Source organism: Mesorhizobium album (assembly GCF_033977205.1).
Lineage (GTDB): Bacteria > Pseudomonadota > Alphaproteobacteria > Rhizobiales > Rhizobiaceae > Mesorhizobium > Mesorhizobium album.
Genome location: NZ_JAVIIW010000005.1, coordinates 165633 through 221877, shown reverse-complemented (window position 1 = coordinate 221877; position 56245 = coordinate 165633). Strand labels below are relative to the sequence as shown.

The following is a 56245-nucleotide window of genomic DNA, read 5'->3' as shown; positions in this document are numbered from 1 at the left end:
TGCCGATCGTCGCCGGCATGGGCGGCAACGCCGGCTCGCAGACCATGACCGTCACCGTGCGGGCGCTGGCGACCAGAGATCTCGACATCTACAATGCCGCCCGCATCATCCGCCGCGAGCTGGGGGTCGGCTTCATCAACGGCATCGTGTTCGCGGTGCTGATCGGCACGGTCGCCGGGATCTGGTTCCGCAATGGTAATCTGGGCGGGATCATCGCCGCGGCGATGATCATCAACATGTTCGCCGCTGCACTCGCCGGGATTCTCATTCCGCTCGTGCTCGACCGTCTCAAGATCGATCCGGCGGTGGCGTCGGCCGTCTTTGTGACCACCGTCACCGATGTTGTCGGCTTCTTTGCTTTCCTTGGGCTGGCCACCTGGTGGTTCAGCATTCGCTAAAGTGGTAAGGTGCCGTCAATTGACTTTTACGTAAATGCCGTGCGACGTTGCCTTGGGGTCATGTGCCGATTCCGGCATATGACGGGGTTTTGATCGGAGGGAAGGGCGACGCTCCTGCGTGGCGATGCCTGGACGTTTGGGCATGGGAGCGAGAATGCGGGAATATTACACCATCACCGAGCTGACGCGCGAGTTCGACGTGTCGACCCGGACGTTACGGTTCTATGAGGACGAAGGGCTGGTGCAGCCGATCAGGCGCGGGCGCACGCGGCTGTTCCGCCCCTCCGACCGGCATCTCATCCGTCAGATCATGCGCGGAAAACGCCTCGGCTTCTCGATCGCCGAGATCCGCGAAATCATCCAGATGTACAAGGAGCCGCCCGGCGAGGTCGGCCAGCTGAAGCTGATGATCAAGCGCATCGAGGAAAAGCGCGAGGACTTGCGGCAGAAGCGGCGCGATCTCGAGGAAACGCTTGCCGAGCTCGACCAGGCGGAGGAGTCCTGCGTGGAGCGGCTGGCGGAGCTGGGTGTGAATACGTGAAGCTTAGCAGCCGGCGATTGCAGGGCTACTATCGCAAACATCCGAGATTGGCCAGAGCTTTTGAACTTCGTCATCCTAGGGCGGAGCAGCCGCGAAGCGGCGTCGCGGAGACCCTCGGATCCATGCCATTACCTTGATCGTAGAGCGCAGCGGAGCAGAATGCTGAACCGTTGCAACGCCTTAGCGTCACGGCATGGATCCTAGGGTCTGCGCGCGTCGCTTCGCTCCTTGCTTCGCCCTAGGATGACGATGTCGCGGACGCCTCTGCCAATCGCCTATGTGTGGGATCTGCTCGCACTGGCAACTTTCATTGCGGACGCTGCCTCAGATCCAGCGCCGCACTCTTTTCGCGTAGTCGCGGTATTTCTTGCCGAACTTCGCCGCCAGCATCCTTTCCTCCTTCTCGATCGCCAGCTTCTGCGTCGCGAAGGCAGCGAGGAAGGCGAAGAGCAGGAACCATGCGATGCCGGTGATGAAGGACACGCCAATCAACAGCAGCGTGTTGGCGAGATACATCGGGTTGCGGGTAATGCCGAAGGGTCCGGACGTCACCAGATGGTCGGGCTCGGCGTTGGGATTGAGCGTTGTCTTGGCGCGCACCATCGTGCGGATCGCCGTGACCCAGAGCGCGGCGACGCCGAACAGCGCCACCCAGCCGGCGCCGACCAGGATGTCGCCGAAGATGTCGCCGATCCAGGGCAGCGGATAGAGCATGCCGAGCACGATGCTGAGCGCGATCGCCACGACATAGATCACTGGCGGCCAGGGGATGATCCCATGCTTCGACTGGGTGCCGGTCATTGTTGTCCTCCCTCCATCTTGCTCTCGGTTTCCGCGGTGCAGGTGCTCGCGAGATCGGCAAGATGCGATTTCCAGATGCTGGTCTGGTCGTTGCTGTAGAGCTTGTCGAGAGACCCTTCGCCCTTCAGCGTGTCCAGCATGCAGCCACAATAGCTGGAACAGAACTTCGTGTCCCGCTGCTGTTCGCAGGATGCCTGGCAGGCTTGCAGGAAGCCCGCGTCCCTGTCTTGTGGCGGGGCGGGCATGACCTGCGAAAACAGCCAGACCGAGCCGAACAGCACCGGCTGGTGGATGAGATAGAAGGCAAGGCTGTGCCGGCCGATGAAGGTCAGCGGGTTGGACCAGCGGCCCGGCATCCAGGTCCCCAGCCGCGCGAGAACTCCGGACGCTGAAGCGAGCTTGACCACCGCGATGCCTGCAAGCACCGGGCCGAACCAGGGAAACAGGGGCACATAGTCGTTGGAGCGCGGGTTGGTCGCCGACAGCCCGACCCACCATAGCGCCGGATGGTCGAAGAATTCCGACCGCAGGTAGTAGGGCGCCGCAATAACGGCCGCCGCGACAATCGCCGTCAGCAGCGCCGGCAGCCTGAGGAAGGCGAGGCCGAGCAGGCTCGCCAGCGTGATCTCATGCAGGATTCCGAAGAAGATGAAGCCGTCCGGCGTGGCGATATAGGTGACGGCCGAGATGGCGATCGCCGCAACCGCGACCATGGCAAAACGTTTCCAAAAGCTCGGCCAGCGGATCTTTCGGCCATGCGCCAGGAACAGGCTAACGCCGACCAGGAACAGGAAGGTCGAGGCGATGCTGCGGGCGTAAAGCTTCCACCATCCGAAAGCGGTCAGGCCTGGCGCGGTGTAGCCGAAATTCTCGAGATCCCAGGTGAAGTGATAGCTCGCCATCGCGATCAGCGCGATGGCGCGCATGATGTCGATGGCGGCGATGCGTCTGTGCTTCGGTGCGTCCTGAACAGGGTCGCTCGTCGTTTGAAGGCTCATGATCTCGCAATCCGATTCAGTCGTGCCAAACGACTATCACGGTTCGGGCGAACAACAGAGAGGCGGATCGGCGGCGGCAGCCCCGGCGGCATGGCAAGCCGCTTTAGGCCAGTGGCGGAAAGCCTTTGGCCGGCTTCGCTTTTCGGCTTCTCGGAGTCGGTTTCCTGCTACCCCTTGTTTACCGGTCCGGCCAGATTTGGCGGGCGATTCACTTTCGGAGGGCCGATGTCCACCCATGTGCGCCATCCGATCTGGCTTCCGGCGCTCAGGCCGGCCGACGTGCGCACCTTCGCCTCGCTCTACGCGGTCGAATCCTTCGCCCGAGCCACGATCTCCAGCGTCATCCCGATCCAGGCCTACGAGATCCTGCACAACGAGCAGATCGTCTCGATCCTCTACACCATCGTGTCGCTGCTCGGGCTTTCGGTGACGCTGTTCATGCCGATGCTGATCCGTCGCTTCGCCCGGCGCTGGGTTTACACCGCCGGCTGCCTGATGCTGGCGCTCGGTTCGGTGTTCTTCGTCACCCACACGCTGGCAGGACAACTCGCCGGAATGCTGTGCCGCGTCATGGGAGCGAGCGCGCTGTCGATCACGCTCAACCTCTACATCATGGACCACATCCGCAAGACCGACTTCATGCAGGCGGAATCGCTGCGCATAGCTTGGTCGATGTTTGCCTGGACTGGCGGGCCGACGCTCGGCGTCTTCATCTACACCCGCTTCGGCATCTATGCCGCGCATGGCGCGGTCGTGGCCTTCGCGCTGGCGCTGCTTGCGCTGTTCTGGACCTACCGGCTGGCCGACAACCCGTCGATCCGCCCCGGCAAGAGCCGGCCGGCCAATCCGCTCGCCAATATCGGTCGCTTCATCGCGCAGCCGAGGCTGCGTCTCGCCTGGCTGATCGCCTTCGGCCGCTCCTGCTTCTGGACGACCTTCTTCGTCTATGGCCCGCTGTTCATGGTGATCACCGGCGAGGGCAAGCTTGCCGGCGGGCTGCTGGTTTCGGCCGGCAATGCGCTGCTCTTCATGGCGATCTTCTGGGGCAAGGCGGGCAAGCGCTTCGGCGGGCGGCGGACCATGACCTTCGCCTATTTCGCCATGTCGGCCATGCTGCTTCTTGCGGGCGGCGTCGGCGAAGCCGAGCCGTTGCTCGCCGCCGCCTTCCTGCTGTGCAGCGCGCTTTTCACCATCGCGCTCGATGCGCTTGGCTCGACCGCCTTCATGCGCTCGGTGCGTTCCTATGAGAGGGCGCAGATGGCGGCGGTCTACCGCACCTACCTCGACTTTTCCGAGCTGACGCCGCCGCTGGTCTATTCGGTGGTGCTCTCTTTCTTCGGCCTCGGCTCGGTCTTCGTCACTCTCGGCCTGCTGGCCGCCTTCTGCGGCTTCTTCACCTGGCGCTATCTGCCGAAGTCGTTTTGATCGGCCACCTGGCCGGCCTTCCACATTGTGGCGATTATGCGAGGACCTTAAGCTCGGTCCGCTATCGTCGGCAAACTCGCCGGCGGCCGAAGGAGCAACCGGATGCCTGCAAGAACGATGTCGCTCACCGAGGAATTGGTCGCCCGCTGTTTTCGCGCGGTCGAGGACCCAGGGCCCGATCCTGATGCGCAGCATCTCCGCGACAGCGACTATGAAGAGATGCTGGATGCGTTCGAGGGCGAGTTGCCTGCAGCCGAGCCTCTCTGGCTGTTCGGCTATGGCTCGCTGATCTGGAAGCCGGAGATCGAACATGTCGAGGAGCGGGTCGCCGTGGCGCGCGGCTGGCATCGCTCCTTCTGCATGAAGATGACGCGCTGGCGCGGCACCAAAGAGAGCCCTGGCCTGATGATGGCGCTGGATCGCGGCGGCCAATGCAAGGGCGTCGCCTTCCGGCTGGACGGTGGCGACCGCCGGGAGGCGCTGGACAAGCTTTTCCGGCGCGAGATGACGCTGAAGCCGACCAGCTACCGGCCGCGGGTGCTGCAACTCGCAACCGACAAGGGGCCGTTGCGGGCGCTCGCCTTCGTTCTCAACCGCAAAGGCACGACCTATGCCGGCCCGCTCAGCGAAGGCGAGGTGGTCGAAAGGCTGGCGACCTCCTGCGGCCATTGGGGGTCAGGCGCCGACTATCTCTACAATACTGTCAAGAATCTCGAGGCGCGCGGCATCCACGACGCCCATCTGTGGCGGCTGCAGCAGCTTGTCGCCGCAAGGATCGCCGGCTCCTAGTTCCCAATGCGTGCCGCAATCACGCTCCGACATGGCGGAATTTGGTTTGCCGGGTGCGGCGATTCTGCATATAGTCTGCGCCGTCGTCGGTTCCGTTTTTGGAGCCAAGAGGGAATGCGGTGAGGGCGAACTTCCTGCCCAAAGCCGTGGCTGCCCCCGCAACTGTGTGCGGTAGTCCTCTCCATAAACCACTGAGGGTTTTCCTCGGGAAGGTGGGGAAGGGCGCGGATCCGCGAGCCAGGAGACCTGCCGGCGACAGGAAAGTTGACTTCGATGCCCTCGGGTGGAGGGCGAAAGGACAAGACATGAATACCGCTTCCGTCTCCCTCGGCGCCTCCGTCTCCTCGCAGTCGCGCATCATGCAGCTGACCCTGGCCGCGCTGCTCGGCATCTTCGTCGTCGGCTTCGTCGGCTTCTCGCATATCGATGCGGTCCACAACGCTGCGCACGACTATCGCCATTCGATGGCTTTTCCCTGCCACTGAGCAAGGCCTGACATCATGAATCTGTTTCGCAACGTCGTGTTCATCGCGGCGATCGCGGGGCTCGTGGCGGGCGTGGTTCTCGCCTGCATGCAGGCCTATGCGACCGTGCCGCTGATCCTGAAGGCGGAAGTGTACGAAAAGGCGGGCGGCGGTCATCACCACGATCACGCCGCCGCCAGCACAAGCAACAACGCAATGAGTTCGGCCGCCCCGGCGGACAACGCGATGAGCAGTGCGGCTCCGGCGCCGGCCGAAGCGGCTGCGCCGGCCGAGGATGAGGGCTGGGCGCCGGCCGACGGCTTCGAGCGCTTCGCCTTCAACGTCGTCGCCAATATCGTCACCGGCATCGGCTTCGCGCTGATCCTGGTCGCCGTCTCCGAGTTCGCCGGCGGCATCGGCAACTGGCGGCAGGGCGTGTTCTGGGGCCTTGCCGGCTTCGCCGTGTTCACGCTGGCGCCGGGCCTCGGCCTGCCGCCGGAATTGCCGGCAATGCCCGCGGCCGAGCTTTTGCCGCGCCAGATCTGGTGGATTTCGACAGTGGCGGCAACCGCGGTCGGTCTCGGTCTGATCGCCTTCCGCAAGTCGCTGCCGCTGGCGATCCTCGGTGTTGTGCTGATCGTGGCGCCGCACGTTATCGGCGCGCCACAGCCCGACAGTTTCGAGACGGCGATTCCGGAGGGGCTGCATCATCAGTTCGTGGTCGCGGTGACGCTCACCGATCTAGTTTTCTGGCTGGTGCTGGGCGCAATTGCCGGCGTGGCGCGCGGCCGCTTCACCGGCACGGCGACCAGCCTGCGCGACAGCTTTGCCTGATCGCGCAGAGGGTCGTCTGACCTTCATCCTCGGCGGTGCGCGCTCCGGAAAAAGCGCGTATGCCGAGACCCTGGCGACGGCAAGCCCGTCGCCCTGGGTCTACATCGCCACCGCGCAAGCCTATGACGACGAGATGCGCGAGCGCATCGCGCTGCATCGCGCGCGGCGCAGCGAAAGCTGGGTGACCGTCGATGCGCCGCTCGACCTCACCGGTGCGATCGAGGCTTTGCCTGATCATCAGCCAGTGCTGATCGATTGCCTGACATTGTGGCTGACCAATCATATGCTGGCGGACCATGATATCGAGGCCGAGTGCCGGCGGCTTACGGATATACTGTCACGGCCGCGCGGGCCTTGGTTCGTGGTGTCGAACGAAGTCGGGCTCGGCATCGTGCCGGACAATGTGCTGGCGCGCCGGTTCCGCGACGCCGCCGGGCGGCTCAACCAGCAGGTCGCGGCGGTCGCCGACAGCGTACTGATGATCGTCGCGGGGCTGCCGCTCAAGGTGAAGTGACATGGCCGAAATCGACGACAAGATCATTGACGACAAGGATGCCGAACGCCATCGCGCCAAGATGGCCAAGCGCAAGGCTGTGCAGGATGCCGAGGTTGCCGGCAAGACGATCGAGAAGGGGCTGCTGATCGTCAACACCGGGCCGGGCAAGGGCAAGACCACCGCTGCCTTCGGCCTAGCGCTCAGGATGCTCGGCTACGGCAAGCGCGTCGGCGTCGTCCAGTTCATCAAGGGCAAGTGGCACACCGGCGAAAAGGATGCCTTCGCAGCTTTCGGCGACCGCGTCATCTGGCACACGATGGGCGAGGGGTTCACCTGGGAGTCGCAGGATCTGAAGCGCGACATCGCTGCCGCGGAGGCAGCCTGGGCCAAGGCGCTGGAGTTGATGGCCGATCCGTCGATCAGCCTCGTCGTGCTTGACGAGCTCAACATCGCGCTGCGTTACGATTACCTCGATCTGGAAAAGGTGGTTGCGGCGCTGAAGACCCGCCGCGAGGGTTTGCATGTCATCGTCACCGGCCGCAACGCCAAGCCGCTGCTTGTAGAGGCCGCCGATCTCGTCACCGAGATGGGGCTGACCAAGCATCACTTTGCGGCCGGCGTGAAAGCGCAGCAGGGGATCGAGTTTTAAGGCATGTTGATATTCAGGTGACCTGATTCTCAACACACCTTAGCGGCTGATTGAAATGGTCAGATAGATCACGATCGCCGACAGGATCGCGAACAGGCCGAGCAGCAGTCCGTCGGCAACGCGGTAGAGTTTCAGCGCCTGCCTGATGTCCGTGCTCTCGGCCTCGCGGCGGCCGCCTTCGCCCATGAAGGCATCCTCGACGATTTCACCGCCATAGCTGCGCGGCCCGGCCAGGGACAGGCCCAGCGCGCCCGCCATGGCGGCTTCCGGCCAGCCGGCATTGGGAGAGCGGTGTTTCTTCGCGTCGCGGCGCATCACCTGCCAGGCACTACGGGGGTCGGCGCCCTTGACCAGGAAGGCCGCGAGCACGATCAGCAGGCCGGTGAGCCGCGATGCAGGCAAGTTGATCCTGTCATCGAACAGCGCCGCGGCGCGGCCGAAGGCCTCATGTTTCGGCGTGCGATGGCCGATCATCGAATCGGCGGTGTTGGCGGCCTTGTAGGCAGCGCCGCCGACCAACCCGCCGATGCCGGTCCAGAAGGCAGGCGCAACGATGCCGTCGGAGAAATTCTCGGCCAGGCTTTCGATCGCGGCGCGGGCAACGCCCGCCTTGTCGAGCTTGTCCGGATCGCGGCCGACGATGCGCGAAACAGCGATGCGGCCGAGCGTCAGACCGCCGGTCTCCAGCGCATCGGCGACATCCTCGACATGCTCCGCCAAGCTCTTTTGCGACAGCAGGGAGGAGCCGAGAATGGCGGCAATGACGAGACCCGACGGGAAGATCAGCCAAAGCAGGACATGAAGCGCCAGCCCGATGGCGGCCGGCACGAGAATGATCACCCACAAGGCCTGGACGCCGCGGCGGCGACGCAATTCGTCGGAATCCGTAGCGCGGTTGAGCCTGCGGTCGAGAAAGGATATCAGCCTGCCAATCCAGGTGACGGGATGGCCGATGGCGTTAAACAGCCAATCCGGATAGCCGAGGACACGTTCAACGGCGAGTGACAGGAAAGCGATTAGGATCGACATGAAGCTTCTAAGCGGAGCGATTGCAGCGGTTGATCATGGCGGCAGCCTTGGCCGCGCACGCGCCCTTTTTCCTCATGCGCCACAGCCTTTCATTGACCTCTCGACAGGTATCAATCCGCACTCCTATCCGCTTTTCGACCTGCCCGCCACCGCCCTGTCACGATTGCCGGAGGCAGGACAACTGCGCGAATTGGCCGAAATTGCGGCCAGCGCCTACGGCGCGCCGACGGCGGCACATGTCGCGGCCGGGCCCGGCACGCAGATCCTGTTGCCGCGAGTCGCCTCGCTGGTGAGGCCCGGCAAGGCGCTGGTGCTGGGCCCGACCTATGCCGAGCATGCCAGAGCCACCGCGATCGCTGGCCATGCGGTGGCGGAGGTGCACGATTTCGATGCTCTGGCGGAGGCTGACCTTGCAGTGCTGGTCAACCCGAACAATCCGGACGGGCGAGTGATCGAAAGGGATCGCCTGCTCGGCCTTGCCGCGCGGTTGCGCAGCAAGGCCGGCCTTCTTGTCGTCGACGAAGCCTTCATGGATGTCGGCCCGATTGAACACAGCCTCGCTGGCGATGTCGGCGAAGGCGGTATCGCGGTGTTGCGCTCCTTCGGCAAATTCTTTGGCCTCGCCGGGGTAAGGCTCGGCTTTGCGCTTGCCGATACGCTGACGGTCGAGCGGCTGGAGGCGCAGCTTGGGCCTTGGGCGGTTGCCGGCCCGGCGCTCGAATACGGGATCCGCGCGCTGGCAGACACAAAGTGGCAGGGTGACATGCGGCAACGTCTGGCAGGCGATGCCGAACGGCTCGACGCTCTCCTCGGCCGCTTCGGTGTTCCAGTCACCGGCGGCACCAGTCTGTTCCGCTATCTGTCTTTGGCTGACGCCTCAACCCTGTTTTCGGCTCTCGGCGAGCGCGGCGTGCTGGTCCGCCATTTTGCCGAGCGCCCCCACGTGCTGCGCGTCGGCCTGCCGGGCAGCGAGGAGGAATGGCTGCGCCTCGAAGGCGCGCTTGCAGCTTGGGCCTCGCGGCGCGACGATGCGCCGAAGGAGTTCTGACGATGATCCATGTCTGTTCGCTGTCGAAGGTGGAAGAGACCGTTGCAAGAACTGGCGCTGAGCGCCTGCTCTCGCTGCTCGCCGTAGGCACCGAAGTGATCCGTCCGGCCTCTATCCTGGCGGAAAACCATCTACATCTGGTCATGCACGATATCGCCGTCGCGCAGGAAGGCATGACCATGCCGGGCGAGGAGCATGTGCGCGCGCTGCTCGACTTCGCCTATCGCTGGGATAGGGCGAAACCGATGGTCGTGCACTGCTATGCCGGCATCAGCCGCTCGACGGCGTCGGCCTATATCATCGCGGCAGCGCTGGCGCCCAAACGCGACGAGGCGGAACTGGCGAAGACGCTGCGCTTTCTGTCGCCGTCAGCGACGCCCAATCCCCGGCTGATCGCCGTCGCCGACACATTACTCGGGCGTGACGGCCGGATGATCTCGGCGATCGAAGCGATCGGGCGCGGCGCCGACGCCTTCGAGGGGGCTCCCTTCGAGCTCAACATTTAAGGTTGAGCCTGCGCTTTCGGCTATGACAGCCAGTCGGAAAGCTTCGCCTTACGCACGTCCATAACCAGATTGATGAAGCCATCGGCCTGATGCTCGGCCGTCAGCCGGCCCTTCTCGGCGGTCGCGATGCTGGCGTCGCCGACCACGCCGTTCGGGTTGAGGTCGCTGGCGATCCAGGCGAAAGCATGCGTGCCGGTATGGCGAAGCAGGGCGAATTCCTTTTCAGCGCGGCCAACGTTCGAGACGAAATTGTCGGCCTTGGCCATATCGACGAGATCAGGCCGGAAGTGCAGCATCAGCGAGGTCTCGACATCGCCGCCATGGATACCGTGGCGGTCCTCCAGCTCCGTGTACATGCCCGCCGGGCGGCCGAAACGCTGCCAGCTCGTCTTCACCGCCAGCATCTTTGCACGCACGCGCAGTTCGCGCGTGATGATGCCCATGATCTCCTCGTTGCCGCCATGCGAGTTGACGACGATCAGCTTTCTGATGCCGGCACGAGCGATCGATAGGCCAAGCTCGGTCCAGGCATCGACCAGGGTGGTGGCCGGCAGGGTGAGGGTGCCGGGCGCATGCAGATGCTCGTTCGACTTGCCTACCGCCTGTACAGGCAGGATGCGGATGTCGAGGTCGTCGGGCAGGCGCGCGATCACCGTTTCCAGCATGCCCGTCATGATCGAGGTGTCGGTCGAGACCGGCAGGTGAGGGCCGTGCTGCTCGATCGCCGCCACCGGCAGTACGGCAATCGTCGCTTCCGCGTCGATCGAGGCATATTCGGTCGTCCGGTAGTCGCCCCACCACACACGTCTTTTTGTCAATGTCGTCTCCCGAAGGTCTGTTTGTCCGGACTGGAGCGGTCTAAAGCGCTTTTCGTCCGCGGGCAACCGCTAGCCGGCTGCCAGCACTTCCACCTCGACCTTGAATTCCGGGCGGGCAAAGCCTGAAACGATCATAAGCGTCGAGGCCGGCGCGGGATCGGAAAACAAACGGTTGCGGACATCCATATAGGCTTGCAGATGCGCGCGGTCAGTGACGAAGGCGTTGATGCGCACGACATCGTTCAACGTCAGCCCGGCTTCGCTGAGAATTGCGGCGATGTTCTTGAAGCAAAGTTCCGTTTGCGCGCCGGCATCCTCCGGAACGGCGTCATCCGGCCCGATCCCAAGTTGGCCCGAGCACAGCACAAGGCGCTTTCCCGCTGGAATTTCAACGCCGTGACTGTAGCGGGCAAAGGGCGGCTTGATCGACTTGGGGGCGAGGTATTTGAGCATGGCATTCTCCTGTCGGCAGGCAGACTAAGGCCGGATTCATGAAACCTTCAAGATGCGGTGCACGCCTCCCGGGCGATTATGGACAGGCGTCCAAAAAATGGGCACGATGCCTCTTGCACAGCATGACCCGTCCGGTCTCGGCAATGACTGCCGCGCAAGCAGGCGGCCCGGGCGGTGGCATGTGTCTTGCTTCTTGAGCCAATGGAGTCGAGCCCAGCGCGCAGCGCGCCGGAGCCAAGAGAGGGTGATGTCGATGTACGGAAAAGGAAAAGTCCTGGCAGGCGCCGTCGCGCTGCTGGCGGCGGGCACATTGGGTGCGGCCGCCAATGAGAAGGTCACCTTCGGCACCAACTGGCTGGCCGAGCCGGAGCATGGCGGCTACTACCAGGCGATCGCCGACGGCACCTATGCCGCCTGCGGCCTCGACGTCACCATCATGCAGGGGGGGCCGCAGGTCAGCGGCCGGCCGATGCTGCTCGCCGGCAAGATCGATTTCTACATGGGCGGCAACCTGCTCTCGGCTTTCGACGCCGTGCAGCAGGGCATCCCGATGCGCGTCGTTGCCGCCGACTTCCAGAAGGACCCGCAGGTCATCATGTCCCATCCCGGTGAAGGGCTGGACAAGTGGGAGGACCTGAAGAACGCCGACCAGTACATCCTCGGCGACGAGGGCGCGCAGACCTTCTTCCAGTGGATGGTGACCGCTCTCGGCTTCGATGCCGCCAAGCGCGTGCCCTACACTTTCAATCCGGCGCCTTTCATTGCCAACAAAAAGTCGATCCAGCAGGGCTATGTCACGTCCGAGCCCTTCGCCGTGCAGAAGCAGGGCGGCTTCATTCCGAACCAGTTCCTGCTCGCCGACAATGGCTGGGATACCTATGCGACGACCATCGAGGTGATGCAGGACACGATCGACAAGCGGCCGGAGGTGGTGCAGTGCTTCGTCGATGGCTCGGCCAAGGGCTGGTACAATTACCTCTACGGCGATAATAAGGCCGCCAACGACATGATCAAGAAGGACAATCCGGACATGACGGATGAGCAGATCGCCTTCTCGATCGCACAGCTGAAGAAGTTCGGCATTGTCGATTCCGGCGACACGGAAAAGCTCGGCATCGGCGGCATGACCGAAGCGCGCATCCAAAGCTTCTACGACAAGATGGTCAAGGCCAAGGTCGCGCAGCCGGGCATCGACATCAAGAAGGCTTATACGCTCGCCTTCATCAACAAGGGTGTCGGGCGGGAGTTGAAGAAGTAAGGCGGCCTGCCTGAGATGATCCAGGAGAAAGTGGCGCAGGCAGCGGCATCGGGCGAGGGTCCGATGCTGCTTTCCTTACGCAATGTCGGCAAGGTCTTTTCCAACGGCGTGACGGCGCTCAGCAAGGTTGATCTGGCGATCCGGGAAGGCGACTTCCTCAGCCTGCTTGGCCCGTCGGGCTGCGGCAAGTCGACGGCGCTCCGGCTGATCGCCGGCCTGTCGACGCCGACCTCCGGTCAGCTCGACTGGCGCGGCTCGCTCGACCGCTCGAAGATCGGCTTCGTTTTCCAGGAGCCGACGCTGCTACCTTGGGCCAGCGTCTTCGATAATGTCTGGCTGCCGCTTCGGCTGAAGGGTGTGTCGCGCGCCAGGGCGGAACTCGCCGTGATGGAGATGCTGTCGCGCGTCCATCTCGCCGGCTTCGAAAACGCCGTGCCGCGCGAGCTTTCCGGCGGCATGAAAATGCGCGTCTCGATCGCGCGCGCCATGGTGACGAAGCCGCGCATCCTTTTGATGGACGAGCCCTTCGCGGCGCTCGACGAGATCACCCGCTTCAAGCTCAACGACGATCTTCTCGAGCTTTGGCAGGACGAGCGCTTCACCGTCGTCTTCGTCACCCATAGCGTCTTCGAAAGCGTGTTCCTGTCCAGCCGCGTCGTCGTCATGGCGGCGCGGCCGGGCCGGGTCCACGGCGAGCTTGCCATCGAAGCGCCTTATCCGCGCGACGAGGTATTCCGGACTTCACCCGGCTATGCCGCGCTTTGCCGGCAGGCCTCGGACGTGCTGGTGAATGCCATCAACTCAACCGCCGGACCCCATCATGACGGCCACTGAAGACAATGCGCTGAAGCTCGATCCGGAAGAGGCGCGCCGCGTTCGCCAGGAGCGGCTGGAGCGCATCGGCAAATGGGTGCTGCCGATGGCGATCATGGTGCTGGCGATCTGGCTGTGGGACCGCATCTGCGTCTGGAACGAGATCCCGCAATACATCCTGCCGCGCCCGGGCGTCGTGCTGCAGACGCTGCACGACGATGCCGGCCTCTTGTTCTCCTCGCTGCTGGTGACACTGAAGATCACCTTCCTCAGCCTGCTTCTCGCCGTCATTGGCGGCGTCGGTCTGGCGGTGCTGTTCGCGCAGTCGAAATGGGTGGAGATGTCGTTCTTTCCCTTCGCCATCGTGCTGCAGGTGACGCCGATCGTCGCCATCTTCCCGCTGATCAACATCTACATCAACAATCAGACGACCAAGCTTTTGCTCTGCGCCTGGATTGTCGCCTTCTTTCCGATCCTCTCCAACACCACGCTCGGATTGAACTCGGTCGACCGCAACCTGCGCGACCTGTTCAAGCTCAACGGGGCGACGCGCTGGCAGCAATTGCGCTATCTGCGTCTGCCGGCGGCGATGCCCTATTTCCTCGGCGGGCTGAAGATCGCCGGCGGCCTGTCGCTGATCGGCGCGGTGGTAGCCGAATTCGTTGCCGGCGCGCAGGGGCAATCGTCCGGGCTTGCGTCCCGCATCATCGAGGCCGGCTATCGGCTCAACGCGCCGCGGCTGTTCGCGGCGCTGATCCTGATCTCGCTCACGGGCATTCTGATCTTCCTGGTGCTGTCGCTGGTGTCGCATCTCATCCTGCGCCGCTGGCACGAGAGCGCGCTGAGACAGGAGCGGTAGGGTGGCTGAGATGATTGAGAACAGTGAGAGGCTACTTGGGCCAGAGATACGGCGAACAGGCGTGCGGAGACATCGCGAACAGTTTTGCACCGCCGCATTCTTCGGTAACCGTAACGGCATGGATCCTCGGGTCTGCGCGTCCGCTTCGCTCCCGCTCCGCCCATGGATGACGAAGGACAGGAAGGCATATGCAAATCGCCAATGCTGGAGATTGGTAGGAACCCCGGTATCTCCGACGTTTGCGATTGGTGGCGGCATCCTTTCTCTTCGCCATCCTAGGGCGGAGCGGGAGCGAAGCGGACGCGCAGACCCTAGGATCCATGCCGTTCCCTCCGAGCTTAGCGGCGGTGCAAAACTGTTCGCGATGTCTCCGCACGGCCGTTCGTCGTGTCTCCGATCCAGCCGACCCCTTCCGGGAACGGTGTTGCATAGAACAGCGGGGGGCAGGCCTTGATACCAACCTCCGGTTCTTATCGACTGGCTAACGTTCGACTTCATCGATCGCTCACGCCGGATCTTGCCGCCGCTTTCGACGAGGATAGGTTTGCACTAGCCGACATTACCGTCGCCAATGGCAAGATCGCCGACCTTGCCCCGCACGGCCGGGCAGTGGCGCGACCCGACGCGATCGACCTTGGCGGCCGCATTGTGCTGCCGTGTTTCGTCGACTGCCATACCCACATCGACAAAGGCCATATCTGGCCGCGCCAGCCAAATCCCGACGGCACCTTCATGGGCGCGCTCAATGCCACCGGCGCCGACCGCGCCGCGCGCTGGAGCGCGCAGGATGTCGCGCGGCGCATGGATTTCTCGCTGCGCTCAGCCTACGCGCACGGCACCAAGGCTGTGCGCACGCATCTCGACAGTGTGGCGCCGCAGGAGGAAATCTCCTGGCCGGTATTCGAGACGATGCGCGAGAGGTGGCGCGGCAGGATCGAATTGCAGGCCGCCTGCCTGCTCGGCATCGAAGGCGTACGCGACAAGGCCTGGTTCGAGCGGCTGGCAAAACGCGTCGCCGCGGCCAGGGGGGTGCTCGGCGTGGTCACCTATATGGTGCCCGACCTCGAGGAACTGCTCGACAAGGTGTTTGCTGAAGCCATCAAGCACGGGCTCGACCTCGATTTCCATGCCGACGAGACCGACGATGTCGCGGCAATTTCGCTGAAGAAGATCGCCGAAGCTTCGCTGTGGAACGGCTTTGACGGCAACATCCTCGTTGGCCATTGCTGCTCGCTCTCGCGCCAGCCGGATCTCGAGGTTCTCGACACGCTGGACAAGGTGGCAAAGGCCGGATTGGCAGTGGTGTCGCTGCCGATGTGCAATCTCTATCTGCAGGACAGGCGCAACAACGGCACGACGCCGCGCTGGCGCGGCGTTACGCTGCTGCATGAGATGAAGGCGCGCGGCATCAAGGTGGCGGTGGCCTCCGACAACACGCGCGACCCGTTCTACGCATATGGCGATCTCGACATGCTGGAGGTCTACCGCATGGCGACCCGCATCCTGCATTTCGACCATCCGGTGGGCGACTGGCCGAAGGCGGTGGCGGCGACGCCGGCCGAGGTGATGCGGCTCGATGATGCCGGAACGCTCGCCGCCGGCGGCAGCGCCGACTTCATCGTCTTCAAGGGGCGGAACTGGACTGAATTGCTGTCGCGGCCAGAATCGGATCGCATCGTCGTGCGCGAGGGCAGGGCGATCGAACGCCAACTGCCCGACTATGCCGAACTCGACGAATTGATGGTGTGATGATGGATATCGCAGCGCTGAAGCGCGATCTCGAAGGGCTCAAGATCGATGATCACCCGGCGATCATCCAGCAGAAGAGCCGCGACTTCTACTGGTACAGTCCTGTCCTCAAGAAGCAGCTCGATCATATCACCGGCGACCTGATCGTCACGCCGAAGAACGAGCGCGAGGTGATCCGCGTGCTCGCCGCCTGTCACCGGCACGGGATCCCGGTGACGCCGCGCGGCAGCGGCACCGGCAATTACGGGCAGGCGATGCCATTGTCGGGCGGAGTGGTGCTCAACCTTGCCGAGATGAACGAGATCAAGGCGATCGCGCCCGGGCGTGTGGTTACCGGGCCGGGGGCGGTGCTGGCGGAGATCGACAAGGCGACGCGGGCGCATTCCGCGCAGGAATTGCGCATGTCGCCCTCGACCTACAACACCGCGTCGGTCGGCGGCTTCGTCGCCGGCGGCTCGGGCGGCGTCGGCTCGATTCGCTGGGGCGGCTTGCGCGACCTCGGCAACGTAATCCGGCTGAGGACCGTAACGATGGAGGCGGAGCCGCGAGTCATGGAACTCACGGGCGAAGACGTTCTCAAGGTCATGCATGCCTATGGCACCAATGGCATCATTACCGAAGTCGAGATGCCGTTGACGGCCTCCTATGACTGGATCGACGTCATTGTCGGTTTCGACGACTTCATGGACGCGGCCGGCTTCGGCAACGATCTCGCCGTTCAGGATGGCATATTGGCGAAGCTGATCACGCCGATCGCGGCGCCCATCCCTTACGATTGTTTCAAGCGGCACCAGAAGTTCTTCCGGCGCGATCAGAGCATTGTGGTGTGCATGATTGCTCCGCATGCCATGGACGCCTTTGTGGCCTTAGTCCGCAGCAGCAAGGGCGAAATCGTTTTCCGGGCCGACCAAGAAGCCGATCTCAAGGGGCTGCCGCCGGCCTATGAACTGACCTGGAACCACACGACGCTGCGCGCCATCAGGGTCGATCCGACGATCACCTATCTGCAGGCACGCTATCCGTCGCCGGACCATCTCGCGCACGTCAAGGCGATGGTGGACCGCTTTGGCGACGAGGTGCCGGCGCATCTCGAATTCATCCGCTTCGACGGCGCGATCGGCGCCGCCGGGCTGCCGCTTGTCCGCTTCACCACGGAAGAGCGGCTCGACGAGATCATCCGCATCCACGAGGACAACGGCTGCTGGATCTTTAACCCGCACCGCTACACGCTGGAAGAGGGCGGCATGAAGCAGACCGACGAGGTTCAGCTTGCCTTCAAGCGCGAGACCGATCCGCAAGGCCTGCTCAACCCAGGCAAGATGATCGCCTGGGAGAATCCCGGCTATGACTATCGTTCCGGCAAGCCCTTCCTGTTCAAGGGCCTGCAAAAGGCGGGGTGATGAACGTCCTCGTGCTTTACGCTCATCCGGTGGAGACCAGCTTCAATGCCGGCCTGCACCGGACGATCGTCAAGCGGCTTTCCGCGGCCGGCCACACGATCGATGATTGCGATCTCTATGCCGAGGATTTCGATCCGCGGATGACCCGCGCCGAGCGGCTCGGCTATCACGGCCAGCGAGGGCCTGATGATGCGGTGGCCGGCTACGTCGACAGGCTGCGCAAAGCCGAAGCGCTGGTGCTTTCGTTTCCGGTCTGGAACTACGGCTATCCGGCGATCCTGAAAGGCTTCTTCGACCGCGTTTTCCTGCCCGGTGTTTCATTCAAGCTGGTCGACGGCAAGGTGCAGCCGACGCTGCACAACATCCGCAAGCTCGCCGCCATCACCACCTATGGCGGCAGCCGTTTCCGGGCGATGCTGATGGGCGATCCGCCGCGCAGAATTGTTAAGCGCATGCTGCGGGCCACCATCAAGCCCGGCGCGTCCGTTTCCTATCTCGCGCATTACTCGATGAACCTTTCGACGGATCAGACACGCAAAGCCTTCATGAGGAAGGTGGCCGCCAGCATGGATCAGTTCTGATGCGCGTGCTGGTGGTCTATTGCCATCCGGTTCCCGAAAGCTATTGCGCGGCGATCCGCGACACGGCGATAGAGGTGCTGACGCAAAGAGGCTGGGACGTGCGGCTGCTCGACCTCTATGCCGAGAATTTCAACCCGGTGATGAGCTGCGAGGAGCGGCGCTCCTACAACGACCGCGCGCCTGAGGATCCGGCGCTGCGGCCGCATTTCGAGTACCTGCAATGGGCCGAGGCGATCCTCTTCATCTATCCGACCTGGTGGTACGGCCTGCCGGCGATGCTGAAGGGCTGGTTCGACCGCGTCTGGGCGACCGACATCGCCTTCAAGCTGCCGGTCGGCAAGGGGAGGATCAAATCGCTGATGACGCATGTCACCAAGGTCGGCGTCATCACCACCTGCGGCGCGCCGACTTGGTGGAGCGTCGTCGTCGGCCAGCCGGGACGCAAGACCATCCTGCGCGGCATGCGCGCGATCTGCGCCACACGCTGCAAGACGTTCTTCCTGGCGCATTATCTGATGGATTCGTCGACGCCCAAGAGCAGGGCGGCGTTCCTCGGCAAGGTAAGGGCGAGGCTGGAAAGGTTTTGAGAACCGGACTTCCCTTCTCCCACAAAGGGGAGAAGGGAGCCTGCGCTACATCCTCACCCGTTCCGCCTTCGGATCATACATCGGCTTCAGCGATGCTTCCGCGGCGAAACGATCGCCGGCGATTTCCACCTCATAGGATGAGGCCAGCACGTCCGCCTCGCTCTCACCCTTGCACGGCACATAGCCGAGGCCGATCGCGCCGCCGAGATGGTGGCCGTAATTGCCGGAGGTGATCGGGCCGACGATCTTGCCGTCGCGCAGGATCGCTTCGTTGTGAAAGAGCAGCGGCTGCGGGTCCTTGAGGCGGAACTGCACCAGCCGGCGGCTCAGGCCGGCTTCTTTCTTCCGCAGCACGGCATCGCGACCGATGAAGTCGACTTTGGCCGTTTTCACGGCAAAGCCGAGGCCGGCCTCCAGCACATTGTCCTCATCGGTAATGTCGTGGCCGAAATGGCGAAAAGCCTTTTCGATGCGGCAGGAATCGAGCGTATGCAGGCCGCAGAGCTTCAGGCCGACATCGGCGCCGGCATCGGCGATCGCCTCGAAGATATGGGCGGCCTGGTCGGTTGAGACATAGAGCTCCCAGCCGAGTTCGCCGACATAGGTGACGCGATGCGCGCGGGCGAGCCCCATGCCGATCTCGATCTCCTGGGAGGTGCCGAACGGATTGGCCTCGTTGGAGAAGTCGTTGGGGCTCACCTTCTGGATCAGCTTTCGCGAGTCGGGACCCATCAGGCAGATGACGGCCTCGGCGGCAGTGACGTCGGTGATGACGACGAAGTCATCGGTGACATACCGCCTCAGCCAGGCGAGGTCGCGCTGCAAGGTGGCGCCCGGCACGACGAGGAAAAAGGCCGTATCCGAGAGCCGCGTCACGGTGAGGTCGCTCTCGATGCCGCCCCTGGCGTTGAGCATCTGCGTGTAGACGATCTTGCCGGGCGCCACGTCCATGTCGTTGGCGCAAAGCCGTTGCAGGAAGGCACAGGCATCGCGGCCCTCGACGCGGATCTTGCCGAAGGAGGTCATGTCGAACAGGCCGACGCCGTTGCGCACAGCGAGGTGTTCCTCGCGCTGGTTGTCGAACCAGTTCTGCCGTTTCCAGGAATAGCGGTATTCGCGCTCCTGGCCCTCGCGGGCAAACCAGTTGGCGCGCTCCCAGCCGGCAACCTCGCCGAAGACGGCGCCGCGCGCTTTCAGGTGTTCGTGCAAAGGCGAGCGGCGCACGCCGCGCGAGGTTGCCATCTGGCGGTAAGGGAAATGATCGGCATAGAGCAGACCGAGTGTTTCCGAGACGCGCTCCTTGAGATAGCGGCGGTTCTTCTGGAAGGGCTGGGCGCGGCGGATGTCGACCTCCCAGAGATCGAAGGGCGCCTCGCCGTCGTTGATCCATTGCGCCAGCGCCATGCCGGCGCCGCCCGAGGAAACGATGCCGATCGAATTGTAGCCGGTCGCCATCCAGTAGCCGGAAAGTTCCGGCGCCTCGCCGAGGTAGTAGCGATCGTCAGGCGTAAAACTTTCGGGGCCGTTGAAGAAAGTATGGATGCCGGCCGTGCCCAGCATCGGCATGCGGTTGACGCCCATTTCCAGGATCGGCTCGAAATGCTCCATGTCCTCGGGCAACTGGTCGAAGCAGAAATCCTCGCGGATGCCGTCCATGCCCCAGGGCTTTGCCACCGGCTCGAAGGCGCCGAGCATCATCTTGCCGGCGTCCTCCTTGTAATAGGCGCACTCGTCCGGCACGCGCAGCACCGGCAGGCGGGAGAGGCCGGGGATCGGCTCCGTGACGAGATAGAAATGCTCGCAGGCGTGCAGCGGGATGGTGACGCCGTTCTGCCGCCCAAGCTCACGCGCCCACATGCCGGCGCAGTTGACGACGATGTCGGTTTCGATCGTGCCCTGGTCCTCGCCCTGCGCCCAGGAGACACCGGAGACGCGACCGTTCCTGGTGTGGACCTTGGTGATCTTGACGTTCTCGATGATTGTCGCACCGCGCTGGCGCGCGCCCTTGGCCAATGCCATGGCGATGTTGGCCGGATCGCACTGGCCGTCAAGCGGCAGGTGCACGGCGCCCACCACGTCCGACACATTGAGATGCGGGTACATCTCCTTGACCTCGCTCGGCGAAATCTCGCGTACGTCGACATCGAAGGCGCGGGCCAGCGATGCCTGCCGGTAAATCTCGTGCTTGCGCTCCTCGGTCAGCGCGACCGTGATCGAGCCGACCTGGCGCATGCCGGTGCCGACGCCGGTCTCGGCTTCGAGCTTGACGTAGAGGTCGGCGGAGTATTTCGCCAGCCGTGTCATGTTCTGCGAGCCGCGCAACTGGCCGATCAGGCCGGCCGCATGCCAGGTCGTGCCGCAGGTGAGCTGCTTGCGTTCGAGCAGCACGATGTCGGTCCAGCCGAGCTTGGCCAGGTGATAGGCGACCGAACAGCCGGAGACGCCGCCGCCGATGATGACGGCGCGAGCCTTGGAAGGGATGCTCTTGGTCATGCGGCCTCGCGGCGGTAGTTGGAAGCGAAGCGGCGCACACGAAGTGCTGCTTGCTGAAGCACAGGCTCAGGCTGGCAGAGGCTGATGCGGATATGGCCGGCTGCAGCGTCGCCGAAGCTCGATCCCGGCATGACGCCGACCTTTTCCTTGTCGAGCAGCGCCCAGGCGAATTTCTCGTCGTCGGGTTCGATGGCGGAGATGTCGAGCATGACGTACATGCCGCCTTCGGAGCCGTGCACGGTGACGTCATTGGCGCCGCGTATGGCATCGAGGAAGACCGCGCGGCGCGCGGCGTAGCGCTCGGCAATTTCCTTCACGCCGTAATGGTTCTCCAGCGCCTCGGCGCAGGCGATCGAGATGAAGGCCGGCAGGCCGTAGGTCGTCACCAGGTTGAGGTCTGTCATCAATGTGATCATCGCTTTCGGGCCGGTGAGCCAGCCCATGCGCCAGCCGGTCATGCCGTGGCTTTTCGACATCGAATTGATGACCAGCGTGCGCTCGGCCATGCCGGGCAGTGAGCGCGGCGAGATGTGCTCGCCGCCGCCGAGCGTCCAGTAGACCTCGTCCGACAGTAGCCAGAGATCGTGCTCCTTGCAGATTTCGGCCAGCTGTTCGAGGCGCTCGCGCGAATAGACAGCTCCCGTCGGGTTGTTCGGCGTGTTGATCAGGATCGCGCGCGTGTTGGGCCTGAGCGCCGCTCGGATCATGTCGGCGTGCGGCTGGAAGCCGTCCTCGGCCGGGGTCTCGACCACGGTGAAGCTGGCGCCGGCGGCGCTGAAGGTGTTGGGGTAGGTGGCATAGTAAGGCGCGACGACGATGGCGTGATCGCCGGGGTCGAGCACGCCCTGCACGGCGGCGTAGAGCGCGCCCTGGCCACCGGCCGTGGCGATGATCTCATCCGGTTCCGTCAGGATGCCGGTGCAAGCTGTGGACGCCGCCGCCATTGCCTTGCGCAGGCGTGGCAGGCCGGGGAGCGGGGTGTAATGGTGGTTGCTGCCGCGGACGGCGTTGACGCAGGCCTCGATCGTTTGCGAAGGCGTGTCGAAGTCATGGTCGCCGACCGAGAGCACGATGATGTCCTCGCCGGCTGCTCTGCGGGTCCAGGCGGCGAAGTGGACTTCCCAGCCGTCCTTGCCCGATGGCACGATGCCGGTAACGCGCTTTGATGGTTTTGGCATCAGGCTCTCAACCTCTCGTTCTTCGGATCCCACAACGGCTCGTCCTTCTGCACCACCGCCTTGAAACGGTCGCCGAAAATCTCAACCTCGACGGCCGTGCCGGGCTCGGCCAGATCGGAGCGCAGCATGCCGAGCGCGATCGATTTATCGATCCGGTGGCCCCAGCCGCCTGAGGTCGTCTCGCCGACTATGCTGCCGTCGTGCCAGAGCGTCGACATATAGGGCGCATCACAATCGCCTGGGTTTTCCACGACCAGCGTGACGAAGCGCTTCTTCACGCCCTGCTGCTTTTCGTTGAGCAGCGCCGCCTTGCCGCGGAAGTCGGGCTTGTCCCATTTGACGAAGCGCTCCAGCCCACCCTGCAGGATCGAATAGTCGGTCGACAGATCGCCCTTCCAGGCTCGGTAGCCTTTTTCCAGCCGCAGCGAATCCAGCGCATACATGCCGAAAGGTTTTAGGCCATGCTTGTGACCGGCGGCCCAGACGGCGTCGAAGACCGCTACAGTGTCCGCGACCTTGGTGTGGATTTCCCAGCCGAGCTCGCCGGCGAAGGAGACGCGCACCAGCTTCGCCCAGCGCCCGGCGATGGTCGTTTCCTGATGCGTCAGCCAGGGCAGCGTCAGATCGGCGGCGCAGACTTCGGCAAGGATAGCGCGCGAGTTCGGACCGGCGAGGATCTGGGTTGAATACTCCTCCGTGCGGTCGGTCAGCGTAAAGGCCGCATCGGCCGGCATACGGGTCTTCAGCCATTCGAAGTCGTGCCACTGTGCGACCGCGGCGGTGATCAGCGTCATCTGGTCCTCGCCGTGGCGTACTACCGACATTTCGGTGACGATGCGGCCCTTGTCGTCGGCGAAATAGACGAGGCCGATGCGGCCGGGCTTCGGCACAAGGCCGGTGACCTGCAGCGCCAGCCATTCGGCGGCGCCCGGGCCTTCGAGGTTGAAGCGCGAGAAGCCGGGCAGGTCGAGGATGCCGGCAGCATCGCGCACCGCCAGGCATTCCTCGCGCACGCGGTGTTGCCACGGCCCGTCGCGGCGGAAGGTCAGCGTCGCTTCCTCCGAAATGTCGTCGCCTAGCTTCGCATACCAGGTTGCGCGCTCCCAGCCATTATAGGCATCGAACTGGCCACCGAGCGCCTTGATGCGATCATGCAGCGGCGAGTGCTTGCGGTCGCGCCCGGCTGGCCAGGCGTGGCGCGGGAACTGGATGGCGTATTCGTTGCCGTAGATCTCCATGCCTTTAGCCACGCAGTAGTCGGGGGCAGAGGCAAAGGCGGTGAAGCGGCGCGGGTCGCAGGACCACATGTCCCACTCGGTCTGGCCCTCGGTCACCCATTCGGCCAGCACCTTGCCGGCGCCGCCGCCTTGCGCGATGCCGAAGGTGAAGACGCAGGCCTCGAAGGCGTTCGGCACGCCGGGCATCGGCCCGATCAGAGGATTGCCGTCAGGCGCGTAGGGGATCGGCCCGTTGATGACCTTGGAAAGGCCGGCGGTGCCGAGGATCGGCACGCGGGCGACGGCGTCGGCGAGGTAGTGCTCCAGCCGGTCGAGATCGTCGGGGAAGAGCTGGAAGGAAAAATCCTCCGGCATCGGATCGTTGTGGGTCGCCCAATGCGCGCGGCAATTGCGCTCATAGGGGCCGAGATTCATGCCGGTCTTTTCCTGGCGCAGGTAATAGGACGTGTCGACGTCGCGCAGCAGCGGCAGTTTTCTGCCCTGTTCCTTCGTCCAGGCGGCGAGCTCGGGGATTTCCTCGAACAGGATGTACTGGTGGCTCATCACCATCATCGGCACTTCGCGGCCGAACATTTTCCCGACTTCCGCGGCGCGGTAGCCGGCGGCGTTGATGACGATCTCGCAGCGGATCTCGCCCTGTGGCGTCGCGACCACCCATTCGCCGTTCTCGCGGCGAACGCTGGTGACCGGGCAGAAGCGGGTGATCTTGGCGCCCATGTCGCGCGCGCCCTTGGCGAGCGCCTGGGTCAGCTGTGCCGGGTCGATGTCGCCGTCGCTCGGATCATAAAGCGCACCCTTGAGGTCATGCGTCTCGATGAAGGGGTAGCGGCGCTTGATCTCGTCGAGGCCGACGACATCGATATCCATGCCCTGGTAGCGGCCCATGCCCTTGGCGCGCTGGAACTCCTGCATGCGCTCCTTGGTGTGTGCGAGCCTCAACGAGCCGGTGACATGGTAGTTCATCGGATAGTCGACCGCCTCGGCGAGGCCGCGGTAGAGCTCGGTCGAATAGCGCTGCATGTTCATCAACGACCAGGACGAGGAGAAGGTCGGCACGTTGCCGGCGGCATGCCAGGTCGAGCCGGAGGTCAGCTCGTTCTTTTCGAGCAGCACGCAGTCGGTCCAGCCCGCCTTGCAAAGGTGGTAGAGCGAGGAGGTGCCGACGACACCGCCCCCGATGATCACCACGCGCGCCGTGGTCGACAAACCGGCCATGTTCTCCTCCAACTTCCAAAGCGCGTCAGGACGCGCTTTGATTCTTTGTTTCATGCATGCCGTTGTCCCAAAACCGCTGCACACTTTTGGGCGGCATGCGTTGGTTCAGTACACCGGCGGCGAAACCACCCAGATGACGACCGCCGGCTCGGCGCCGGGATTGCGCCAACGGAACGGCTTGCCTTCGAAACGGAAGCTGTCGCCTTCGCCGAGCCGATGCCAGACACCGCCGATCTCGATCTCGAACGTGCCCGACGCGACATAGCCCGCCTCTTCGGTCGGACGACGCGCTTCGGTCTTCAACTCCGCACCCGGAGCGAAGACGGAGCGCAGCATCTCGAAACTACCGCCGAGGTCGGGCGACAGAAGCTCCTCCACCAGGCCGGATTCGCTTGTGCCAAGCGAGCGGCGGCTACCGGCGCGCACGACCACCCCGCGCTCCTCTTCGACCGGGACGTCATGGCTGAAGAACAGGCTGAGCGGCACGCCGAAGAGCTCGGCGAAGGCCCGCAGGTCACCGAGCGAAGGGACCGACAGGCCGCGCTCGACCTGACTGACCCAGCCGACCGAGCGGCCGAGCTTCAGCGCGATCTCGGCAAGCGTCAGCCCGCGCGCCTTGCGCAGCGCACGGATGTCGCCGGCCAGCAGACGCTCGCCACTGTCCTGCTCCGGTCTGACTGCGGTCGAGGTCAATCGTCCCTCTGTCTCTGAGCGTGAAAAAATCTAGGTAAATTTCATGAGAAAGCAAGCCCATGAAAAAATCAAGAGGATTTTCATGCTGCGCAAGATTTGCTTGCACGATTTTGGCGGTTGATGCAAAGCCTCGCCAACGAACGGCGAGTGGGGCGTCCGGTCGAGGATCAGTTAGTTATTTGTGTCTGCGGATGGTCGTTGCGGGAATCGGGTTGCCGGGTCCAGCCATCGTGAAGGGACGGCCCATGCTGGAGAAGAATAGCCGGATCGCGCTCGACGCGGCGATCGTCGACGAGGCGATCCTGTCGCGCCGATCGGTGCGCGCCTTTTTGCCCGACATGGTCGACGATGAGACGATCCGCGACATCCTGACGGTGGCGGCGCGGGCGCCGTCGGGCACCAACATGCAGCCCTGGCGGGTCTATGTGACCAAGGGTGATGTCAAGCAGCGCATCAGCGACGCGATCCTCAATTCCGGCATCCGCGCCGAGAAGGCGGAGTGGGACGAGTACCGCTACTATCCGGACCAGTTCTTCGAACCCTATCTCAGCCGGCGCCGGGCCAATGGATTCGGCCTCTACGGCGCGATCGGCATCGGCCGGCGCGAAGTCGACAGGATGCGGGCGCAGCACGACCGCAACTTCATCTTCTTCGATGCACCGGTCGGCATGATTTTCACCGTCGACCGGCGGCTCAACAAGGGTTCGTGGATCGACTACGGCATGTTCCTGCAGAACATCATGGTCGCGGCGCGGGGCAGAGGGCTGCACACCTGTCCGCAGGCGGCCTTCGCGCCCTATCACAGGCAGATCCGCCCGGTGCTCAACATTCCAGACGAAGAGATCGTGGTCTGCGGCATGGCGCTGGGTTACGAGGACACTTCCAAGCCCGAGAATGAATTCCGCACCGATCGCGCGCCGCTCGAGGACTGGGTGACGTTCGCGGAGTAGCGCCGGCGAAACCAGCCGTCCGATTTTGCTATTCTGTGCTCACATGCGCGCCATGGCCGCTGACATGGGCGCCGTCCTTCGGCGTGAGCCTCAGATAGGCGAGCAGCGCGCAGAGCGTGATCAGGGCCTCGACGATGAACAGGATGCGGTAGTCGTTGACGCTGGCCTGGCCGCCGCCGGCAAGCAGCGACAGAAGCGCCGCCGCCAGGCCGACGCTGATCGCGACCGCCAGCTGCCAAAGGATGTAGTAGAGCGCGCTGAAGCGGGAAAGCTGCTCCGGCGCGATATCCGAATAGGCGAGATTGCCGGTCGAGGCCCACTGAATGGAACGGAAGAGCCCGAAGACGAAGATGTAGGCGAGCACGATCCAGTGCGGCGTGCTTTCCTGCATCAGGGCAAAGCCCGCAACCAGCAGGGCAGCAATCGGCGTATTGGAGACCAGCACGCGCCTGAAGCCGAAGCGATTGAGGACGCGTGGCATGAAGAAACGCATCAGCACCGAGCCGATTGCCGCGACGAAGGTCAGCGATCCGGCCTCAACCGCGCTCATGCCGAAGCCGAGCTGGAACATCAGCGGTAGCAGGAAGACAACCGAGCTCAGCCCGATCGTGTCGAGCCCGCCACCGGTGAGGAAGCTGATGCGGAAGGTGCGGATGCGCAGCAGGTTGAGGTCGAGCAGAGGGTTACGCGTGCGTAGGCAGTAAAGCGCGGCGACGGTCAGGATGGCGATCGCCAGCCCGAGCTCCATGGCGATGCTGGCGCTCGCGACATCCTTCGCCGCAAGGGAATCCATGCCGAAGACGAGCAGCGCCATGCCGCTGCTGACAAGCAGGAAGCCCGGAAAATCGAACGGTGTGCGGACCGCCTTGGTCGTCGTGGGAAACAGCGATGCGGCAAGCAGGGCAGCAGTCAGAGCGATCGGGATATTGATGTAGAAGATCCAGCGCCAGGAGACGTACGTGGTGAGCGCGCCGCCGACGAGCGGCCCGACCAACGGTCCAGACTGTCCGGCGAGCGAAATGTACATGTTGATCTTAAGCGTGCGGTCGCGCGGGAAGCTCGAGAGGATCACGACCTGGCCGAGCGTGCCCATCAGCGCGCCGCCGAAGCCCTGCAGCGCGCGCGAGCCGACCAGCGTCCAGATATTTTCCGACAGGCCGCAGAGCGCCGATGCGCTGGCGAAGACAAGCAGCGCAAAGCAGTAGACGTTGCGAAGGCCGAAGCGATCGGCCAGCCAGCCGCCGAGCGGCATCGTAACGATGAGGCTGGCGACATAACCGGTGATCAAAAGACCGAGCTGGCTCGGCGGGCGACCAAGGCTTTCGCCGATGCCGGGCAGCGCGGTCACCACCACATTCTGGTCGAGGCTGGTCATGAAGACGCCGCAGGCGACGGTTGCCGGCAACAGGAGTGACGGCTCTCCCGCCGAAACAAAGCGGGTCGTGGCTGTCGCCGTTGTCTCTGCGGTCATGGAAGGATGTTGTCGAACTGGTTGCCAGAGCGGGCTCAGACAAGAGCCCGTGTTTCCTTATCTATCGTCTTCGCTGGCCCAAGCCTCAAGCAGCAGTTGTGGTCGTCGATAGTGCCAGGCTGCTGGTCCTAGTGCACCTCATACCCGACTTCCTCGCTGGCGTGGCACAAGGCCTTCCAGAACGAACGCGCGAAGGAGCGGAACACATAGATGTCGAACTGATCGGCGCCGCTGCGCTGGATCTGGGCAAAGATGTCGTGATGGTTTGTCGAGCGACCAGCGCCCAGCGGGAAGGCCGGCAAGGCGAAGTCGATGGCGAAGAATTTCGCCAGCACCCATTCGGCTTTGGGGCCGGCGATGCGGATCGCCGTGCGGCCGTGCGACAGGTCGGTGAGCGTGCCGATCGACGGCGTGATCACGCCCGTGAAGGCGGAGGCCAGGCCCTCGGCTTCATCGACCACAGTGAATTTGCCCGGCGCAAAGCCGAATGCCGCCTTCGCGCCGTTGCTGACGCCGCCGCCGGCGCCATCCGGCAGGGCGAGGCCTGTAACCTTGTATATGCCGGACATCAGCCGCTTCTCCTCGCCCGGCCATGCGGCAAGTTGCAGGATCGAGCCCGGCCGCGTCTCGGACAGGATAACGTCCACGCCATGCTCGAAATTGCCATGCGAGCCTGGATGATAGATCGGCTCAAGCGGCGACAACCGCTCGTGCAATTGGCGTTCCGGCAATTGGCGTTCGGGTCGTCGGCGCTCAACCATGCATGCGGCTCCCGTCCGGATCGTAGAAATGGTTGGAGACGATCTCGATCGGCCCGAACCGATTGCGCAGCGGGTCGGAGACAAAGGCGCGCGTGCCGTGGCGCGCCTTGCCGTCCTTGACCAGCGCCAGCGCGATGTATTTGCCGAGCGCCGGCGAATAGCAGCAGGCGGTGATATGACCGATCGAATCGTGCGGGTTCTCTTCGTCCAGTTCCTCGACGATATGCGCGCCGCCGTTGAACGGGCGGTTGTCGAGCGAGACGAGGCCGACAAGCTGTAGCCGCTCCGGCGAGATCAGGCCTTCGCGGTCCATCATGGCCGAGCCGATGAAGGGCTTCTTCTTCGACAGCATCCAGTCGAGATGGAGATCGCGCGCCGTGGTGCGACCGTCGATCTCGGCGCCGGTGACGTGGCCCTTCTCGATGCGCATGGTGCCGAGCGCCTCGAGGCCGTAGGTAACCAGGCCGAAGGGCTTGCCGGCCTCGATGAGAGCCTCCCAGACGCGGGTGCCGTAGCCGGCGCCGGAATAGACCTCGAAGGCCATTTCGCCGGAGAAGGAGAGCCGGCAGATCATCACCGGCACGCCGGCGATCTGGCCGTGGACGATACCCATGAAGGGAAGCGTCGCATTGTCGACAGCAGTGCCGGTGACGCAGGCAGCGAGGATGGCCCGGGCCTTCGGCCCGCCGATCGCCGCTCCTGCCCATTCGTCGGTGACGGAGGTGACGGTGACTTTCAACTCGGGCCAGATCACGTCGAGGAAATATTCCAGATGCTGCATCACCTTGCCGGCATTGGCGGTGGTGGTGGTCATCAGGAAATCCTGCTCGCCGAGCCGCCAGGTGGTGCCGTCGTCGAAGGCAAGCCCGTCCTCGCGCAGCATCAGGCCGTAGCGGGCCTTGCCCACGGCGAGTGTCGAAAACATGTTGGTGTAGACGCGGTCGAGGAATCCGGCGGCGTCCGGCCCCTGCACGGCGATCTTGCCGAGCGTAGAGACGTCGACGATGCCGGCGCTCTCGCGGGTGGCCTTGGCCTCGCGCACATAGGCCTGCTCGACCGTCTCGCCGGGAAGGCCGTAGATCATCGGCCGGTACCAGAGGCCGGCCGAGTACATGGTCGCGCCGTTGGCGATGTGCCAGTCATGCATCGGCGTCAGCCGCTCGGGCTTCAGATCGCCAAAGCGCTCGGCCGCCAGCGAGCCGATCGACACGGCCGTGTAGGGCGGGCGGAAGCGCGTGGTGCCGACTTCCGGGATCGGCTTACCGAGCGCCTCGGCCATGATGGCGAGGCCCGGCACGTTGGAGTTCTTGCCCTGGTCGGTCGCCATGCCGAGCGTAGTGTAGCGCTTCAGATGTTCGACAGAGACAAAACCCTCGCGATGCGCGAGCCGCACATCCTCGGCGGTCACATCATGCTGGAAGTCGACGAAGCTCTTGCCCTTGGCCTTGACCTCGAAGACAGGCGCCGGATCGGGGTCGCCTGGAATCGCTTCGACAATAGGCAGGGGCGCGGAGGAAGCATTTCCGCCGGCAGCCTGAAGGCCGGCGGCGCGGCCCTCGGCAAGGGCTTCGGCGGTCGAGAAACTACCGGTGAAGGCGCCGGCGCCGATCCAGCGCTGGGTCGGCGCCGGGGGCAGGAAGGCCTGCCTGGCCGCGTCCCACTCGGCCTTCGCGCCAGCCTGGCTCGCGAGATGGATGGTCGGGGACCAGCCGCCCGACATAGCCAAGCAGTCGGCGTGGATGCTGCGCTCGTCGCCGCTGAGCGCGCCGCTCATCAAGTCGAAGCGCTGAACCTTGAGACCGGTGAGCGCCTTGCCGCCCTCGGTCGCGACCACGGCATGGCCGGCAAGCAGCTCTGCCTCGGCCTCGCTCGCCAGCCTGCTCATCTCGTTCGACACGTCGCTTCGGACATCGATGATGGCGACGACGGCGGCCCCGGCCTTCTTCAGGGCAACGGCGGAGCGATAGGCGCTGTCATTGTTGGTGAACAAAGCGATCCGTTCGCCGGGCAGCACACCATATTGATTGGCATAGCGCTCGGCTGCATGCGCCAGCATGACACCGGGACGGTCGTTGCCCGGAAACACCAGCGGTCGTTCGAAGGAGCCAGTGGCGAGAACCACCGTTTTGGCGCGGATCGCCCAATAGCGCTGGCGCGGCTCGCCCTTGGCCGGGACTTCCTTATGGTCGGTCACACGTTCCAGCGCGGCCAGCGTGTTGCCGTCATAGTAGCCCCAGACCGTCGTGCGTGGCAGCAGGCGGACATTGTCGTTGCCTTCGAGCTGGCCGACGATGCGCCCCGCCCAGTCGGCGGCCGGCGCGCCGTCGATGGTCTCGCCGGACCAGTTGGCGGAGCCGCCGAAACGCGCTTCGAGTTCCGCTAGGATCACGCGCGCGCCCTGGTCGGCCGCGGCCCTCGCCGCCATCAGGCCGGCGGGGCCGGAGCCCACCACCAGAACGTCGCAAAAGGCGTTCATGCGCTCGTAGCGCGCGGTATCGGGGGCTATGCCCGCCTTGCCGAGGCCGGCAGCGCGGCGGATAAAATGCTCGCAGAACATCCAGAAGCGCGTGCCCTTGAGCGGCCCGATCACTGGCCCCATGAAGGTCTTGTAGTAGAAGCCGGCCGACAGGATCTTGCCGCCGAGCTGGTTGAGTGCGCCGATATCCCAGGCAAGCGAGGGAGAGCGGTTCTGGCTGACGGCGACGAGCCCGTCATAGATCTCGGCCATGGTGGCGGGGATGTTGGGCTCGCGCACTTCGCCGCGCAGCACCGTCACCAGGGCGTTCGGCTCCTCGACGCCAGCGGCCAGCAGGCCGCGCGGGCGGTGGTACTTGAAAGAGCGGCCGAACAGCGTCACACCGTTGGCTAGCAGCGCCGAGGCAAGCGTGTCGCCGGCGTGGCCGGTATAGGGCGCGCCATCGAAGGTGAAGCGGATGGTGCGCAGCCGGTCGATGCGACCGCCGGTCTCGGTGCGGCGCGGGCTCACTGGTTGCCTCCCGCTTTATGGCCCGCGGATTTGTGGCCGCCGCGGGCAAAGGCGGTGCTCAGGATTTCATGCGTGAGCGTGTTGCGCACGACCCTGAGATGCGCGCGACAACCGCCGGAATGCTGCCAGATCTCATTGTGGTCGCCGGCCGGGTTCAGCCGGTCATAGACATAGGCGTTCCAGGCATCGAGGTCCTGCGAGGCCGGCTGCGGCCGCTCGCGGTTGCCGTCGCCCTGGTAGGTGAATTCGATGACGTCGCGCGGACCGCAATAGGGACAGGTGATCAGCATCTTGATTTCAACCCTAATGCAGCCTGGGTGTCGCACCCTGGCCTTTGTCGTCGATGATGAGGCCGCGATAGAAACGGTCGAGCGTGAAGGGCGCGTTGAACTCATGCGGCTCGTCCTTGGCGATGGTCCAGGCGAAGCACCAGCCCGAGGCAGGCGTTGCCTTGAAGCCGCCGTAGCACCAGCCGCAATTGAGATACATGCCGGGTAGCGGTCCGGTGGTGATGATCGGCGATCCGTCCATTGTCATGTCGCAAAGGCCGCCCCAGGAGCGCAGCATGCGCACCCGTGCCAGACCCGGGAACAGCGCCAGCATCTCGCTCATCACCTCGTCGACGACCGGCAGGCTGCCGCGCTGGGCGTAACTGTTGTAGCCATCGAGGTCGCCGCCATAGACCAGGCCGCCCTTGTCGGACTGCGAGATGTAGAAGTGGCCCATGCCGAAGGTAAGAACGGTGTTGATGATCGGCTTGATCGATTCCGAGACAAAGGCCTGCAGCACATAGCTTTCGATCGGCATGTGGGAAATGCCGGCAAGCTGCATCACGCGGCCGGTGCTGCCGGCAACGGCCAGCGCCACCTTCTTGGCGCGGATATCGCCGCGCGTGGTCGTCACGCCAGTGACCCGGTCGCCGTCGCGCAGGAAGCCGGTGACCTCGCAATTCTCTATGATGTCGACGCCGCGCCGGTCGGCGCCGCGCGCATAGCCCCAGGCGACGGCGTCGTGGCGCGCGGTGCCGGCGCGCGGCTGCATCAGCCCGCCAAGGACCGGAAAGCGCGCCGAGCCGGAAACGTCCAGCGCCGGGACAAGCCGCTTGATCTGGTCGACGCTCATCAGCTCAGCATCGACGCCAAGATGGCGCATGGCGTTGCCGCGCCTTGCATAGTCGTCGAGCTGGGCCGGCGTATGCGCCAGGTTGAGGCAGCCGCGCTGTGAGAACATGACATTGTAGTTGAGGTCGTGCGACAGGCTCTCCCACAGCTTCATCGAATGCTCGTAGAAGCGGGTGTTCTGCGGCAGTAGATAGTTGGAGCGCACGGCGGTGGTGTTGCGGCCGACATTGCCCGAGCCCAGCCAGCCCTTTTCCAGCACGGCGACATTGGTGATGCCGTGCTCCTTGGCGAGATAGTAGGCGGTCGAGAGCCCGTGGCCGCCGCCACCGATGACGATCACATCATAGAACGCCTTGGGGTCCGGCTTGCGCCAGGCCGGCTTCCAGTCCTGGTTGCCGGACAGCGCGTTCTTGATCAGCGAAAAGGCCGAATATTCCGCCATTCTTCCTGTCGTCCTGTTGGTGCGGGGAGGCACACTATAGAGCAGCCCACAACCGCAAAGCCAAGATTGCGCCATCGCTTTTCGACAGGCCGACTTCGATCCGCGCCATCGATCCACGGATCGGGACGGCTTGCCGCCCGGTATGGCGGTCTTTATCAAGGGCGGAATTTTCGAAGGTTTTCGGCCGCGAGTCGCCCGTCACGTCATGATCTTCCGACTGCTACGCCTGATCCTGGTCGTCATTGTCGCCGTCGCTTCGCAGCCGTGGCACGGCGCGATGGCGCAGGCGATCGGCCATGGCTCCGCGCAGCTCATCGCCGACCAGACCAAGGTGATCCAGGACCTAACGACCAAGACGGACGGTCTGGAGAAGAAGATAAGCGATCCTGGCCAAGACGATGCTGAGCTCGTCGATATCCGCCTGCGGCTCGAGAACAATTCGCGGGCGGCGCTGAACAGCGCGCTGGCTTTCCGTTCGCGCCTCAACGACATCAACAGCCGCATCGAGGTACTGGGCCCGCCGCCGGCGCAGGGACAGCAGGAGCCTGCGGTCGTCGCCAACGAGCGCGCGGCGCTCACGGCCGAGAAGGCCCAGATCAACGCGGTGGTCGCCAGCGCGCAGAACCTGTCGATCCGCATCAGCGGGGTGGTCGACAGGATTGCCACCATGCGCAGCGAGCTTTTCCGCAGCGTTCTGACCAAACGCTACGAATTGACCGATGCGCTGAGCCCGCAGGCCTTTTCCGACGCGCATGACCAGTTCACCGGCCTCTACAAGGCCGTGGCCTCCTGGCTGACCTTCGCCTTCAAGTTCAAATTCCAGGCAGTCCTTGCCGCGACGCTGATGGCGCTGGCGCTGGCGGCCGTGCTCCTGATCGGTGGCAGGCGCCTGTTCGGCCGCATTTTCGAACCCAATCCATCCGTGGAGGATCCTTCATATCTCAGCCGCCTGTCGGTGGCGTTCTGGTCGACGCTGCTGCCGACCGCGGCGCTCGGGGTGTTCCTGGCTTCCGCAGTGTTTTTCTTCAATTACTACAACGTTCTGCGCGGCGACATCGGCACATTCCTCAATGCGCTGCTGGCAGTCATCGGGATGGTGTTCTGCGTCAACCGGCTGACCAATGCGGCGCTCGAACCGCGGTTGCCGAACTGGCGGCTCATTCCGGTCGAAACCGACCCCGCTCGCTGGCTGGTTGGACTGGCCACCGCGATGGCGCTGGTGCTTGGCCTCAATTATTTTCTGTCGGTCGTCAACGAGAAGATGGGGTCGCCGCTTTCGCTGACGATTGCCAGGAGCTTTGTCGCCACCATCATCGTCGGCGTCATCCTGATCCTGATGGGACTGCTGAGGCCGTTCAGGGCACGGGACGGCTCGTGGCGGCCGTGGCCGGCATGGCTTCGCTTCATCGCCATCGGCCTCGGCCTGTTCACCATCGCGGCGACGCTTCTCGGCTATATCGGCCTTGCGCTTTTCGTCTCGTTCCAGGTCGTGGTCACCGGCACCATCCTGGTCACCGCCTATATCGGCTTCCTGTCGGCGCGAGCGATCGGCGAGGAGGGCGGCTTCGCCGACACGTCGGTCGGGCGCTGGCTGTCGGCCAAGTCCAGCTATGAGGACACCGCGCTCGACCAGCTCGGCCTGGTGGTGAGCATCGCCATCAATCTGATGATCGTGCTGGTGTTCCTGCCGCTGATCCTGTTGATGTGGGGCTTCCAGCCCGGCGACATCGAGGCCTGGGCCTACAAGCTGGCGACGGGCGCGACAATCGGGTCCGTCACCATCTCGGTGCTCGGCATCCTCACCGGCATCGTTGTCTTCGCCATCGGCTATTTCGTGACGCGCTGGTTCCAGGGCTGGCTCGACGGTTCCGTCATGGCGCGCGGCAAGGTCGACACCGGCGTGCGCAACTCGATCCGGCTGGCGGTGGGCTATGCCGGTGTTGCGCTCGCAGCGCTCGTCGGCATATCGGCGGCGGGCATCGACCTTTCCAACCTGGCGCTGGTCGCCGGCGCGCTGTCGCTGGGTATCGGCTTCGGCCTGCAGAACGTGGTCTCGAACTTCGTCTCAGGTCTCATCCTGCTTGCCGAACGTCCCTTCAAGGTGGGCGACTGGATCGTTGCCGGCGATATCAGCGGCACGGTGAAGAAGATCAGCGTGCGCGCGACGGAGATCGAGACGTTCCAGCGGCAGTCGGTGATCCTGCCCAACTCCAACCTCATCAACAATGCGGTCGGCAACTGGACGCACCGCAACAAGCTCGGCCGGATCGACATCAAGGTGGGCGTCGCCTATGGCAGCGAGGTCAAGCGCGTGCATGCCCTTCTGCTCGATATCGCGCGCGCGCATCCCATGGTGCTGAAGAACCCCGAGCCCTTCGTGCTCTTCGCCAATTTCGGGGCAGCGGCGCTTGAATTCGAGATCCGCGTGTTCGTGGCCGATGTGATGAACGGCAGCACCGTCCAGAACGACATCCGCTTTGCCATCTTCGATACCTTCGAGGACGAGCATATCGAGATTCCGTCGACGCCGCGCGCCGTCGTCGAGACGAAGAAGCACGAGGCTTGGCCGATCGACGACGACAAGATGGAGGTCGAATTCGCCGAGCGCGAGCGGCTGGAGGCGGAGGCTGCAGCCGAACAGGCGCGTTTGGCTAGAACGAAGCGGAAAGGCCGCAAGCCCGATCCGGGCTAGGCTTTCGCCGTTAGCGTAGACGGAACCAATGCCGACAAGGCCGCGCGAAGCTCCGTCTTGCCATATCGTATTTCGCCAACGCCCTGTTCCGCGTCGATCTGGCCGGCATTGTGGACATCGAATAAGTCTGCGACGAGTTGGGCGTAGCTCGCACTCATGCCGCCAGCGACCAGCACGGGGATCCAGTCCTGCCGCGGCATTTCACGCGCCACGATTTCGCGGCCGGCGATCTTGCTGAGCGCATCGGCCACGTCGACGGCGCTGTAGCGGCGCGGTCCCTCGGCGTGGACAATACGCATTGCGTCGTTGCGATCCGTGAGAAGCAGATCCGCCGCGATCAGGCCGACATCTCCTGCCGAGACCGTCGGAAAGGTTTTGGAGACGGGATGATGCAGGCTGGCAAGAACCCCGGTCTGCAACGCCCGTCCGGTTCCGCGGCCCCAATTCTGCATGTGCTCGGCGGAGCGCAGGAAGGTCAGCGCTGCGGGGAGCTTCTTAAGTTCCGATTCCAGACGATGGAAGGTGAGCGTGATGCCGGTGCCGGTCGGCAGCTGAGCACCGTAGTCCGAGGTTGCCAGGATGCGCGCCGGACGGGTTTGCCGAAGCGCCTCGGTAATCGCGCCGATCGTCGCTGCCATTTCGGCCGATGCATTTTCCGCCTGAACGGGTGTAGGGCAGATCACCTGCACCGCCGAAGCGTCTTTTGTTGCCTCGACAAGCGCCGGCATATCCCTGAGGTCGGCCGCGGCTATGTCGCAACCACAAGCATGAAGCTCGTGAGCCTTCGAGGGATTGTGAACAACTGCCCTTACCGGGAGCCCGTTTTGGCGAAGCGCACCGATCGTCGCTCGTCCAATTTTCCCCGTGGCGCCTAGAATCACGAACATCTTCATTCTCCTGTTATGTCGGAGCGCTGGATGCCGGATGTACGACGGCGCGTCGCCCCGATAAGGACGGCGAAGCGCACAAAAGGACAGTCAGATGGAAGGCCCGGCTATCGCTGCAGACGAAGCAGCGCCGCTGGCGTGATTCCCAGCACGCGCTTCATGCTGCGAGCCATATGGCTTTGATGGGCGAAGCCGGCCTCCAGCGCGATCTGGCTGAGCGGCATCTCATTCTGGTCGAGCAGCAACCGGGCGCGCTCTACCCGTCGATGGATGACATATAGATGGGCCGGCACCCCGAAGCTGCGACGAAACAGAGCCTTCAGATGTGACACGCTGATGGCTGCAACCTGCGCCAGATCATCCAGGGAAAGATCCTGATCGAGGTTGGCTTCGATGAAGTCCTGCAGCCGCCGCTTCTGGCTGGACGACAGCATTTGCCCTGTCGGGATCCTTTGCGACGCCCCGTGAACCAGTTGCACGGCGAGCGCCCTGGCCAAGCTTTGGACATAAAGCCGGTCCGACGGCAACTCTGGGTGCAGCCCGCTCGCCAGCGCCCATGCGATATGTTCGATCCTGGGGTCACGGCGTTGAAACTGCGGCTCGACGACGATCCGGTCCGGATCGATTTCGAGATCGCGGGCGGTTTGCCGAACCAATGCCGGATTGACCCACAAGCGCAGGATGGTGCAGTCGGCGTCGTCTTCCCAGTCGCCGTCCAGCCCCGCCGGAACGATGTCTATGTCTCCGTGCGACTGGACCCGCCGATGCCGCTTCCCGTCGCAGCGGCAGAAGGCGTTGACGGATGGCCCGACATGGATGCCCAGCCTGTGGTAGGGCGAAGCCGGCACGTGGGTCAGGCCCGCGGCGATCTTCCGGTGCTCAACCTCCACACCGATCGTTTCCAGCCAGGTACCGGCCATCGTCTTCGCCTCGTGCTTATGTATCTGCATCTTCGGCATCATATCGGCTTGATCGACAAAATTGACAGGCGGCCGAAACCAATTGTGGCATGAATGCGGCATTCAGTTGCGGTTCAGCTTGCATCTCATATAAGCTCTCACGCAAAGGGCGAGAATGCCTTGCGAAATCGAACAGAGGCGGTGTGAGAACACCGGAATTGCAATGTGGAAGTCTGTCGTTGCCGCCATCGCTTTGCTGGCCATTGGCGGTTCGGCTTTTGCCGCCAGCGCGGTCAACAAGGACGCCCAGACGCGGACGTTGATCGTGACCGAAGGCGGCGGCAAAACCGAGCTGGCGCTGGCCGCCGGCGAGACGGTGGAGTTCTGCCCGAATGGCTGCTTCGTCACCCTTCCCAATGGTGACCTCGAAGCGCTGACCGGTTCCGAAACGGTCGAGATCTCGGGCGGCGTTGCTCGCATCAAGTAAAAAACCGAAACACGATCGACAAAGGCCGGGCGGATGTCCGGCCTTTTATCGTTTCTGGTAGCCGCCGCTAAACGACGACTCCGGAAATACTGTCTGCACAGCGCGCTGCAACCGGGCGTTTTAACGTTCGCTCCGCCATCTCCCGTTATATCCGTTGCCAGGACGCTGAAACACGGCGTGGGGTGAACAGGGCGGGGAAATGGACGCGCGGTCGGACAGGAACGCAATTCCGCTTGCGGTCGATCTCGATGGCACGCTGATTGCAACGGATCTTCTGTGGGAGGGCCTGTTCATCCTCCTCAAGAAGAATCCGCTTTTTTCCTCGCCTTCATGGCGCGGCCGGACAACATCGTCTTCCTCGCCGTCTTCGCCGTGCTGCTGGTTGCCTTTCGGCAGAAAGCGTGGGGGCGCTCGCCGGCTTCGCCGCTTCCTTGGTCGCCTATTTCGTCATCTCGCACTGGGCGCAGCACCCCGGCTGGTGGCCGCATCTGTGGTTCTCCAGTATCGAGCAGCACTACAACATGGACGGCTTCGAACCGCCGTTCTCGACGGCCGCCTACCTGAGGGCCTTCGCCGTTTCGGTGGTGCGCGCCGTCAACGTCGACGGCTGGGTCGGCGTCTCGGTGCTAGCGCTCGCCGGCTAGTATGGCCTCGACCGCGCCGGCTTCCGGCTCGATCGCCGCGCCGGTATCCTGCTTGCGGCACTCGTGCTCGGCGTGCTGGCGAAGTTCGCCGTCTTCCCGATCCACGACACCCGCATCTATTTCCCGAGCCTTCTGCCGTCCTTCCTGCTGCTGACCGCGCCGCTGATGGCGCTTTGGGCATCAGCCAGCCGGCGCGGTCGTGCGGCGCTGCAAGTGGTTCCCGGAGACAATTCATGAACCCGGTTTCGAGCCCTGTGCGCGTGCTTCTTTGGCTTGGCTTTCCGGCGGGCCGCACGATCTCCGACCTTCCGTCCGCAACGCAATGAGCCGCAATTGCCGGCCAAACGCGCTTGACAAGATGGCGCCGGCCCGTTCAACCTAAAGCCATTCACCAGGGGAGTCCCGGCAAGGGGCTGAGATACTGCTGGCTTTGCGGCGCAGTGACCCGTTGAACCTGATCCAGTTCATACTGGCGTAGGGACGGTGCAAGCGCTTTGCGGGCGTTCATGCCCGAAGACCTGTCTCAAGCAGGTAGATCGAAGCGTCTTTTCATCCTTCCGGCACAGAACTGGGTCTCCAATGCAACGAGCAAAGGAGCCTCAAATGAATGCCCTGACCCCGACCGTATCGACCGGACCGCTGCCGGCCTCGCGGAAGATCCACAAATCCGGCCTCCTCCATCCGCAGATCAGGGTGCCGATGCGCGAGATCGCGGTCCACCCGACTGCCGGTGAGCCGCCGGTGACGGTCTACGATCCGTCAGGCGCCTATACCGACCCCGCGATCGAAACGGACATCGACAAGGGTCTTGCCCGGCTTCGGCAGGACTGGATCGCGGCACGCGGCGATGTCGAATCCTATGACGGCCGCCATGTCAGGCCCGAGGACAACGGTTTTGCGACAGGAGAGCGACTGACGCGGGAATTTGCGATCCGCAACTGTCCGCTGAGAGCCAAGGCCGGCAAGGCGGTAACGCAGCTTGCCTATGCGCGCGCCGGGATCATCACGCCCGAGATGGAATTCGTGGCCATCCGCGAAAACCTCGGCCGCGAGATCGTGCGCGGCAGGCTGCAGCAGGACGGCGAGGCGTTCGGCGCATCGATCCCGGATTTCGTCACGCCGGAATTCGTACGCGACGAGGTGGCGCGCGGCCGCGCGATCATTCCCGCCAACATCAACCATCCCGAAAGCGAGCCGATGATCATCGGCCGCAACTTCCTGGTGAAGATCAACGCCAATATCGGCAATTCCGCCGTCACGTCCTCGATGGCCGAAGAGGTCGAAAAGATGGTCTGGGCGATCCGCTGGGGCGCCGACACGGTGATGGACCTGTCGACGGGCCGCAACATCCACAACATCCGCGAATGGATCGTGCGCAATTCGCCGGTGCCGATCGGCACGGTGCCGCTCTACCAGGCGCTGGAGAAGGTGGGCGGCGTTGCCGAGGACCTGAGCTGGGAGGTCTATCGCGACACGCTGATCGAGCAGGCCGAGCAGGGCGTCGACTACTTCACCATCCATGCCGGCGTGCGGCTGCATTACATTCCGCTGACCGTCGACCGGGTCACGGGCATCGTCTCTCGCGGCGGCTCGATCATGGCGAAATGGTGCCTGCACCATCACCGCGAAAGCTTCCTCTATGAGCATTTCGAGGAGATCTGCGATATCGCCAGAGCCTATGACGTCTCCTTCTCGCTCGGTGACGGCCTTCGTCCCGGCTCGATCGCCGATGCCAATGACCGGGCCCAATTCGCCGAACTGGAGACGCTTGGCGAACTGACGAAGATCGCCTGGGCAAAGGACTGCCAGGTGATGATCGAGGGCCCCGGCCATGTGCCCATGCACAAGATCAAACAGAATATGGACAAGCAGCTCGCCGTCTGCGGCGAAGCGCCTTTCTACACGCTGGGGCCGCTGACGACGGACATTGCGCCGGGCTATGACCACATCACATCCGGCATCGGCGCGGCCATGATCGGCTGGTTCGGCACGGCCATGCTCTGCTACGTGACGCCGAAGGAACATCTCGGCCTGCCGGATCGCAACGACGTCAAGACCGGGGTGATCACCTACAAGATTGCTGCACACGCAGCGGATCTCGCCAAGGGACACCCGGCGGCGAAGACCCGCGACGACGCGCTTTCGCGGGCACGGTTCGAGTTCCGCTGGGAAGACCAGTTCAACCTGTCGCTCGATCCCGAAACCGCGCGCTCGATGCACGACGAGACCTTGCCCAAGGAAGCGCACAAGCTGGCGCATTTCTGCTCGATGTGCGGGCCGAAATTCTGCTCCATGCGCATCTCCCACGACATTCGCGCGGAAGCGCAGAAGGAGGGGATGGCGGCGATGGCGGAGAAATATCGCGCGGGCGGCGATCTCTATATGCCGGTCGAAACGCCCGGGGCGGAAGAACAGGCTTTTGCGCAGGACGATCAGGAAACGCACTGAGCCATGCGCCGTGTCCTCGTCAAAGGCGCCGGTGTAGCAGGCCTCACCGTCGCCCATGAATTGGCCGAGCGGGGTGCGTCGGTCACCGTTGCTGAAATTCGGAGCCAGACAGGCGGCAATGCCTCCTGGCTCGCCGGAGGCATGCTCGCCCCCTGGTGCGAACGCGAAAGCGCCGAGGAGGCGGTTGTCACGCTCGGCAGAACTTCGGCCGACTGGTGGGAAAGGACACTGCCTGGGCTCGTGACAAGAGCCGGCACTCTCGTCGTCGCCCATGCGCGTGACGCCTTCGAGCTTGCCCGCTTTGCGGCTCGTACCCGCAATCATGAGTCCGTCGACGAAAAGGCGGTTGCCGCCCTTGAACCCGATCTTGCCGGTCGCTTCCGCCAGGGCCTGTTCTTTGCCGGCGAAGCTCATCTCGATCCCCGTCGGGCTCTCGAAGCCCTCGTCGATAAACTGCGCGCGATGGGCGTCGTCTTCCTTTTCGAGGTGGGCGAGGTGGTCCTTTCCGGCTTTGATCAGGTGATCGACTGCACGGGCATCGCGCGGGCCGACGACGATTTACGCGGCGTGCGCGGCGAAATGCTGATCCTCCGCACGCGTGAGGTCTCGCTCGCCCGGCCGGTGCGTCTGCTCCATCCGCGTCATCCGATCTATGTAGTGCCGCGGGCCGATCATCACTTCATGGTCGGCGCGACCATGATCGAGAGCGATCATGACGGGCCGATCACAGCCCGTTCGCTGATGGAGCTCCTCAACGCGGCCTACGCACTCCATCCGGCGTTCGGCGAGGCCGAAATCGTCGAGACGGGAGTGGGCGTGCGTCCTGCCTATCCCGACAATCTGCCGCGGGTGAAGCGCCGGAAGGACGGCGCGATCACGATCAACGGTCTTTACCGGCACGGTTTCCTGCTTTCACCGGCCATGGCCGAGCAGGCTGCCAGCCTTCTCTTCAATTCATCTGCCGACCTGGGGTCTGAAAATGAAGCTGATCGTCAATGGCGAAGCGCTTGAGGTCGAGGCGACGACGCTCGCCGCCCTTTTGAAGGAACTTGACTATGAGGGCGGCTGGCTCGCCACCGCACTGAACGGTGATGTCGTGCCCGCGGCCGAACGGGCGGAATTCCGGGTAAGCGAGGGCGACCGGATCGAAATCCTGTCGCCCATGCAGGGGGGCTAGCCGATGTTCGATCTTCTCGGAACAAAGTTGGCCTCGCGCCTGCTGCTGGGCACCGCCCAATATCCTTCTCCGGCGATCCTTGCCGAGGCGGTCAAGGCGTCGGGCACCTCGGTGGTGACCGTCTCGCTGCGCCGGGAAATGGCCGGCGGCAGGGCCGGCGAACAATTCTGGTCGCTGATCCGCTCGCTCGGCGTGAGGGTGCTGCCCAACACGGCCGGCTGCCATTCGGTCAAGGAAGCCGTGACGACCGCGAAGATGGCGCGCGAGGTCTTCGACACGTCCTGGATCAAGCTCGAAGTGATCGGCAACCACGACACGCTGCAGCCCGACGTGTTCGGTCTGGTCGAGGCCGCACGCATCCTTTGTGAGGACGGCTTCAGCGTATTCCCCTACACCACCGACGACGTTGTCGTCGCCGAGCGGCTCCTGGAGGCAGGCTGCAAGGTCCTGATGCCGTGGTGCGCGCCAATCGGCTCGGCGCTCGGGCCGGTCAATATCAACGCGCTGCGCTCGATGCGCGGGCATTTCCCCGATGTTCCGTTGATCGTCGATGCGGGCCTCGGACGGCCGTCGCACGCGGCAACCGTGATGGAGCTCGGCTTTGACGCCGTGCTCCTCAACACGGCGGTCGCCAAGGCCGCCGATCCGGTGGGCATGGCGCGCGCTTTCAGCAAGGCGGTCGATGCCGGCCGCGAAGCCTATGGTTCGGGACTGCTCGAGCCGCGCGACGTTGCCGTGCCATCGACGCCTATAATCGGCAGGGCGGATTTTTCATGAAGCTCGATCCCTTCTACCTGATCGTCGACAGCGCCGCCTGGATCGAGCGGCTGGTGCCGCTCGGCGTCAGGCTGGTGCAGCTCCGCATCAAGGACATGGACGAGGGGAGGCTGCGCGCAGAAATCCGCGAGGCAAAGGCCTTGTGCGCCCGACACAATTGCCAGCTCATCGTCAACGATCATTGGCGGCTGGCGATCGAGGAGCGCTGCGACTTCGTCCATCTCGGCCAAGAGGATATGCAGACTGCCAACCTCCCGGAGATACGAGCGGCCGGCATCAGGCTCGGGCTGAGCACCCACGATCATGACGAACTGGAGACGGCCATGGCAGCCAGGCCCGACTATGTCGCGCTGGGTCCCGTCTATCCGACCATCCTGAAGAAGATGAAATGGGCGCCGCAGGGGCTCGATAGGGTTCGCGCCTGGAAGGACGCCGTCGCACCCGTTCCGCTGGTCGCCATCGGCGGCCTCAATCCCGAGCGGCTTGACGGCGTTTTCGAGGCCGGCGCCGACAGCGCCGCGGTGGTGACTGACATAACGCTGAACCCGGATCCCGAGGCGCGCACCAGGGAATGGATTAAAAAGACGGGGCAATGGCGCTGAACCGAGACCCGCATGTACTCGTTGTCGGTGGATCGGATTCCAGTGGGGGCGCCGGGATTGCGCGCGACATCGAGACGATCTCTTCAATCGGCCTGCGCAGTTGCGTTGCCGTCACCGCGGTAACGGTGCAGACGCATCAATCCGTTACGGCAGTCCACCATATTCAGCCCAGCCTGGTCGCCGATCAGATGCGGGCTGCGCTGCGGGCCAATAGGGTGTCGGCGATAAAGATCGGCATGCTTTCAACGGGACGCGTCATCGCGGCGGTTGCCACCGTGCTGCACGAAAATCCGCGGATACCGGCAGTCCTCGATCCGGTGCTGGCTTCCTCGTCGGGCAGGCAATTGCTGGAACCGGGTGCGATCGGAGTCCTGAAGCGCGACCTCATGCCGCTTTGCCGTCTTGTCACGCCGAATCTGGTCGAGCTGGCGGTGCTGACCGGCTCGGATTTGGCTTTGGACGACGATGATGCGCTGCGGCAGGGAAGGCGATTGCTTGCGGACGGGCCGCAGGCGCTGCTCATCAAGGGTGGCCACGCGGAAGGACCTAGGTCCACCGATATGCTGTTGAGCCGCGACCGGGAACCCGTCCGCTTCGACATGCCCAGGCTTGCCGGATCGATGCGCGGGACCGGCTGCATGCTGGCGAGCGCGATCGCCGCGCATCTGGCCGGTTCAAAGCCGCTCGAGGACAGCGTGTGCGAAGGCAAGCGGTTTGTCTTCGAGAAGCTCCTGCGGTGTATCGAGCGCGAACCCGGCTCAGGGGCATAAGCAATTCCTCGCCTGTGACGGCCCGGTTGAAGCGTGTTCGGCCATCGGGGTCGCTCGCCCTTTTTCTAATGTCGCAAACAGGCTTCAATCACCCCACTGCTCGGCCCTATAGTCCGCCGGCTTTACCACTTTGGAGTCGCGGGCAATGGCAGAGTTTCCGAAAAAGGCGAAGGTCGTCATCGTCGGTCTTGGCGGTATCGTCGGCGCGTCGGTCGCCCATCACCTGATTGAGCGTGGCTGGGACGACATCGTCGGCATCGACAAGTCGGGTATCCCGACCGATATCGGCTCGACGGCGCATGCCTCGGACTTCTGCTACACCACCAGCCACGACTTCCTCTCCTGCTGGACGACGCTCTATTCCATCGATTTCTACGAGAAGATGGGGCACTACGCCCGCATCGGCGGCCTGGAAGTCGCGCGCGTCGGCGACGACGGCCGCATGGAAGAGATCAAGCGCAAGATCGCTTCCGCCAAGGCATTCGGCACCCGCGCCCGGCTGATCGAGCCGGCCGAGATCAAGAAGAAGTTCCCGCTGATCGAAGAACATCTGGTGCAGGGCGGCCTGTGGGACCCTGACGCCGGCCTTGTCATCCCGCGCTCGCAGACGGTCGCCGGCAAGCTGGTCGACCAAGGTGTAGCCTCCGGTAAGCTCCAGGCTTTCGCCAACACCTCGGCCAAGGAGCTGATCGTCGAGGGCGGCCGCATCAAGGGCGTGGTGACTGAGCGCGGCACGATCGAAGCCGACTACGTCGTGGTCTGCACCGGCATTTGGGGGCGGCTCACCGCGGAACTGGTCGGCGAGGACCTGCCGGTCATGCCGATCGACCATCCGCTCACCTTCTTCGGCCCGTACAACGAGTTCGCCGGCACCGGCAAGGAGATCGGCTGGCCGCTGCTGCGCGACCAGGGCAACTCGGCCTATATGCGCGACACCGGCGATCCCAAGACCGCCGAAGGCGGGCAGATCGAATGGGGATATTACGAAGAGACCAATCCGCGTCTTTGCCACCCGCGCGACCTGTTGGAAAAGGACCAGGCACGGCTGTCGCCCTCGCAACGCGACCTCGACATGGAGCAGATCATGGCGCCGCTGGAGCGCGCCATGGAACTGACGCCGATCCTCGGCGAGCTCGGCTACAATGAAGGCCATTCCTTCAACGGCCTGCTGCAGGTGACCACCGACGGCGGCCCGTCCATGGGCGAAAGCCAGAAGGTGAGGGGGCTGTGGTACGCCGTCGCCATCTGGGTCAAGGACGGCCCGGGCATGGGCAAGCTGATCGCCGACTGGATGACCGACGGCCGCACCGCGATCGACCATCACGCCATCGACTATGCGCGCTTCTATCCGCACCAGATGCAGGAGCAGTTCATCTGGGATCGCTGCACCGAGACCGCGATGAAGGTCTACAATCCTGCGGTGCATCCGCGCGAGCCCTTCTCCAAGGGCCGCAACGTCCGCCGCTCGCCTTTCTGGGAGCGTGAGAAGGAACTCGGCGGCTATTTCATGGAACTTGGCGGCTGGGAGCGCGCCCACGGCTATGCCGCCAACGAGCACCTCCTGGAAAAATACGGCAACCGCGTGCCGGTGCGCGAGAACGAGTGGGACAACCGCCATTTCTGGCGCGTCTCCAATGCCGAGCATCTGGCGATGAGCGAGGACTGCGGCATCGTCAATCTCTCGCACTTCTCGATGTACGATGTTGAGGGACCGGACCATGTCGCGCTGCTGGAATGGCTGTGCGCGGCCAAGATCGGCGGCGACAACAATATCGGCAAAGGCATCTACACCCACTTCCTCGACGAGGAAGGCATGGTGCGCGCCGACTTCACCGTGATCCGCATGGCCGACCGCTGCCGGGTCATCGACGGCGCCGACGCCGGCCCGCGCGATTTCCGCTACATGCAGCGCACTGCGCAGGACAAGGGCTTCGATGTCACCGTCACCGACGTGACCGAGAAGTACGTCACGATCGGCATCTGGGGGCCGAATGCCCGCACCACCTTGCAGAAGGTGGTCGAGGACCCGCAGGGGCTTTCGCCGGAGAATTTCCCGTTCGCCGCGATCAAGCCGATCCGCATCGCCGGCAAGGATGTGACCGCCTTCCGCATCTCCTATGTCGGCGAGCAGGGCTGGGAACTGCACATGCGCTACGAGGACGGGCTTGCCATCTGGGACGCGCTGCGCTCGACCGGCGTCATGCCGTTCGGCGTCGAGACCTATGCCAACACGCGTCGCATGGAAAAGAGCCTGCGGCTGCAGAATGCAGACCTCTTGACCGAGTACAATCTGCTGGAGGCCGACCTTGCCCGCCCGAAGGTCAAGGAGAACGACTTCTGCGGCAAGGCCAAGCACCTGGAATATCGCGCCCGCGAGCATCAGCCGGCGATGCTGTGCACGCTCGTGATGACCGAGAATACCGATTCCAACGGCGTCGCGCGCTATCCGGTCGGCACCATGCCGGTGCAGGATCCGGCGACCGGCGAGACGCTGGTCGACGAGCTCGGCCGCCGCTCCTTCACCACATCAGTCGCTTACGGCCCGACGATCGGCAAGAACATCGCGCTCGCCTATCTGCCCTGGGCCTATGCCCAAGAGGGCCGCAAGCTGCAGGTGGAGTATTTCGGCGAGACGTATCCGGTCGAGGTGGCCGGCGTCGGCTACAAGCCGCTCTACGACCCGGAGAACCTGAAGCCACGCAGCTGAGGCGTGCGTTCGTCTGGAGTGGCAAAGGCCCGGTCGACACCGGGCCTTTTTACTTTGTTCATGCGCGATTATCGCTTACCGTTTCGGCATGTCCGCTCCCGGCCGTACAGGGCATTGGCTTTCCGGCGCCGCCGCGCTGGCGCTGCTGCTTGGCCTGACGGCGCGATCGACTGCGGTCGAGCCGGTCGATGTCGAGCTGGTGCTGGCGGTCGACGTCTCGCTCTCAATGTCGCCGATGGAACTCGAGATCCAGCGCCATGGCTACGCGGCGGCGCTGACGGATGACAATGTGCTGAAGGCCATTGCCGACGGCGCCTATGGCAAGATCGCGGTCGCCTATGTCGAGTGGGCCGGCACCAGATGGCAGCATGTGGTCGTGCCCTGGACGGTGATCGCCAATCGTGCCGATGCCGAACGGTTCGTGGCCCAGCTCAATGCCAGTCCGCCGGACAGCGCGCGGCGAACCTCGATCTCCGGCGCGCTTGTCTTCGGAAGCGACCTCTTCGCCGAAAGCGGTTTTCAGGGAACCAAGCGCGTCATCGATGTCTCGGGCGACGGACCCAACAACCAGGGCGCGCCGGTCGACATCACGCGCGACGAAGTGGTGCGGCAAGGCATCACCATCAACGGTCTGCCGCTGATGACGCGCGGCGGTTTCACCGGCGCCTTCGACGTCGCCAATCTCGACCGCTACTACAGCGACTGCGTTATCGGCGGGCCGGGCGCCTTCATGATCCCGGTCAACGACTGGACGCAATTCCCCGAAGCGATCCGCCGCAAGCTGGTGCTCGAGCTCGCCGGTCCGGCCTCGCAGCAATGGGCGGCGGAAGAGGCGGCCCATCCGCCGGTCCTGTTCGCCGACGACGGGCCGGCCGCCGATTGCCAGGCCGGCGAGAAGTTGTGGCGCGACCGCGGCTGGATGCTGGACAGCCGCTAAAGCAATTCCAGGAAAAGTGCGCAGCGGTTTTCCGTCCGGAATTGCGGCAGGCAAGGAAAGCAATTCCAGGAAAAGTGCGCAGCGGTTTTTCGTCCGGAATTGCGGCAGGCAAGGAAAGCAATTCCAGGAAAAGTACGCAGCGGTTTTCCGTCCGGAATTGCGACAGGCAAAGAAAGCAATTCCAAGAAAAGTGCGCAGCGGTTTTCCGTCTGGAGCGTTATAGCAGGGCCGAGTTTGGCGGCTGGACGATCAGGCGCGAGCTTGCTTCCGCGCGCGGCACGATGGCAAAGTGCTCCTGGGGCTGGCGGCATCGCTCGACGTGACTGAACGAGGAAGAATCACAATGAAACGCCTGCTCATTCCGACCGTACTTGCGTCCCTGCTTTGCGCCGGCAGCGCCAGCGCCCAATTCTACGGCGAGGCCGCCTGCGTGCTGTTCGAGGATGGAAATTTCCGCGGACGCTCGCTGGAAATGGGCCCCGACGACAGCGTCAATTTCCGCGGCGGCTCGTTCTGGAACGACCGTGTCTCCTCCGTGCTCGTACGCCGGGGCTGCACCCTCGTTGCCTATGAGGATTCAGGCATGCGCGGCCGCTCGATCGAGCTCAACCGCAGGGTCCGCGATTTCGGAGGCTCCGGCTGGAACGACCGCATCTCGTCGGCCGAGTGCTATTGCGACCAGTATTGAGCGCTGACATCGTTCGCGCGATCGGCCCCAACCAAGACGTTTCGGAGGCCTATCGCTGCGCCGGCTTGGACCTTGGTCCATGACCGATCCTGCTTCATTGACAAGGCTTTTGCGCTCTGTGAGACATTTCCTCTCACCACATAACAGGGGAACCACGATGAACAGGACCAGCATTTTCGCGGCGGCACTGGCGGCTGCCGTCGGAATGGCCGCGCCGGCCACGGCCGCCACGTCGCTCACCATCGGCATCAGCGGCTGGACCGGCTTCGCGCCGCTGACGCTCGCCAAGCAGGCCGGTATTTTCGAGAAACATGGCTTGAACGTCACGCTGAAGAAGGTTCCGCAGGCGAGCCGCCCGCTGGCGATTGCCAGCGGTGACCTGCAATGCGCGGCGACCACGGTCGAGACCTGGATGGTGTGGAACGCCAGCGGCGTCACCACCAAGCAGATCTTTCAGCTCGACAAGTCCTACGGCGCCGACGGCATCGTCGTGCGCAACGACATCAAGACGGTCGCTGACCTCAAGGGCAAGAATGTCGCATCGTCAGCGCCGGGCACCTCGCCCTATTTCCTGCTCGCCTGGGTGCTCAATAAGAACGGCATGTCGACCAAGGACGTGACGGTCGTCAATCTGGAGCCTGATGCGGCAGCGCAGGCTTTCCTCGCGGGCCAGAACGACGCCGCCGTCACCTACGAGCCCTTCATTTCGGCGGTGCGCGACAAGACCGACCAAGGCCATATCCTGGCGACCACGCTCGACTATCCGATGGTGCTGGACACCGTCGGCTGCACGCCGGACTTCCTCAAGGCCAATCCCGATGCCGCCAAGGCGCTGGCCGACAGCTATTTCGACGCACTCGACATGATCAAGAAGGAGCCGCAGAAATCCTACGAGATCATGGGCGCCGACGTGAAGCAGTCGGCCAAGGAATTCGAGGACTCCGCCAAGTACCTGAAATGGGCCGACCGGGAAGAGAACAAGCAGTTCTTCACCAAGGAATTCCAGGACTTTTCCAAGACCGCGGCGGAGCTTTTGCTGCAGATGGGGCTCATCAAGGAAGCCCCTGATGTGACGACGCTTGCCGACACCAGCGCAGTGGCCAACTGATCGCGCACCCCTCGACCGACGGCGGCGGCCAGCCGCCGTTCCTTCTCTTAAAGCGCGTCGCGATCTTTCAGATTTGCGCCCTGCGCTTTGGTTTTGATTTTACGCATGCCTTATCCCGAAACCGGTTCCCACTTTCGGGAGACATGCTTTAAGGACAGGTGCTTGATGCTGCGCCCCTTGCATCCCGTGCCGCCGGGCGCCCGAACCGTGCTCGGCATCGCCTTCTTTGTGCTCTTTGTGGCGTTCTGGGCCTGGATTACGCTTGGCGGCCATGTGAACCGGATCTTTCTTGCCGATCCTCTGTCGATGCTCCGCGATGGCTGGCGGCTTCTGGTCGAGGACCGCTTCTGGCTCGACATCCTGATCACGATCTGGCGCGTTTTCGGCGGCTTTGTGCTGGCCTCGGTCATCGCCGTGCCGCTCGGCATCGCCATGGGTGCCTGGAAGCCAGTCGAAGCATTCCTGGAGCCGTTCGTGTCCTTCGCCCGCTACCTGCCGGCATCGGCCTTCATCCCGCTGCTCATCCTGTGGGCCGGCATCGGTGAATTGGAAAAGCTGCTGGTGATCCTCGTCGGCTCGGTCTTCCAGATCATCCTGATCATCGCGGTCAAGGTCGGCAGTACGAGGCGCGACCTGGTCGAGGCGGCCTACACGCTGGGCGCGACCGACAACGGCATCGTCAAGCGGGTGATCATGCCGGCCAACGCGCCGGAGATCGCCGAGACGCTGCGACTGGTGCTCGGCTGGGCCTGGACCTATGTCATCGTGGCCGAACTGATCGGCTCGTCGTCCGGCATCGGCTACATGATCATCAACAGCCAGTCGCGGCTGGCGACCGGGCAGATCATCTTCGGCATCATCGTCATCGGGCTGATCGGGCTGTTGTCCGATTTCGCCTTCAAGGCGCTCAACCGCTGGCTCTATCCGTGGAGCCTGGCGTGAGCAAGCTTCTCATCGAAGGCGTCTCGCGGACCTTCGCCGGGGTGCGCGGCGGCAATCCGGTGCAGGCGCTGCAGCCCGTCGACCTTGCCGTCGCGGCCAATGATTTTATCACCATCCTCGGCCCATCCGGCTGCGGAAAATCGACCTTGCTCAGGATCGTCGCCGGGCTGGAGGCACCGAGCACCGGCCGTGTCGTGCTCGACGGCAAGGCTGTCACCCGACCGGGGCCGGATCGCGGCATGGTCTTCCAGTCCTATACGCTGTTTCCGTGGCTCACCGTCGCGGAAAACATTGCGTTCGGGCTGCGCGAGCGCGGCATGCCAGAGCGCGAGCGCAACGTCATCGTCGCTTCCTATGTCGACCTTGTCGGGCTGAAGGGTTTCGAGAACCATTGGCCAAAGCAGCTTTCGGGCGGCATGCAGCAGCGCACGGCGATCGCGCGTGCGCTCGCCAACGACCCCGCGATCCTGTTGCTCGACGAGCCGTTCGGCGCGCTGGACAACCAGACGCGCGGGTTGATGCAGGAGTTGCTGCTGGGCATCTGGGAGCGGCGCAAGAAGACGGTGCTGTTCGTCACCCACGATATCGAGGAAGCGATCTTTATGGCCTCGCGCGTGATCGTGATGACGGCCAGGCCCGGCCGCATCAAGTCGGACGTGCGGGTCGACCTGCCGCATCCGCGCCACTACACGCTGAAGACCAGCCCGGAATTCTCGTCCCTGAAGGCGCAGTTGACCGAAGATATCCGCATCGAGGCCATGCGGACGGCTCAGACGCAGTCCGCCCAAGCAGTCGCTACCTGACTGCTCAGGCGGCCAACAATTGCTTGCGGTCGACCCGTTCCTGCTGCGGCGAGCGGGCGTATAGCTCGCGGTAGCATTTGGAGAAGTGCGAGGCCGAGACGAATCCGCAGGCCACCGCCACCTCGACCACCGGCATCGACGACTGTATGAGCAGGTGTCTGGCGCGGTCGAGCCGGATCTCCAGGTAGTAGCGAGCAGGGGAGCGGCCCATCTCGGTGCGGAACAGGCGCTCGATCTGCCGGCGCGATAGATCGACATGGTCGGCGATCTCGATCAGCGACAGCGGCTCGGAGAGGTTCGCCTCCATGAGCTCGATGATGGTCAGCACCTTGGAGTTCTGGACGCCGAGGCGCGCGCGCAGCGGCAGGCGCTGGCGATCGGTCGGGCTGCGCACGCGGTCGGTCAGCACCTGCTCGCAGACGCGGTTGACGAGGCTTTCGTCGAAGTCGTCGCCGATCAGCTTCAGCATCATGTCGAGTGCGGCGGTTCCGCCGGCGCAGGTATAGATGTTCTGGTCGACCTCGAAGAGATCGGCGAAGACGTTCGCCTTCGGGAAGGCCTCCGAAAAGCCCGGCAGGTTTTCCCAGTGAATGGCGCAGCGCTTGTTCGAAAGCAGCCCGGCGGCGGCCAGGATATGCGCGCCGGTGCACAGGCCGCCGACGGCAACGCCGCGATTATATTCCTCGCGCAGCCACGCGAAGGCCGACTTGTTGTGGTAGCGCTCGACATTGATGCCGCTGCAGACGATCGCCATGTTCGGCCTGTCCGGCCCGGCCATCTTCCTGCGCTCTTCCTCGAGCGAGGTGTTGACGGCGCATTCGACACCATTCGAGGCGCGCACCGGCTTGCCGTCGATGCTTGCCAGACGCCAAGTATAGGCATCGTAGCCGAGCATGCGGTTGGCCGAGCGCAGCGGGTCGAGCGCCGTCGCGAAGGCGATCATGGTGAAGTCGGGAACGAGGAAGAATACGAACGATCTCTTGATCGGGTGCTTTACGGCATTCACGGTAAACCTCACGCGGCCATGACGCGAACAGAATGTCGCTAATAGCATAGCGACATCAGGAAAAACCATTCCTGTCAATCGGGTAGACGGCTAAGTGAAGATTATATTTGCGACACGGGTCGCAAATGGGCAATCGCCGATGGCGCGCGCCTTGAGACCACCACCTCAGGTACCCAAGAACCGAGCCATCAAAAATGAAACGCCGCCTCGGAGGAGCCGGGCGGCGTCAAATTCCATCCAATACGACGGCATCAACTGCCGTCGGCAAAGGCCGTCTCAGGCAACGAAGCCAAGGCGGGCAGCGGCCATGGCGCCGGCCTGGCCGGGCATGGTCTTGGCAAGACGCTGACGCTCGAGAGCGGTCGTCAGGTTCATTTCGCGGCGGGGGAAAAGGCGGGCAAACAGCTTCATTGTCATCTCCATCAAGTTGCTCAGACGGGTCGCCTTCGCTTAATGGAGTGGGGCAGCTCGTTTTTGCTGGCTGTGATATAGGCCCGCTTCAGCAAGAACTAAATCGCAAAAGCGAACCGCTTGATATGAAAAGCGACATCAATTGCGACATTTTTGGGCAAACTGCTTAGAATTCGCCATTATTTACAATGGTTTAATTCGAAAATCAAACCGCTATGCGGGTGGTTCATATGCGTCATGCAGCGGCCGCATGGCTGGAAAACCCGTTTGAGTGCAAACAAAAAGGCCTGCCGGGCTGATGCGGCAGGCCTTCAGCATTTTACGCACACTTTGTTACTTCGCTCCGGCCCAGGTTCCGACGCCGAGGCGCACTCCGGTCTTGGCATCGGCGGCTTCCGGCCAGCCGATATCCTTCTGCAGCTCGATCGGCAGCGCATGGATGGCACGTTCGGTCTGGTAGCGGGCGCGAGCCGCGCTGAATTCGGTCGCTAGCCGACCGATGGATGACAGGATGGACATTCTCTTTCTCCTCGAATCGGGCAGGGGGCCGCCCGCCAATGCGTTTACGTCAGGTCTGTTTCAGCTTCATTTCAGGTCGATCGCAGGTCCATGTCATGGTCATCTGGTGGCTGCCTTTGGCAGCGTCCTGCATCGATCGAGTTGACTATGCGCTCGAAGTGATGTTCAATCAAACGAAATGGGATGATCGTTTGCATCAGAAAAATTGAAGGCAAGCTCCGATGAATGCCCCGCTCAACCATCCTTTGCCGCTGCTCGATCTCGATGTGCTGCGCACTTTCGTGGCGATCGCCGAGACCGGCAGCTTCACCACTGCCGCCACTGCGGTGTTCCGCACGCCCTCGGCCGTCTCCATGCAGATCAAGAAGCTGGAGGACATTCTCGGCCGCTCCGTCTTCGCGCGCGATGCGCGTTCGGTGACGCTGACCACCGACGGCGAGATGCTGCTCGGCTATGCCCGGCGGCTGTTGTCGATCAATCGCGAGGTGGTGTCGAAGTTCATCATTCCCGACATTGTCGGCGTGGTGCGGCTCGGCTCCCCGGACGACTATGGCGAGCGCGTGCTGCCGCATGTCCTGAAGCGCTTCGCGCAGTCGCACCCGTCGATCGCTGTCGACGTCACCATCGACCAGAGCATCAATCTGCGCCGCCGCATGGACGACCGTGCGCTGGACATCACGCTGCTCACCAATTCCTACAAGACCAGCGCGCTCGGCGCCGAGGTGCTTTTGACCGAGCCGATCGTCTGGGCCGGCGCCAAGGGCGGCTGTGCGCATCTGCGCGAACCGCTACCGGTATCGCTGTGGGAGGAGGGGTGCGCCTGGCGGGCTGGCGCCCTGGAAGCGCTCGGCCGCGAGGGCCGCAACTACCGCGTTGCCTATATGAGCGCTCACACGGCCGGCCAGCGCGCCGCGATCATGGCGGATCTTGCGGTGGCGCCGCTGCCCAAATCCTTCCTCGGCGACGAGATGGTTGAACTCGGCCAGAAGGACGGCATGCCCGATATCGGCACCTACAATCTCGCCATGGTGGTGGCGCCCGATGCCAGCGCGCCGGTCAAGGCTGTCGCCGATCACATCCGCGCGACGTTCGAGCTGTTCCGCGAAACCGGCAAGTTCTGAGCTATTCGGCCGCCGCAGGCCGCGGGGCGTAGGTAGCTTCGGTCCGGCGCGGTGCGCGGGCCGGGCGCAGTGCCGGTTCGCCTGTAAGGAAGTCGACGATGCTGTCGCGCGCGCGGCGCGCTTCCGGCATCTCGATCAGCGGCCAGACGTGGAACATGCCTTCTTCGTAGACGACCTCGACCTCGACGCCGGCGGCGCGCGCCCTTTCGGCGAAGATCAGATTGTCGGGGCTGAGCAGGTCGCGCGAGCCGGTGAGCAGCAGCGTCTTCGGCAGCACCGAGAGATCGCCGTAGAGCGGGCTGATGCGCCAGTCCGCGCGATCGATGCCGGCGCTGTAGAGCCGGATCGCCTCAAGCCCGCCGGGAATGCCGAGCCAGGGATCGTTGCGCTCCGCCTCGAATACTTCCGGATTGGACAGCGACATATCGAGGCCGGGCGAGATCAGCACGTGGTGCGACGGTGCGGGAAGGCCTTCCTCGGCGGCCATCATGGTGAGCACCACGGCCATGTTGCCGCCGGCGGAATCGCCCATGAAGATGATGTCCTCGGCATCGGTCTCCTCGAGCATGTGCCGGTAGACATCGCCGACCATGCCGAACATGTCATGGAAATTGTGCTCCGGCGCGATCGGATAGATCGGCACGGTGACGGCGAAACCCAGCCGCTCCGCCATCTCGGCGATCAGCACCCAGTGATAGGACGTCATCTGAAAGACGAAGGCGCCGCCATGCAAATACAAGATGCGCCGGCTCTCGCCGGTTTTCGGCGCGATCTCGTAGACAGGAAAGCCATCGACGCTTGTCTCGGCGATATCGAGTCGCGCCTTCAGCAAGGCCGGCGGGTGATAGTCTTCCGTCTTGCGGGCGTAGGCAATCCAGCGCTGCAGATTTTCGGGACTGGAAAAGGCCTTCTTGCGGCTGTGCCTAAGAATGAACGAAACGACGTGGCTTTTCAAACTGGGCATGCGGGGTACACGGACTTCGGCGGAGCCGACTAAGAGAATTCCCTCTGCTATTCGAAGATTGTACCTCAGTTAAAAATGTCAAGGCTCGCCGAGGGCACATCGGCGTGATGCGACGGCGGTCGCGTCACCGCCGCCCTGGCAGCAGCGCGGCGCGAAGCTTGTTGTCGCCGGTCGCCGAGGCCACCTGCCGGCCCCGGCGCCTGCCGAGCAGTTTGCATTTGTCGGCGAAGGTCATCAGCGCGGCGTGCCCAGAAGCAGCTTGTGAAGAACTGCCTGCGGGTCGCTCGGCGGCGAGGCCGGCCACCCGATGTCCTTCCGGACATGCGGCGGCAGGTCGTTGAGCGCGCGGATCGCCTTGTTCCTGGCATGGGCCTGCCTGATGGTCACACCGAAGCGGCCGAGATTCTCGAACATCGACATTTTCGTCTCCCTGAAGAGCGGGGCCGAGGACCATCCCCAGCCGCCGCTCGATGGGCCGTTAAATGTCTCGCGCATGTATCGGATGGATTTCGCGAAAACAGGGTTTCGGTTTCCGGATCGGCGGATCTCGAAACATTTGCATGCAAAGGAAATCGAACGTGTCGGTTTTTACGTTTCGACGGAGGGGAACTT

Annotated in this window: 54 protein-coding genes, 1 pseudogene and 2 riboswitches (1 of these 57 running past the window's edge); of the genes and pseudogenes, 34 read left to right on the top strand and 21 right to left on the bottom strand. The window is 63.8% G+C overall.

The genetic code is table 11. The annotated features are described in order from the left end of the window. Both mgtE and RFN28_RS06735 read left to right on the top strand, forming a co-directional pair. Positions 1–398, top strand: the 3' end of a protein-coding gene (gene mgtE / locus RFN28_RS06740) for a magnesium transporter (RefSeq protein ID WP_320286585.1). It extends 1021 nt beyond the left edge of the window; only the last 398 of its 1419 coding nucleotides appear in the window; the start codon falls outside the window, past its left edge; its stop codon occupies positions 396–398. Positions 399–552: 154 nt separating this feature from the next. After that, positions 553–939 carry a MerR family transcriptional regulator gene (locus RFN28_RS06735; protein ID WP_040969921.1) on the top strand — a complete coding sequence of 129 codons (387 nt, stop codon included), beginning with the start codon at positions 553–555 and terminating at the stop codon, positions 937–939. Between the two features lie 324 nt (positions 940–1263). Here RFN28_RS06735 and RFN28_RS06730 read toward each other — a convergent pair whose 3' ends face one another. Together RFN28_RS06730 and RFN28_RS06725 are read right to left on the bottom strand one after the other, a co-directional pair. Then, entirely contained in the window at positions 1264–1740 is a 477-nt protein-coding gene (locus tag RFN28_RS06730; RefSeq protein WP_320286584.1) for a methyltransferase family protein, read from the bottom strand. Beyond that, on the bottom strand, positions 1737–2738 hold the full coding sequence (locus RFN28_RS06725) for a heparan-alpha-glucosaminide N-acetyltransferase (RefSeq protein ID WP_320286583.1): 1002 nt from the start codon (positions 2736–2738) through the stop codon (positions 1737–1739). Before RFN28_RS06725 ends, RFN28_RS06730 begins: the two co-directional genes overlap by 4 nt. A gap of 225 nt (positions 2739–2963) precedes the next feature. Between RFN28_RS06725 and RFN28_RS06720 the strand changes: the two genes are divergently transcribed. The 6 genes from RFN28_RS06720 (at position 2964) to cobO (ending at position 7395) form a co-directional block, all read left to right on the top strand. Further along, the gene (locus RFN28_RS06720) at positions 2964–4163 is read left to right on the top strand and encodes an MFS transporter (RefSeq protein ID WP_320286582.1); all 1200 of its coding nucleotides are present in this window, start codon (positions 2964–2966) and stop codon (positions 4161–4163) included. A gap of 102 nt (positions 4164–4265) precedes the next feature. After that, entirely contained in the window at positions 4266–4952 is a 687-nt protein-coding gene (locus RFN28_RS06715; RefSeq protein WP_320286581.1) for a gamma-glutamylcyclotransferase, read from the top strand. A gap of 70 nt (positions 4953–5022) precedes the next feature. Next, positions 5023–5220, top strand: a riboswitch (cobalamin riboswitch). 37 nt (positions 5221–5257) lie between these two features. Continuing rightward, positions 5258–5437, top strand: coding sequence for a CbtB domain-containing protein (locus tag RFN28_RS06710; protein WP_320286580.1), 180 nt, complete (start codon positions 5258–5260; stop codon positions 5435–5437). A 15-nt stretch (positions 5438–5452) separates the two neighbouring features. After that, positions 5453–6250: a CbtA family protein gene (locus tag RFN28_RS06705; protein ID WP_320286579.1), complete on the top strand. Its 798-nt coding sequence runs from the start codon at positions 5453–5455 to the stop codon at positions 6248–6250. Beyond that, on the top strand, positions 6243–6764 hold the full coding sequence (cobU, locus tag RFN28_RS06700) for a bifunctional adenosylcobinamide kinase/adenosylcobinamide-phosphate guanylyltransferase (protein ID WP_320286578.1): 522 nt from the start codon (positions 6243–6245) through the stop codon (positions 6762–6764). The genes RFN28_RS06705 and cobU overlap by 8 nt, the downstream gene beginning before the upstream one ends. 1 nt (position 6765) lies before the next feature. Continuing rightward, positions 6766–7395 carry a cob(I)yrinic acid a,c-diamide adenosyltransferase gene (gene cobO, locus RFN28_RS06695; RefSeq protein ID WP_320286577.1) on the top strand — a complete coding sequence of 210 codons (630 nt, stop codon included), beginning with the start codon at positions 6766–6768 and terminating at the stop codon, positions 7393–7395. A 39-nt stretch (positions 7396–7434) separates the two neighbouring features. Here the strand turns inward: cobO and cbiB are convergent, their stop codons facing one another. Then, positions 7435–8424, bottom strand: coding sequence for an adenosylcobinamide-phosphate synthase CbiB (gene cbiB / locus RFN28_RS06690; RefSeq protein WP_320286576.1), 990 nt, complete (start codon positions 8422–8424; stop codon positions 7435–7437). On the opposite strand from cbiB, the gene cobD reads away from it, so the two are divergent. After that, positions 8423–9472, top strand: coding sequence for a threonine-phosphate decarboxylase CobD (gene cobD, locus RFN28_RS06685; protein ID WP_320286575.1), 1050 nt, complete (start codon positions 8423–8425; stop codon positions 9470–9472). The two genes, cbiB and cobD, sit on opposite strands and share 2 nt — an antisense overlap. A 2-nt stretch (positions 9473–9474) precedes the next feature. After that, on the top strand, positions 9475–9978 hold the full coding sequence (locus RFN28_RS06680; protein WP_320286574.1) for a tyrosine phosphatase family protein: 504 nt from the start codon (positions 9475–9477) through the stop codon (positions 9976–9978). A gap of 20 nt (positions 9979–9998) precedes the next feature. Here RFN28_RS06680 and RFN28_RS06675 read toward each other — a convergent pair whose 3' ends face one another. Next, positions 9999–10796 (bottom strand): creatininase family protein, encoded by a 798-nt coding sequence (locus RFN28_RS06675; RefSeq protein ID WP_320286573.1) that lies wholly within the window; start codon positions 10794–10796, stop codon positions 9999–10001. A 69-nt stretch (positions 10797–10865) separates the two neighbouring features. Next, positions 10866–11249 (bottom strand): RidA family protein, encoded by a 384-nt coding sequence (locus RFN28_RS06670; protein WP_320286572.1) that lies wholly within the window; start codon positions 11247–11249, stop codon positions 10866–10868. A 253-nt stretch (positions 11250–11502) separates the two neighbouring features. Between RFN28_RS06670 and RFN28_RS06665 the strand changes: the two genes are divergently transcribed. The 7 genes from RFN28_RS06665 to RFN28_RS06635 all read left to right on the top strand — a co-directional run bounded on the left by RFN28_RS06665 (position 11503) and on the right by RFN28_RS06635 (position 18496). After that, a complete protein-coding gene (locus RFN28_RS06665) occupies positions 11503–12507 on the top strand; it encodes an ABC transporter substrate-binding protein (protein WP_320286596.1) in 1005 nt (334 codons plus the stop codon). A gap of 15 nt (positions 12508–12522) precedes the next feature. After that, complete coding sequence (locus RFN28_RS06660) at positions 12523–13341, top strand: ABC transporter ATP-binding protein (RefSeq protein WP_320286571.1); 819 nt, start codon at positions 12523–12525, stop codon at positions 13339–13341. Further along, positions 13328–14179 (top strand): ABC transporter permease, encoded by an 852-nt coding sequence (locus RFN28_RS06655; protein ID WP_320286570.1) that lies wholly within the window; start codon positions 13328–13330, stop codon positions 14177–14179. The genes RFN28_RS06660 and RFN28_RS06655 overlap by 14 nt, the downstream gene beginning before the upstream one ends. Positions 14180–14629: 450 nt before the next feature. Next, a complete protein-coding gene (locus RFN28_RS06650; protein WP_320286569.1) occupies positions 14630–15928 on the top strand; it encodes a cytosine deaminase in 1299 nt (432 codons plus the stop codon). A 2-nt stretch (positions 15929–15930) separates the two neighbouring features. Then, the gene (locus RFN28_RS06645; protein ID WP_320286595.1) at positions 15931–17328 is read left to right on the top strand and encodes an FAD-binding oxidoreductase; all 1398 of its coding nucleotides are present in this window, start codon (positions 15931–15933) and stop codon (positions 17326–17328) included. Next, positions 17328–17909 (top strand): NAD(P)H-dependent oxidoreductase, encoded by a 582-nt coding sequence (locus RFN28_RS06640; protein WP_320286568.1) that lies wholly within the window; start codon positions 17328–17330, stop codon positions 17907–17909. The genes RFN28_RS06645 and RFN28_RS06640 overlap by 1 nt, the downstream gene beginning before the upstream one ends. Next, entirely contained in the window at positions 17909–18496 is a 588-nt protein-coding gene (locus RFN28_RS06635; RefSeq protein WP_320286567.1) for an NAD(P)H-dependent oxidoreductase, read from the top strand. Before RFN28_RS06640 ends, RFN28_RS06635 begins: the two co-directional genes overlap by 1 nt. A 45-nt stretch (positions 18497–18541) precedes the next feature. Here RFN28_RS06635 and RFN28_RS06630 read toward each other — a convergent pair whose 3' ends face one another. The 4 genes from RFN28_RS06630 to RFN28_RS06615 all read right to left on the bottom strand — a co-directional run bounded on the left by RFN28_RS06630 (position 18542) and on the right by RFN28_RS06615 (position 25313). Then, on the bottom strand, positions 18542–20989 hold the full coding sequence (locus RFN28_RS06630; protein ID WP_320286566.1) for a GcvT family protein: 2448 nt from the start codon (positions 20987–20989) through the stop codon (positions 18542–18544). Continuing rightward, entirely contained in the window at positions 20986–22167 is a 1182-nt protein-coding gene (locus RFN28_RS06625) for a pyridoxal phosphate-dependent aminotransferase (protein ID WP_320286565.1), read from the bottom strand. Before RFN28_RS06625 ends, RFN28_RS06630 begins: the two co-directional genes overlap by 4 nt. Beyond that, positions 22167–24620, bottom strand: coding sequence for a GcvT family protein (locus RFN28_RS06620; protein WP_320286564.1), 2454 nt, complete (start codon positions 24618–24620; stop codon positions 22167–22169). Before RFN28_RS06620 ends, RFN28_RS06625 begins: the two co-directional genes overlap by 1 nt. A gap of 105 nt (positions 24621–24725) precedes the next feature. Then, entirely contained in the window at positions 24726–25313 is a 588-nt protein-coding gene (locus RFN28_RS06615) for a helix-turn-helix domain-containing protein (RefSeq protein ID WP_320286563.1), read from the bottom strand. Positions 25314–25558: 245 nt separating this feature from the next. On the opposite strand from RFN28_RS06615, the gene RFN28_RS06610 reads away from it, so the two are divergent. Then, positions 25559–26263 carry a nitroreductase gene (locus RFN28_RS06610; RefSeq protein WP_320286562.1) on the top strand — a complete coding sequence of 235 codons (705 nt, stop codon included), beginning with the start codon at positions 25559–25561 and terminating at the stop codon, positions 26261–26263. A 28-nt stretch (positions 26264–26291) separates the two neighbouring features. On the opposite strand, the gene RFN28_RS06605 is transcribed toward RFN28_RS06610, so the two are convergent. From RFN28_RS06605 to RFN28_RS06585, 5 genes are all read right to left on the bottom strand, one after another. After that, complete coding sequence (locus RFN28_RS06605; protein WP_320286561.1) at positions 26292–27734, bottom strand: MFS transporter; 1443 nt, start codon at positions 27732–27734, stop codon at positions 26292–26294. Positions 27735–27862: 128 nt separating this feature from the next. Continuing rightward, positions 27863–28450: a sarcosine oxidase subunit gamma gene (locus tag RFN28_RS06600; RefSeq protein ID WP_320286594.1), complete on the bottom strand. Its 588-nt coding sequence runs from the start codon at positions 28448–28450 to the stop codon at positions 27863–27865. Positions 28451–28487: 37 nt separating this feature from the next. Next, positions 28488–31481 carry a sarcosine oxidase subunit alpha gene (locus RFN28_RS06595; protein ID WP_320286560.1) on the bottom strand — a complete coding sequence of 998 codons (2994 nt, stop codon included), beginning with the start codon at positions 31479–31481 and terminating at the stop codon, positions 28488–28490. Further along, a complete protein-coding gene (locus RFN28_RS06590) occupies positions 31478–31771 on the bottom strand; it encodes a sarcosine oxidase subunit delta (RefSeq protein ID WP_278072904.1) in 294 nt (97 codons plus the stop codon). The genes RFN28_RS06595 and RFN28_RS06590 overlap by 4 nt, the downstream gene beginning before the upstream one ends. Before the next feature lie 13 nt (positions 31772–31784). Further along, positions 31785–33044, bottom strand: a complete 1260-nt coding sequence (locus RFN28_RS06585; protein WP_320286559.1) for a sarcosine oxidase subunit beta — start codon at positions 33042–33044, stop codon at positions 31785–31787. A gap of 205 nt (positions 33045–33249) precedes the next feature. On the opposite strand from RFN28_RS06585, the gene RFN28_RS06580 reads away from it, so the two are divergent. After that, complete coding sequence (locus tag RFN28_RS06580) at positions 33250–35736, top strand: mechanosensitive ion channel family protein (RefSeq protein ID WP_320286558.1); 2487 nt, start codon at positions 33250–33252, stop codon at positions 35734–35736. Here RFN28_RS06580 and RFN28_RS06575 read toward each other — a convergent pair. Both RFN28_RS06575 and RFN28_RS06570 read right to left on the bottom strand, forming a co-directional pair. Continuing rightward, entirely contained in the window at positions 35733–36623 is an 891-nt protein-coding gene (locus RFN28_RS06575; protein WP_320286557.1) for an NmrA family NAD(P)-binding protein, read from the bottom strand. The genes RFN28_RS06580 and RFN28_RS06575 overlap by 4 nt on opposite strands. Before the next feature lie 107 nt (positions 36624–36730). Then, a complete protein-coding gene (locus tag RFN28_RS06570) occupies positions 36731–37543 on the bottom strand; it encodes an AraC family transcriptional regulator (protein ID WP_320286556.1) in 813 nt (270 codons plus the stop codon). A gap of 202 nt (positions 37544–37745) precedes the next feature. Between RFN28_RS06570 and RFN28_RS06565 the strand changes: the two genes are divergently transcribed. From RFN28_RS06565 to RFN28_RS06495, 14 genes and pseudogenes are all read left to right on the top strand, one after another. Continuing rightward, entirely contained in the window at positions 37746–38009 is a 264-nt protein-coding gene (locus tag RFN28_RS06565) for a hypothetical protein (protein ID WP_320286555.1), read from the top strand. A gap of 318 nt (positions 38010–38327) precedes the next feature. Beyond that, a pseudogene (locus tag RFN28_RS34830) lies at positions 38328–38890 on the top strand (hypothetical protein); the annotation flags it as partial. 146 nt (positions 38891–39036) lie between these two features. Continuing rightward, positions 39037–39152: riboswitch (TPP riboswitch) on the top strand. A 104-nt stretch (positions 39153–39256) separates the two neighbouring features. Next, a complete protein-coding gene (gene thiC, locus RFN28_RS06550; RefSeq protein ID WP_320286554.1) occupies positions 39257–41101 on the top strand; it encodes a phosphomethylpyrimidine synthase ThiC in 1845 nt (614 codons plus the stop codon). Between the two features lie 3 nt (positions 41102–41104). Next, positions 41105–42112 carry a glycine oxidase ThiO gene (gene thiO, locus RFN28_RS06545; protein WP_320286553.1) on the top strand — a complete coding sequence of 336 codons (1008 nt, stop codon included), beginning with the start codon at positions 41105–41107 and terminating at the stop codon, positions 42110–42112. After that, on the top strand, positions 42081–42278 hold the full coding sequence (gene thiS / locus RFN28_RS06540; protein ID WP_320286552.1) for a sulfur carrier protein ThiS: 198 nt from the start codon (positions 42081–42083) through the stop codon (positions 42276–42278). Before thiO ends, thiS begins: the two co-directional genes overlap by 32 nt. A gap of 3 nt (positions 42279–42281) precedes the next feature. Further along, entirely contained in the window at positions 42282–43055 is a 774-nt protein-coding gene (locus RFN28_RS06535) for a thiazole synthase (RefSeq protein WP_320286551.1), read from the top strand. Beyond that, complete coding sequence (locus tag RFN28_RS06530) at positions 43052–43657, top strand: thiamine phosphate synthase (RefSeq protein ID WP_320286550.1); 606 nt, start codon at positions 43052–43054, stop codon at positions 43655–43657. The genes RFN28_RS06535 and RFN28_RS06530 overlap by 4 nt, the downstream gene beginning before the upstream one ends. Continuing rightward, the gene (locus RFN28_RS06525) at positions 43648–44427 is read left to right on the top strand and encodes a hydroxymethylpyrimidine/phosphomethylpyrimidine kinase (protein ID WP_320286549.1); all 780 of its coding nucleotides are present in this window, start codon (positions 43648–43650) and stop codon (positions 44425–44427) included. Before RFN28_RS06530 ends, RFN28_RS06525 begins: the two co-directional genes overlap by 10 nt. Positions 44428–44572: 145 nt before the next feature. After that, a complete protein-coding gene (locus RFN28_RS06520; RefSeq protein ID WP_320286548.1) occupies positions 44573–47134 on the top strand; it encodes a GcvT family protein in 2562 nt (853 codons plus the stop codon). Positions 47135–47222: 88 nt separating this feature from the next. After that, on the top strand, positions 47223–48071 hold the full coding sequence (locus RFN28_RS06515) for a DUF1194 domain-containing protein (protein WP_320286547.1): 849 nt from the start codon (positions 47223–47225) through the stop codon (positions 48069–48071). 343 nt (positions 48072–48414) lie between these two features. After that, positions 48415–48759 carry a peptidase inhibitor family I36 protein gene (locus tag RFN28_RS06510; protein WP_320286546.1) on the top strand — a complete coding sequence of 115 codons (345 nt, stop codon included), beginning with the start codon at positions 48415–48417 and terminating at the stop codon, positions 48757–48759. A gap of 157 nt (positions 48760–48916) precedes the next feature. Beyond that, entirely contained in the window at positions 48917–49867 is a 951-nt protein-coding gene (locus RFN28_RS06505) for an ABC transporter substrate-binding protein (RefSeq protein WP_320286545.1), read from the top strand. A 165-nt stretch (positions 49868–50032) separates the two neighbouring features. Continuing rightward, on the top strand, positions 50033–50809 hold the full coding sequence (locus RFN28_RS06500) for an ABC transporter permease (protein ID WP_320286544.1): 777 nt from the start codon (positions 50033–50035) through the stop codon (positions 50807–50809). Then, positions 50806–51612, top strand: coding sequence for an ABC transporter ATP-binding protein (locus RFN28_RS06495; protein ID WP_320286543.1), 807 nt, complete (start codon positions 50806–50808; stop codon positions 51610–51612). Before RFN28_RS06500 ends, RFN28_RS06495 begins: the two co-directional genes overlap by 4 nt. A 4-nt stretch (positions 51613–51616) precedes the next feature. Here the strand turns inward: RFN28_RS06495 and RFN28_RS06490 are convergent, their stop codons facing one another. The 3 genes from RFN28_RS06490 to RFN28_RS06480 all read right to left on the bottom strand — a co-directional run bounded on the left by RFN28_RS06490 (position 51617) and on the right by RFN28_RS06480 (position 53548). Continuing rightward, positions 51617–52555 (bottom strand): GlxA family transcriptional regulator, encoded by a 939-nt coding sequence (locus RFN28_RS06490; protein WP_430677404.1) that lies wholly within the window; start codon positions 52553–52555, stop codon positions 51617–51619. A gap of 339 nt (positions 52556–52894) precedes the next feature. Further along, positions 52895–53029, bottom strand: a complete 135-nt coding sequence (locus RFN28_RS06485; protein ID WP_096874880.1) for a hypothetical protein — start codon at positions 53027–53029, stop codon at positions 52895–52897. Between the two features lie 333 nt (positions 53030–53362). Next, positions 53363–53548, bottom strand: a complete 186-nt coding sequence (locus tag RFN28_RS06480) for a hypothetical protein (RefSeq protein ID WP_040969852.1) — start codon at positions 53546–53548, stop codon at positions 53363–53365. A gap of 221 nt (positions 53549–53769) precedes the next feature. On the opposite strand from RFN28_RS06480, the gene RFN28_RS06475 reads away from it, so the two are divergent. Continuing rightward, entirely contained in the window at positions 53770–54669 is a 900-nt protein-coding gene (locus RFN28_RS06475; protein ID WP_320286542.1) for a LysR substrate-binding domain-containing protein, read from the top strand. 1 nt (position 54670) lies between these two features. Here RFN28_RS06475 and RFN28_RS06470 read toward each other — a convergent pair whose 3' ends face one another. Beyond that, entirely contained in the window at positions 54671–55633 is a 963-nt protein-coding gene (locus RFN28_RS06470) for an alpha/beta hydrolase (protein WP_320286541.1), read from the bottom strand. Positions 55634–55867: 234 nt separating this feature from the next. Then, the gene (locus RFN28_RS06465) at positions 55868–56053 is read right to left on the bottom strand and encodes a hypothetical protein (RefSeq protein ID WP_320286540.1); all 186 of its coding nucleotides are present in this window, start codon (positions 56051–56053) and stop codon (positions 55868–55870) included. Between the last annotated feature and the right edge of the window lie 192 nt (positions 56054–56245).

Coding starts and splice junctions, on each gene's coding strand:
- RFN28_RS06735 (WP_040969921.1), top strand. CDS start 553: ATGCGGGAATATTACACCATCACCGAGCTGACGCGCGAGTTCGACGTG.
- RFN28_RS06730 (WP_320286584.1), bottom strand. CDS start 1,740: ATGACCGGCACCCAGTCGAAGCATGGGATCATCCCCTGGCCGCCAGTG.
- RFN28_RS06725 (WP_320286583.1), bottom strand. CDS start 2,738: ATGAGCCTTCAAACGACGAGCGACCCTGTTCAGGACGCACCGAAGCAC.
- RFN28_RS06720 (WP_320286582.1), top strand. CDS start 2,964: ATGTCCACCCATGTGCGCCATCCGATCTGGCTTCCGGCGCTCAGGCCG.
- RFN28_RS06715 (WP_320286581.1), top strand. CDS start 4,266: ATGCCTGCAAGAACGATGTCGCTCACCGAGGAATTGGTCGCCCGCTGT.
- RFN28_RS06710 (WP_320286580.1), top strand. CDS start 5,258: ATGAATACCGCTTCCGTCTCCCTCGGCGCCTCCGTCTCCTCGCAGTCG.
- RFN28_RS06705 (WP_320286579.1), top strand. CDS start 5,453: ATGAATCTGTTTCGCAACGTCGTGTTCATCGCGGCGATCGCGGGGCTC.
- cobO (WP_320286577.1), top strand. CDS start 6,766: ATGGCCGAAATCGACGACAAGATCATTGACGACAAGGATGCCGAACGC.
- cobD (WP_320286575.1), top strand. CDS start 8,423: ATGAAGCTTCTAAGCGGAGCGATTGCAGCGGTTGATCATGGCGGCAGC.
- cbiB (WP_320286576.1), bottom strand. CDS start 8,424: ATGTCGATCCTAATCGCTTTCCTGTCACTCGCCGTTGAACGTGTCCTC.
- RFN28_RS06680 (WP_320286574.1), top strand. CDS start 9,475: ATGATCCATGTCTGTTCGCTGTCGAAGGTGGAAGAGACCGTTGCAAGA.
- RFN28_RS06670 (WP_320286572.1), bottom strand. CDS start 11,249: ATGCTCAAATACCTCGCCCCCAAGTCGATCAAGCCGCCCTTTGCCCGC.
- RFN28_RS06665 (WP_320286596.1), top strand. CDS start 11,503: ATGTACGGAAAAGGAAAAGTCCTGGCAGGCGCCGTCGCGCTGCTGGCG.
- RFN28_RS06660 (WP_320286571.1), top strand. CDS start 12,523: ATGATCCAGGAGAAAGTGGCGCAGGCAGCGGCATCGGGCGAGGGTCCG.
- RFN28_RS06655 (WP_320286570.1), top strand. CDS start 13,328: ATGACGGCCACTGAAGACAATGCGCTGAAGCTCGATCCGGAAGAGGCG.
- RFN28_RS06645 (WP_320286595.1), top strand. CDS start 15,931: ATGGATATCGCAGCGCTGAAGCGCGATCTCGAAGGGCTCAAGATCGAT.
- RFN28_RS06640 (WP_320286568.1), top strand. CDS start 17,328: ATGAACGTCCTCGTGCTTTACGCTCATCCGGTGGAGACCAGCTTCAAT.
- RFN28_RS06635 (WP_320286567.1), top strand. CDS start 17,909: ATGCGCGTGCTGGTGGTCTATTGCCATCCGGTTCCCGAAAGCTATTGC.
- RFN28_RS06630 (WP_320286566.1), bottom strand. CDS start 20,989: ATGACCAAGAGCATCCCTTCCAAGGCTCGCGCCGTCATCATCGGCGGC.
- RFN28_RS06625 (WP_320286565.1), bottom strand. CDS start 22,167: ATGCCAAAACCATCAAAGCGCGTTACCGGCATCGTGCCATCGGGCAAG.
- RFN28_RS06620 (WP_320286564.1), bottom strand. CDS start 24,620: ATGGCCGGTTTGTCGACCACGGCGCGCGTGGTGATCATCGGGGGCGGT.
- RFN28_RS06610 (WP_320286562.1), top strand. CDS start 25,559: ATGCTGGAGAAGAATAGCCGGATCGCGCTCGACGCGGCGATCGTCGAC.
- RFN28_RS06605 (WP_320286561.1), bottom strand. CDS start 27,734: ATGACCGCAGAGACAACGGCGACAGCCACGACCCGCTTTGTTTCGGCG.
- RFN28_RS06590 (WP_278072904.1), bottom strand. CDS start 31,771: ATGCTGATCACCTGTCCCTATTGCGGTCCGCGCGACGTCATCGAATTC.
- RFN28_RS06585 (WP_320286559.1), bottom strand. CDS start 33,044: ATGGCGGAATATTCGGCCTTTTCGCTGATCAAGAACGCGCTGTCCGGC.
- RFN28_RS06580 (WP_320286558.1), top strand. CDS start 33,250: ATGATCTTCCGACTGCTACGCCTGATCCTGGTCGTCATTGTCGCCGTC.
- RFN28_RS06575 (WP_320286557.1), bottom strand. CDS start 36,623: ATGTTCGTGATTCTAGGCGCCACGGGGAAAATTGGACGAGCGACGATC.
- RFN28_RS06570 (WP_320286556.1), bottom strand. CDS start 37,543: ATGGCCGGTACCTGGCTGGAAACGATCGGTGTGGAGGTTGAGCACCGG.
- RFN28_RS06565 (WP_320286555.1), top strand. CDS start 37,746: ATGTGGAAGTCTGTCGTTGCCGCCATCGCTTTGCTGGCCATTGGCGGT.
- thiC (WP_320286554.1), top strand. CDS start 39,257: ATGAATGCCCTGACCCCGACCGTATCGACCGGACCGCTGCCGGCCTCG.
- thiO (WP_320286553.1), top strand. CDS start 41,105: ATGCGCCGTGTCCTCGTCAAAGGCGCCGGTGTAGCAGGCCTCACCGTC.
- thiS (WP_320286552.1), top strand. CDS start 42,081: ATGAAGCTGATCGTCAATGGCGAAGCGCTTGAGGTCGAGGCGACGACG.
- RFN28_RS06535 (WP_320286551.1), top strand. CDS start 42,282: ATGTTCGATCTTCTCGGAACAAAGTTGGCCTCGCGCCTGCTGCTGGGC.
- RFN28_RS06530 (WP_320286550.1), top strand. CDS start 43,052: ATGAAGCTCGATCCCTTCTACCTGATCGTCGACAGCGCCGCCTGGATC.
- RFN28_RS06525 (WP_320286549.1), top strand. CDS start 43,648: ATGGCGCTGAACCGAGACCCGCATGTACTCGTTGTCGGTGGATCGGAT.
- RFN28_RS06520 (WP_320286548.1), top strand. CDS start 44,573: ATGGCAGAGTTTCCGAAAAAGGCGAAGGTCGTCATCGTCGGTCTTGGC.
- RFN28_RS06515 (WP_320286547.1), top strand. CDS start 47,223: ATGTCCGCTCCCGGCCGTACAGGGCATTGGCTTTCCGGCGCCGCCGCG.
- RFN28_RS06510 (WP_320286546.1), top strand. CDS start 48,415: ATGAAACGCCTGCTCATTCCGACCGTACTTGCGTCCCTGCTTTGCGCC.
- RFN28_RS06505 (WP_320286545.1), top strand. CDS start 48,917: ATGAACAGGACCAGCATTTTCGCGGCGGCACTGGCGGCTGCCGTCGGA.
- RFN28_RS06500 (WP_320286544.1), top strand. CDS start 50,033: ATGCTGCGCCCCTTGCATCCCGTGCCGCCGGGCGCCCGAACCGTGCTC.
- RFN28_RS06490 (WP_430677404.1), bottom strand. CDS start 52,555: ATGATCGCCTTCGCGACGGCGCTCGACCCGCTGCGCTCGGCCAACCGC.
- RFN28_RS06485 (WP_096874880.1), bottom strand. CDS start 53,029: ATGAAGCTGTTTGCCCGCCTTTTCCCCCGCCGCGAAATGAACCTGACG.
- RFN28_RS06480 (WP_040969852.1), bottom strand. CDS start 53,548: ATGTCCATCCTGTCATCCATCGGTCGGCTAGCGACCGAATTCAGCGCG.
- RFN28_RS06475 (WP_320286542.1), top strand. CDS start 53,770: ATGAATGCCCCGCTCAACCATCCTTTGCCGCTGCTCGATCTCGATGTG.
- RFN28_RS06470 (WP_320286541.1), bottom strand. CDS start 55,633: ATGCCCAGTTTGAAAAGCCACGTCGTTTCGTTCATTCTTAGGCACAGC.
- RFN28_RS06465 (WP_320286540.1), bottom strand. CDS start 56,053: ATGTCGATGTTCGAGAATCTCGGCCGCTTCGGTGTGACCATCAGGCAG.